The sequence below is a fragment of the Massilia sp. UBA6681 genome, assembly GCF_002454935.1.
Taxonomy (GTDB): domain Bacteria; phylum Pseudomonadota; class Gammaproteobacteria; order Burkholderiales; family Burkholderiaceae_D; genus Telluria; species Telluria varians.
Map to the genome: position 1 here is coordinate 1 of NZ_DKJX01000081.1, position 55,725 is coordinate 55,725.

50 protein-coding genes, 3 tRNA genes and 3 pseudogenes (1 of these 56 only partly in view) are annotated in these 55,725 nt (G+C 65.8%); 27 read left to right on the forward strand and 29 right to left on the reverse strand.

The features are described from left to right. The first annotated feature begins 188 nt into the window (after positions 1-188). The 3 genes from B2R83_RS13550 (at position 189) to B2R83_RS13560 (ending at position 1,033) form a co-directional block, all read left to right on the forward strand. On the forward strand, positions 189-560 hold the full coding sequence (locus B2R83_RS13550; RefSeq protein ID WP_292042170.1) for a hypothetical protein: 372 nt from the start codon (positions 189-191) through the stop codon (positions 558-560). Positions 561-574: 14 nt separating this feature from the next. Continuing rightward, positions 575-811 carry a hypothetical protein gene (locus B2R83_RS13555; protein ID WP_292042172.1) on the forward strand — a complete coding sequence of 79 codons (237 nt, stop codon included), beginning with the start codon at positions 575-577 and terminating at the stop codon, positions 809-811. A 93-nt stretch (positions 812-904) separates the two neighbouring features. After that, entirely contained in the window at positions 905-1,033 is a 129-nt protein-coding gene (locus B2R83_RS13560; protein WP_292042175.1) for a hypothetical protein, read from the forward strand. 24 nt (positions 1,034-1,057) lie between these two features. On the opposite strand, the gene B2R83_RS13565 is transcribed toward B2R83_RS13560, so the two are convergent. Beyond that, a complete protein-coding gene (locus B2R83_RS13565; protein ID WP_292042177.1) occupies positions 1,058-1,267 on the reverse strand; it encodes a hypothetical protein in 210 nt (69 codons plus the stop codon). Between the two features lie 177 nt (positions 1,268-1,444). After that, positions 1,445-1,909: pseudogene (locus tag B2R83_RS13570) on the reverse strand (RtcB family protein); the annotation flags it as partial. A 215-nt stretch (positions 1,910-2,124) separates the two neighbouring features. Here B2R83_RS13570 and B2R83_RS13575 point away from each other — a divergent pair. After that, positions 2,125-3,162, forward strand: a pseudogene (locus tag B2R83_RS13575) (lipid A deacylase LpxR family protein). Positions 3,163-3,257: 95 nt separating this feature from the next. Further along, positions 3,258-3,695 (forward strand): hypothetical protein, encoded by a 438-nt coding sequence (locus B2R83_RS13580; RefSeq protein WP_285381029.1) that lies wholly within the window; start codon positions 3,258-3,260, stop codon positions 3,693-3,695. 128 nt (positions 3,696-3,823) lie between these two features. On the opposite strand, the gene B2R83_RS13585 is transcribed toward B2R83_RS13580, so the two are convergent. From B2R83_RS13585 to folE, 3 genes and pseudogenes are all read right to left on the reverse strand, one after another. Next, positions 3,824-4,429, reverse strand: coding sequence for a phosphatase PAP2 family protein (locus B2R83_RS13585; protein WP_292042183.1), 606 nt, complete (start codon positions 4,427-4,429; stop codon positions 3,824-3,826). Between the two features lie 176 nt (positions 4,430-4,605). Next, positions 4,606-4,881, reverse strand: a pseudogene (locus B2R83_RS13590) (transposase); the annotation flags it as partial. An 86-nt stretch (positions 4,882-4,967) separates the two neighbouring features. Then, positions 4,968-5,534 (reverse strand): GTP cyclohydrolase I FolE, encoded by a 567-nt coding sequence (folE, locus tag B2R83_RS13595; protein WP_027867092.1) that lies wholly within the window; start codon positions 5,532-5,534, stop codon positions 4,968-4,970. Between the two features lie 143 nt (positions 5,535-5,677). On the opposite strand from folE, the gene B2R83_RS13600 reads away from it, so the two are divergent. Beyond that, positions 5,678-6,535 (forward strand): hypothetical protein, encoded by an 858-nt coding sequence (locus B2R83_RS13600; protein WP_292042187.1) that lies wholly within the window; start codon positions 5,678-5,680, stop codon positions 6,533-6,535. Between the two features lie 3 nt (positions 6,536-6,538). Here B2R83_RS13600 and nudC read toward each other — a convergent pair whose 3' ends face one another. After that, positions 6,539-7,360, reverse strand: a complete 822-nt coding sequence (nudC, locus tag B2R83_RS13605) for an NAD(+) diphosphatase (RefSeq protein WP_292042191.1) — start codon at positions 7,358-7,360, stop codon at positions 6,539-6,541. Positions 7,361-7,534: 174 nt separating this feature from the next. On the opposite strand from nudC, the gene B2R83_RS13610 reads away from it, so the two are divergent. The 4 genes from B2R83_RS13610 to B2R83_RS13625 all read left to right on the forward strand — a co-directional run bounded on the left by B2R83_RS13610 (position 7,535) and on the right by B2R83_RS13625 (position 11,730). Further along, on the forward strand, positions 7,535-9,229 hold the full coding sequence (locus B2R83_RS13610) for a carbamoyltransferase family protein (protein WP_292042194.1): 1,695 nt from the start codon (positions 7,535-7,537) through the stop codon (positions 9,227-9,229). A 798-nt stretch (positions 9,230-10,027) separates the two neighbouring features. Beyond that, a complete protein-coding gene (locus tag B2R83_RS13615; RefSeq protein WP_292042197.1) occupies positions 10,028-10,402 on the forward strand; it encodes a N,N-dimethylformamidase beta subunit family domain-containing protein in 375 nt (124 codons plus the stop codon). Positions 10,403-10,443: 41 nt separating this feature from the next. Then, positions 10,444-10,572: a hypothetical protein gene (locus tag B2R83_RS13620; protein WP_267872172.1), complete on the forward strand. Its 129-nt coding sequence runs from the start codon at positions 10,444-10,446 to the stop codon at positions 10,570-10,572. Positions 10,573-10,677: 105 nt separating this feature from the next. Continuing rightward, positions 10,678-11,730 carry a glycosyltransferase family 9 protein gene (locus B2R83_RS13625; protein WP_292042203.1) on the forward strand — a complete coding sequence of 351 codons (1,053 nt, stop codon included), beginning with the start codon at positions 10,678-10,680 and terminating at the stop codon, positions 11,728-11,730. A gap of 41 nt (positions 11,731-11,771) precedes the next feature. Here the strand turns inward: B2R83_RS13625 and B2R83_RS13630 are convergent, their stop codons facing one another. From B2R83_RS13630 to B2R83_RS13650, 5 genes are all read right to left on the reverse strand, one after another. After that, positions 11,772-12,929 carry a glycosyltransferase family 9 protein gene (locus B2R83_RS13630; protein ID WP_292042206.1) on the reverse strand — a complete coding sequence of 386 codons (1,158 nt, stop codon included), beginning with the start codon at positions 12,927-12,929 and terminating at the stop codon, positions 11,772-11,774. Further along, positions 12,926-13,558: a hypothetical protein gene (locus B2R83_RS13635; protein ID WP_292042207.1), complete on the reverse strand. Its 633-nt coding sequence runs from the start codon at positions 13,556-13,558 to the stop codon at positions 12,926-12,928. Before B2R83_RS13635 ends, B2R83_RS13630 begins: the two co-directional genes overlap by 4 nt. A 229-nt stretch (positions 13,559-13,787) precedes the next feature. Further along, a complete protein-coding gene (locus tag B2R83_RS13640; protein ID WP_292042209.1) occupies positions 13,788-14,423 on the reverse strand; it encodes a DUF4254 domain-containing protein in 636 nt (211 codons plus the stop codon). Between the two features lie 183 nt (positions 14,424-14,606). Continuing rightward, on the reverse strand, positions 14,607-15,764 hold the full coding sequence (locus B2R83_RS13645) for an MFS transporter (protein WP_292042211.1): 1,158 nt from the start codon (positions 15,762-15,764) through the stop codon (positions 14,607-14,609). A 556-nt stretch (positions 15,765-16,320) separates the two neighbouring features. After that, positions 16,321-16,746 carry an organic hydroperoxide resistance protein gene (locus B2R83_RS13650; protein ID WP_292042214.1) on the reverse strand — a complete coding sequence of 142 codons (426 nt, stop codon included), beginning with the start codon at positions 16,744-16,746 and terminating at the stop codon, positions 16,321-16,323. A gap of 232 nt (positions 16,747-16,978) precedes the next feature. On the opposite strand from B2R83_RS13650, the gene B2R83_RS13655 reads away from it, so the two are divergent. Further along, entirely contained in the window at positions 16,979-17,965 is a 987-nt protein-coding gene (locus B2R83_RS13655; RefSeq protein WP_292042216.1) for a Gfo/Idh/MocA family protein, read from the forward strand. Here B2R83_RS13655 and B2R83_RS13660 read toward each other — a convergent pair. Beyond that, positions 17,947-19,722, reverse strand: coding sequence for an ABC transporter ATP-binding protein (locus B2R83_RS13660; protein ID WP_292042218.1), 1,776 nt, complete (start codon positions 19,720-19,722; stop codon positions 17,947-17,949). The two genes, B2R83_RS13655 and B2R83_RS13660, sit on opposite strands and share 19 nt — an antisense overlap. Before the next feature lie 156 nt (positions 19,723-19,878). Here B2R83_RS13660 and B2R83_RS13665 point away from each other — a divergent pair, with 156 nt between their 5' ends. Genes B2R83_RS13665 through mnhG form a run of 7 tightly spaced genes read left to right on the forward strand, consistent with a single transcriptional unit; the run spans position 19,879 to position 26,861 of the window. Then, positions 19,879-20,745 (forward strand): universal stress protein, encoded by an 867-nt coding sequence (locus tag B2R83_RS13665; RefSeq protein WP_292042219.1) that lies wholly within the window; start codon positions 19,879-19,881, stop codon positions 20,743-20,745. A 41-nt stretch (positions 20,746-20,786) separates the two neighbouring features. After that, positions 20,787-23,693 (forward strand): monovalent cation/H+ antiporter subunit A, encoded by a 2,907-nt coding sequence (locus B2R83_RS13670; RefSeq protein WP_292042222.1) that lies wholly within the window; start codon positions 20,787-20,789, stop codon positions 23,691-23,693. After that, the gene (locus B2R83_RS13675) at positions 23,693-24,037 is read left to right on the forward strand and encodes a Na+/H+ antiporter subunit C (RefSeq protein WP_027867104.1); all 345 of its coding nucleotides are present in this window, start codon (positions 23,693-23,695) and stop codon (positions 24,035-24,037) included. Before B2R83_RS13670 ends, B2R83_RS13675 begins: the two co-directional genes overlap by 1 nt. Then, entirely contained in the window at positions 24,034-25,671 is a 1,638-nt protein-coding gene (locus tag B2R83_RS13680; protein WP_292042225.1) for a monovalent cation/H+ antiporter subunit D, read from the forward strand. The genes B2R83_RS13675 and B2R83_RS13680 overlap by 4 nt, the downstream gene beginning before the upstream one ends. Next, the gene (locus tag B2R83_RS13685) at positions 25,668-26,201 is read left to right on the forward strand and encodes a Na+/H+ antiporter subunit E (RefSeq protein ID WP_027867106.1); all 534 of its coding nucleotides are present in this window, start codon (positions 25,668-25,670) and stop codon (positions 26,199-26,201) included. Before B2R83_RS13680 ends, B2R83_RS13685 begins: the two co-directional genes overlap by 4 nt. Beyond that, complete coding sequence (locus B2R83_RS13690) at positions 26,185-26,463, forward strand: K+/H+ antiporter subunit F (RefSeq protein ID WP_027867107.1); 279 nt, start codon at positions 26,185-26,187, stop codon at positions 26,461-26,463. The genes B2R83_RS13685 and B2R83_RS13690 overlap by 17 nt, the downstream gene beginning before the upstream one ends. After that, positions 26,460-26,861, forward strand: coding sequence for a monovalent cation/H(+) antiporter subunit G (mnhG, locus tag B2R83_RS13695; protein WP_027867108.1), 402 nt, complete (start codon positions 26,460-26,462; stop codon positions 26,859-26,861). The genes B2R83_RS13690 and mnhG overlap by 4 nt, the downstream gene beginning before the upstream one ends. Position 26,862: 1 nt before the next feature. Here the strand turns inward: mnhG and B2R83_RS13700 are convergent, their stop codons facing one another. Together B2R83_RS13700 and ssb are read right to left on the reverse strand one after the other, a co-directional pair. After that, positions 26,863-27,687, reverse strand: a complete 825-nt coding sequence (locus tag B2R83_RS13700; RefSeq protein WP_292042229.1) for an alpha/beta fold hydrolase — start codon at positions 27,685-27,687, stop codon at positions 26,863-26,865. 171 nt (positions 27,688-27,858) lie between these two features. Continuing rightward, positions 27,859-28,362: a single-stranded DNA-binding protein gene (gene ssb, locus B2R83_RS13705; RefSeq protein WP_027867110.1), complete on the reverse strand. Its 504-nt coding sequence runs from the start codon at positions 28,360-28,362 to the stop codon at positions 27,859-27,861. A gap of 450 nt (positions 28,363-28,812) precedes the next feature. Between ssb and uvrA the strand changes: the two genes are divergently transcribed. Next, positions 28,813-31,662, forward strand: coding sequence for an excinuclease ABC subunit UvrA (gene uvrA, locus B2R83_RS13710; RefSeq protein ID WP_292042231.1), 2,850 nt, complete (start codon positions 28,813-28,815; stop codon positions 31,660-31,662). Between the two features lie 219 nt (positions 31,663-31,881). On the opposite strand, the gene B2R83_RS13715 is transcribed toward uvrA, so the two are convergent. The 5 genes from B2R83_RS13715 to B2R83_RS13735 all read right to left on the reverse strand — a co-directional run bounded on the left by B2R83_RS13715 (position 31,882) and on the right by B2R83_RS13735 (position 37,529). After that, the gene (locus B2R83_RS13715; protein ID WP_292042235.1) at positions 31,882-32,703 is read right to left on the reverse strand and encodes a lipid-binding SYLF domain-containing protein; all 822 of its coding nucleotides are present in this window, start codon (positions 32,701-32,703) and stop codon (positions 31,882-31,884) included. Positions 32,704-32,745: 42 nt separating this feature from the next. Continuing rightward, the gene (locus tag B2R83_RS13720; protein WP_292042238.1) at positions 32,746-33,240 is read right to left on the reverse strand and encodes a hypothetical protein; all 495 of its coding nucleotides are present in this window, start codon (positions 33,238-33,240) and stop codon (positions 32,746-32,748) included. A gap of 15 nt (positions 33,241-33,255) precedes the next feature. After that, positions 33,256-35,163: a CHAT domain-containing protein gene (locus tag B2R83_RS13725; RefSeq protein WP_292042241.1), complete on the reverse strand. Its 1,908-nt coding sequence runs from the start codon at positions 35,161-35,163 to the stop codon at positions 33,256-33,258. A 110-nt stretch (positions 35,164-35,273) separates the two neighbouring features. Beyond that, positions 35,274-35,591 (reverse strand): CU044_2847 family protein, encoded by a 318-nt coding sequence (locus B2R83_RS13730; RefSeq protein ID WP_292042244.1) that lies wholly within the window; start codon positions 35,589-35,591, stop codon positions 35,274-35,276. A gap of 75 nt (positions 35,592-35,666) precedes the next feature. After that, entirely contained in the window at positions 35,667-37,529 is a 1,863-nt protein-coding gene (locus tag B2R83_RS13735; RefSeq protein WP_292042246.1) for a phosphoenolpyruvate carboxykinase (GTP), read from the reverse strand. Positions 37,530-37,860: 331 nt separating this feature from the next. Here B2R83_RS13735 and B2R83_RS13740 point away from each other — a divergent pair, with 331 nt between their 5' ends. Continuing rightward, positions 37,861-38,853, forward strand: a complete 993-nt coding sequence (locus B2R83_RS13740) for a D-2-hydroxyacid dehydrogenase family protein (protein WP_292042249.1) — start codon at positions 37,861-37,863, stop codon at positions 38,851-38,853. Between the two features lie 182 nt (positions 38,854-39,035). On the opposite strand, the gene B2R83_RS13745 is transcribed toward B2R83_RS13740, so the two are convergent. Then, a complete protein-coding gene (locus B2R83_RS13745) occupies positions 39,036-39,794 on the reverse strand; it encodes an L-asparaginase (protein WP_292042251.1) in 759 nt (252 codons plus the stop codon). 141 nt (positions 39,795-39,935) lie between these two features. Between B2R83_RS13745 and B2R83_RS13750 the strand changes: the two genes are divergently transcribed. Together B2R83_RS13750 and B2R83_RS13755 are read left to right on the forward strand one after the other, a co-directional pair. Continuing rightward, a complete protein-coding gene (locus B2R83_RS13750) occupies positions 39,936-40,421 on the forward strand; it encodes an asparaginase domain-containing protein (RefSeq protein ID WP_292042253.1) in 486 nt (161 codons plus the stop codon). 82 nt (positions 40,422-40,503) lie between these two features. Then, on the forward strand, positions 40,504-42,117 hold the full coding sequence (locus B2R83_RS13755) for a catalase (protein WP_292042256.1): 1,614 nt from the start codon (positions 40,504-40,506) through the stop codon (positions 42,115-42,117). A 169-nt stretch (positions 42,118-42,286) separates the two neighbouring features. Here the strand turns inward: B2R83_RS13755 and B2R83_RS13760 are convergent, their stop codons facing one another. The 4 genes from B2R83_RS13760 to B2R83_RS13775 form a co-directional block, all read right to left on the reverse strand. Further along, positions 42,287-43,183, reverse strand: coding sequence for a recombination-associated protein RdgC (locus tag B2R83_RS13760; RefSeq protein ID WP_036211683.1), 897 nt, complete (start codon positions 43,181-43,183; stop codon positions 42,287-42,289). A gap of 88 nt (positions 43,184-43,271) precedes the next feature. Next, the gene (gene dinB, locus B2R83_RS13765) at positions 43,272-44,363 is read right to left on the reverse strand and encodes a DNA polymerase IV (protein ID WP_414674419.1); all 1,092 of its coding nucleotides are present in this window, start codon (positions 44,361-44,363) and stop codon (positions 43,272-43,274) included. Between the two features lie 171 nt (positions 44,364-44,534). Then, positions 44,535-46,319: a S8 family serine peptidase gene (locus B2R83_RS13770; RefSeq protein WP_292042262.1), complete on the reverse strand. Its 1,785-nt coding sequence runs from the start codon at positions 46,317-46,319 to the stop codon at positions 44,535-44,537. A 370-nt stretch (positions 46,320-46,689) separates the two neighbouring features. Beyond that, positions 46,690-47,961 (reverse strand): glycerate kinase type-2 family protein, encoded by a 1,272-nt coding sequence (locus B2R83_RS13775; protein ID WP_292042264.1) that lies wholly within the window; start codon positions 47,959-47,961, stop codon positions 46,690-46,692. A gap of 189 nt (positions 47,962-48,150) precedes the next feature. Here B2R83_RS13775 and B2R83_RS13780 point away from each other — a divergent pair. The 3 genes from B2R83_RS13780 to B2R83_RS13790 all read left to right on the forward strand — a co-directional run bounded on the left by B2R83_RS13780 (position 48,151) and on the right by B2R83_RS13790 (position 48,488). After that, positions 48,151-48,226 (forward strand) — tRNA-Val (locus tag B2R83_RS13780). 42 nt (positions 48,227-48,268) lie between these two features. After that, a tRNA-Asp gene (locus B2R83_RS13785) sits at positions 48,269-48,345 on the forward strand. A gap of 66 nt (positions 48,346-48,411) precedes the next feature. Continuing rightward, positions 48,412-48,488 (forward strand) — tRNA-Asp (locus B2R83_RS13790). Positions 48,489-48,866: 378 nt separating this feature from the next. Here B2R83_RS13790 and B2R83_RS13795 read toward each other — a convergent pair. Beyond that, positions 48,867-50,021, reverse strand: a complete 1,155-nt coding sequence (locus B2R83_RS13795) for a GGDEF domain-containing protein (RefSeq protein WP_292042266.1) — start codon at positions 50,019-50,021, stop codon at positions 48,867-48,869. A 238-nt stretch (positions 50,022-50,259) separates the two neighbouring features. Between B2R83_RS13795 and B2R83_RS13800 the strand changes: the two genes are divergently transcribed. Together B2R83_RS13800 and B2R83_RS13805 are read left to right on the forward strand one after the other, a co-directional pair. Next, positions 50,260-50,745 (forward strand): cyclic nucleotide-binding domain-containing protein, encoded by a 486-nt coding sequence (locus B2R83_RS13800; protein ID WP_027866491.1) that lies wholly within the window; start codon positions 50,260-50,262, stop codon positions 50,743-50,745. Further along, positions 50,742-51,905 carry an AI-2E family transporter gene (locus B2R83_RS13805; protein ID WP_292042271.1) on the forward strand — a complete coding sequence of 388 codons (1,164 nt, stop codon included), beginning with the start codon at positions 50,742-50,744 and terminating at the stop codon, positions 51,903-51,905. Before B2R83_RS13800 ends, B2R83_RS13805 begins: the two co-directional genes overlap by 4 nt. A 152-nt stretch (positions 51,906-52,057) precedes the next feature. Here the strand turns inward: B2R83_RS13805 and B2R83_RS13810 are convergent, their stop codons facing one another. From B2R83_RS13810 to B2R83_RS13825, 4 genes are all read right to left on the reverse strand, one after another. After that, positions 52,058-54,337, reverse strand: a complete 2,280-nt coding sequence (locus B2R83_RS13810) for a YgiQ family radical SAM protein (RefSeq protein WP_292042274.1) — start codon at positions 54,335-54,337, stop codon at positions 52,058-52,060. Positions 54,338-54,520: 183 nt separating this feature from the next. Beyond that, the gene (locus tag B2R83_RS13815) at positions 54,521-54,817 is read right to left on the reverse strand and encodes a DUF4404 family protein (protein ID WP_027866486.1); all 297 of its coding nucleotides are present in this window, start codon (positions 54,815-54,817) and stop codon (positions 54,521-54,523) included. An 11-nt stretch (positions 54,818-54,828) separates the two neighbouring features. Next, on the reverse strand, positions 54,829-55,041 hold the full coding sequence (locus tag B2R83_RS13820) for a VF530 family DNA-binding protein (protein WP_027866485.1): 213 nt from the start codon (positions 55,039-55,041) through the stop codon (positions 54,829-54,831). 82 nt (positions 55,042-55,123) lie between these two features. Further along, positions 55,124-55,725 carry the final stretch of a M3 family metallopeptidase gene (locus B2R83_RS13825; RefSeq protein WP_292042276.1) on the reverse strand. The gene runs 1,534 nt beyond the window's last position, so the window shows 602 of its 2,136 coding nt (coding positions 1,535-2,136); the start codon falls outside the window, past its right edge; it ends in the stop codon at positions 55,124-55,126.

A 55,725-nucleotide genomic window follows, 5' to 3' on the forward strand; every position in this document is an offset into this window, starting at 1 on the left:
GCTCAATTTGCTCAACAAAGCCTATCAGAAGCGTTAGGATCGTTGCCGGCCGCAGTAAAATACTATTTCTTCACCACCAAGTTCATTTCCTTAGGCGAGACTCCTCTCGAAGCGCTGCGCAAAGGAAGGACGGGACAGGTACTTGTCGCAGCAGCCGCCTACGCTGAGAGATAGGGGCAGAAGAATTGATGAGCACGAATCCAACTAAAAAACGCAAACTCCGGTTCGCGAACCCGCAGCCCCTAAATCCCGATACGCGTATAGGCCACACAATAGTCGATGGTGGCTTTAGAGTTGGCGACTGGGATCATTTATTCACTGGCCTCGGAAAAAGACTAAAGCGTGAAAGGATCTCTTTGGAAGAGAAAGCTAGGTCTTTGGATGCTAGTAATCAAATTCTTGAACGATGTGCTGAACTGGGCTTGTCCATCGACCAGGTACAGCAGCTAGCAGGAAAAGATGAGCAGGACATCCTTTATATACTCGGTCTCGATCCGCAGACATTGAAACCCTTGAGTCCGCAACCTGGTTGCCGATGGCCGCGCAAACCTCCAACGTAAGCTATCAGTCAGTAATGACGTCCGAAATGCTGCTCGAGGTGCTTTCTACCGGTAAAGTCTCCCAGTCCGTGACCGCCACAGTTTCCCATTTTATCGACGAAACTCCCCTTCAAGTGGTTGTCATGGCGGTCAAGGATGCAGCACATGAAAGCGGCGTCGATATTTCGGTGCTCTGGCGTGATGTTGCTCAGATCGCTGAGACAATGTCCAGTACCCGACTGGCACAATGGCCTAAATTTGATTACGAGTAAGGCATCTAGTTAGGTCCGCTCTGGGTCTATTGCCGCTGCCAGGCCGGCCATTTTGCTCACTCAACGCATTACCGCATCGATCTGACTGCAGGCGTGATCGTCGACGTCGAAGCGTCGGCGGTCAACAAAATAGCGGAAGTCGAAGCCATCAAAATTATTACGGATCGCGTCGAAGAATGGTTTGCCATCAAGCCGCGGCGATTGGTAGGCAATACGAACTAGGGCGTTTTTACAATGCTGGGATGGCTAGTCGAAGAAAAGAGCATCATCCCGCACGTTCCAGTATGGGACAAACCCGAGCACCACGACGGCATTTTTAGCCGTAGCGATTTCATCTTCGATGCCGAAAACAACTGCTATGTTTGCCCGGCGGGTAAGTACCTCAAGCCGGCTCAGCGCAGCCAGCAGATTCGATTCACTACCGAACCAGCCTTTACGACTGTCAGGTCTAGGCATTGAAACCAAAATTCTATCTCAATATGGCATGCGAAAGATCGACCGTGGCCCGCAGTAGCCTGCACGCGATGTTCCTCGTGCTGTCGGGAAGACGGGTGACGTAAAACTATTGCTGGCAACATTTTTGTTGTAGATTTGCGACATATTTTGACAATTTTCCTTCGCATTCAAGGAAACGCTGCCCAGTGTGCCCAAATGCTTGTAGTTGTTGGTGCCGCGCAGCTTCGGGTACTTGCGGCAGATGGCGTCGAACTCGTCCTTGAGCTTGGCCCAGCCGGCATCGACCGGCGGCGGCGGGGTGTTCCAGGAACCGACATCGCGGCTGCCCTTGTTGTTGCGGATCTTGGGCGACATGCCGTGCGGCACCGCCTGTTCGATAGCGCTGCGCAGGCCGGACAGGTTGTCGGGCAGGTCGTCGGCGCGCAAGGTGGTCTTGGCCGCCATCATGCCGCAGCCGATGTCCACGCCGACCGCGGCGGGAATCACCGCGCCCAGGGTCGGGATCACGCTGCCGATGGTCGAGCCCTTGCCAACATGGACGTCCGGCATCACGGCGACGTGGTGGAAGACGAAAGGCAGTTGCGCCAGCTTTTCCAGCTGCTCCTTGGCTTCACGCTCGACGGGCACGCCCTGCGTCCACATCTTGACCGGCTTGCCGCCTTCGGGCGAGAGCAGCTCGATGCCTGAGGGCGACCTGGTCTCTTGCTTGGTGTCGTTCTGTTTCATGCGCCCTATCTTCGCGCAAATCCGGAAACGGCGTTGCGCGCCTCGAATCCGCAGGCTTCCTGCCGTGGATCAAGAAGCGCTTTAACGCAAGCACAAGACTGAAGGATGTTTCGAATAAGAAAGGACGACCCATGCGCGCCATCGGCAGCCTTCTCGCACTTTCCGCCTTCCTTGTCCTGCTTCCCTGCAGCGGCCAGGAAGCGCCGGCCACGGCAGGCTTTCTGGTCTGGGAAAACGACAGCCGCTTCAATACCGACCGCTACTACACCAACGGCATCCAGTTCGTCTCGCGCAGTACGGAAGACGACCGCAGTGCGCTCACCCGGCGCTGGCTTGGCACCGCCTGCCGCCTGTTCGGCTGCGCCGACGCGCGCTTCCTGTTTTCCCAGCACAGCCTCGGCCAGCTGATGTACACCCCGGGCGACATCACCGTGGCCGCGCCCCAGCCCCTCGACCGTCCCTGGGCCGGCCTGCTCTACGTGGAGCGCCAGTGGCTGCTCCTGGCGCCGGATGGCGCATCGATCACGACCCTGACGGCCCAGGCCGGTGTGACCGGCAGGCTGTCGCTGGCCGAACCCGCACAAAAACTGTTCCACCGCATCCTCGACCGTCCGCGGCCGCAGGGTTGGGACCACCAGGTCGGCAACACCCTGGCCGTGCTGGTCTCGGTGGAGCGGCGCTCGGCCTAGCCAGGTCTGTCGGGCGACCTGGCGGGCGACGTGCAGCTGCGCACGGCCGGCCACTGGCGGCTTGCGCTCGGCAGCATCATGAGCTATGCGGCCGGCGGCGTGAGCGTCACGATCGGCAAGAACCTGCCGCCCGTCGCGCCGGCGCCGCCGGGCATCGTCAACCGGCTCGGGCCCCTGGACACGATCTGCCTGCGACGCTGGGTCCAGTGCACGCTGGTGCTGGGCGCGGAGGCGCGCGGCATGGCGTACAACCTGTTCCTCGAAGGCCGGCCGTGGAAGGACGACCCCGGCGTGAAGCCGCGGCGCTGGGTCGGCGAGCTCAGTGCCGGGCTGCGGCTGGATTTTCCCGGCACCCGCGGCCGCGAACACGGCCCCTGGTTCGCGCAACTGCGGGCCATCCGCCGCAGCGCCGAGTTCCGTGCGCCGCTGCCGGTGCCACACCATACCGTCGCGTCGCTCACCCTGGGTACCGATTTCTGAACGGGCGGGAGGGCACGCGCGGTTGCGCCCGCCCCATGCCGCTTCTATACTCCGTCAGGCAATGCCTTCACGCATCATCTGACCACGGAACCGCCATGCGCAAGCCCTTCTACCTGCTCCCTGCACTTCTTGCACCGCTGCTGCTGGCCGGCTGCGTCAACGATTCGGCCAGCTACCCGATCGCGGGCAAGGAGCATGCGCTCAGCGTGCGCGTGCTGCAGGATTATTTCTGGAGCAAGGAGGCGACGCTGCGCCTCATCGTCGCCCGCATGCCGGACTGCCAGCGCCAGCTGGAGCTGGGCAAGGTGTCCCTGTCAGGGCTGGAGATCGAGCTGTTCGCGAGCGGGCCGGACGTGTACACGCTGCGCTCGGGCGAGGATGTCTGGCAGGTGGAAACCCAGGGCTGTACCGAACTGGAAGCGCCGGAGGCGAATGCGGTCACCGGCCAGGCGCTGGGCAGCTTCCACCTCGACGAGCACGACAAGCTGGTCTTCGAGGCCGCCGCCGCTGCCGGTACTCCTGCGGAACAATAAGCGTAGGAAAGCGCGGCCGGCGCAGGAAACCGTCCACGCGTCCTGCGTGCGTTGGATCCCTCGCCCGACGCAGGTGGCGACCAGGTCGTTGCCGGCCGCGCCGCCCTACCCGGTCATCATCGACATCATCAAGGACGCAGCCAGCCGCGCCCGATCGGTACCGCCAGCATGCGGCGGTACAGGTTTTCCACCACCGGCAGCAAGTGAGCGCATGCCGCGCGCACGGCCGCCGTCTGCACCAGCAAGGCCATCGACGCCGACATCAGAAGCGCTCCCGCCATGTCCTTCGGCCAGTGCACGCCCAGGTAGACGCGCGACCAGGCCACTACCAGCGCCAGCGGCAGCAGCATCCGTCCGACGCGGCGCGCTTCCTGCACCCGGCTGAACGCCAGCACCAGGGCCACCGAGAAGATGCTGGTGGCATGGTCGCTGGGGAACGAGCTGTCCGGCGCGTGCAGCAGGAAGGTCTGGCCGACTTCGGCGACGAAGGGCCGCGGGCTGTACCAGAAATGGCCGATCAGCGCGTTCAGCGTGAGCGCGCAGCCGGCCGCGATGAAGGCGCGCAGCGCGACCTCGCGCCCCGGCCCGCCGCCGAGCCACAGCATGACGAGCGACAGCGGCATCACGAAGATCAGCCACTGCGCGGCGAAGATGGCAGCCATCAACTGCCAGCCGGTCAGGCCGGCCTGGGCGTTGAGGGTGGAGAACAGGATCAGGTTGAGGTGCTCGAACATGGCGCCGGCTCGAAGATAGAATATTGATAAGCTTTCCTGTAGCTTAGCCGAGCCCGGCTGACGCACTTTTCAAGAAGTGCAACAGATTGTGACAATTCCCCGACAATGTCGCGTGCGACTGCTTCAGCTCAATGGCGGTGGAGCAGGCGCCTCAGCTGTGCCAGTTCCATCTCGCGCCCCGATTTCTCGAGCACGCTTTCGAGCAGGGTGCGGTCGCCATCGCGCAGCATGGTCCACTGCGTGAAGTATTCATGCACGGTACGCCAGGGCGGAAAGCCCGCCGGCATGCTGCGCCAGGTGGCGCCGGTGTGGAGGAAATAGAGGACGGCACAGAACACGTCGTACAGGTCGTGCTTGCGGGGCCGGGTCTTGCGGCGCGCCGCTTCCAGCATGCCGCGCACGGGCTCGAACTGTTCGCGAGAAATATCGCTGGGAAATGCCGGACGATCCATGGCGCGTCCTCCGAAAATCACTTGGAGGCCGGCGATCCGGAACAGGTTCCAAGGCGGGCCCGGCGGCCCGCCTTTACAGCTTAGTCCTAGTCGCGTGCCAGCGCCAGGAACTCGGTACGCAAAGCCAGGTTCGGTTGCAGTTCACCGAGCAGGGCCGAGGTGATGGTCTCTTCGCCGATGGCGCGGATGCCGCGGCTTTCCATGCACATGTGGCGGCACTTGACGACCACGCCCACCGCCTTCGGTTCCAGCACTTCCATCAGCGCGTTGGCGATCTGGATCGTCATGCGTTCCTGTACCTGCAGGCGCTTCGAGAAGATGTCGACCAGGCGGGTGAGCTTGGAGAGGCCGACGATCTTCCCGTTCGGCAGGTAGCCGACCGTGGCCTTGCCGAAGAAGGGCGCCAGGTGGTGCTCGCAATGGCTGTAGACCGGGATGCCGCGCACCACGATCAGTTCGTTGTATTCCTCGGCGCCGTCCTCGAAGGCCTTGAGCACTTCGACGGGATCCTGGTCATAGCCCGAGGTCCAGTGTTTCCAGGCCTTCGCCACGCGGTGCGGCGTTTCCTGCAGGCCCGGACGGTCCGGATCCTCGCCCAGGCTGGTCAGCAGGCGGCGCCAGTCGTGTTCGGTGAAAGCTTCTTTGTCAGACATGGTGAACCTTAAAAAATCGATTGCCGCAAGTATATAGAAAATGCACGAAGGGTTCCGGCGGCTGCCGGTTTATTGAGCAAAGTTAATGTCACCGCGCACAACAGCGGTAGCGTGGAAGGCGGTTCCAGTCCTGGGAGATCGCCATGTTCGGCAGCACGGTCCTCGAAGTCGCCATCGGCCTGACGTTTTGCTACGGCACCCTGGCGCTGGTCGTCAGTACCTTGCAGGAAGCGCTGGCGGCGGCCTTCAGCCTGCGCGCCAACATGCTGCTGGACGCGGTCAAGCGCATGCTGGACGACCCGCGCTGCGAGGCGCTGGCGCAAAGCCTGTACGACCATCCGCTGGTCAATCCGCACGGCAGCACCACTGCCCGGCGCAAGCTGGCAGTGCGGCCATCCTACATCGAACCGGCGCACTTCGCGATCGCACTGCTCGATTCGCTGCGCAGCAATCCGGCCATTCCGCTGCAGGCAGCGATCGAAGCCCTGCCCGACGAACAGGTCAAGCGCGTGCTGCTGGCCCTGTACCGCCAGTCCAGCGGGGACCTAGGACGCTTCCAGGAAGGCATCGCCGGCTGGTTCAACAGCGCCATGGAGCGCCTGTCCGGCGTCTACAAACGGCGCCAGCTCCTGATTTCCTTCCTGCTGGCCCTGCTGCTCACCATCCTGCTGAACATCGACAGCATCCACCTGTTCCAGACCCTGTGGCAGAACCCGGCCCTGGCCGCCCAGATCAAGGCCGCCCCGAGCGCGCTCGACGCCGAGGCACTGCGCCAGCTGTGGGCGATGCCGATCGGCTGGAGCAGCTTCCCGCCGCGGCTCGACACCGTTTTTGCCCTGCAGGTGGCCGGCTGGCTGATCACTGCCGGCACCACGCTGTTCGGCGCCCCGTTCTGGTTCGACCTGCTGCAGCGCGCGGTGCAGCTGCGCGGCACCGGGGCCAAGCCGCAGCCGCAGCCTCAGGTTGTCGTACGCGCGGAGAATGCGCCGGCGCAGTCCTGAGTGCTAGCGCCCTGGCGGGCGGTGCGAATCCACCAGGACGCTCGACACTGAAACGTGCGGCACCCGTTCGGGCCATTCGTCGTCCGGCCCGAACCAGCGCGCCTCCGAGATCTCCGACGTGTCGAGGCGGATCTCGCCATCCAGGTAGTCGGCCGTAAAGGCCAGCATCAGAGAATGCGGGAAGGGCCAGGACTGGCTCGCGAAGTAGCGCAGGTTCTGCACCCGCAGCCCCACCTCCTCGTAGACCTCGCGGTGGATCGCCTCTTCCACCGACTCGCCCGCCTCCAGGAAACCGGCCAGCGGCACGAAGCGCTTGGTCGGCGAGGCGATGTGCATCGCCAGCAGCACGCTGTCGCCCTTCCTGATCAGGACCATCATCGCCGGCGAGATGCGCGGGTAGGCCATGTGCCCGCACTGCACGCACTTGTAGCAGCGTTCGCCGGCCGCCAGCACGGTGCCGCTGCCGCAGGCGCCGCAGAAGCGGTGGGTGCGCGCCCATTCCGCAACCTGGGCGGCGCGTGCCGCCAGCCCCAGCAAGGCCTCGTCCATGTCCGCGAACAGCGAGCGCAGGCTGCGCAGGGCATAGCCCGGCGGCAGCGCCGGTTCGCTGTCGAACCAGCCCGTCTCGCAATAGCGCTCGCCGTACAGGCCGAGCGGCTGCAGGCGGGTACGGTCCACCTCCAGCCGGTCGAGCGTGGCGGCGTCGGGCAGCGCCAGGTCATGCTCGCGCACCAGCAGGCGGCCGCCGTGGAACAGGAAGCTCAGGGGCGCAGGGTCGGGACGTGGCGCGAACAGCGGCGTGAAGCTGGAAGGTGTCTGGAGCATGGTCGGATCGGCTAGGGCGGACAGGGCAATAACCCGATCATACCGCCTTTCTCGGCGCCCTTCTTGCGCCTCTCTTAAGAACCGATTCCGACACAAACGAAGTGAACTAATCCTGCTCAGCAGGCTCAAAGTTGGGCTGTTCGCTGCATCGCCCCCGACACCAGGAGATCACCGATGGACGACACCCCAGTTGTGCTTGGCATTAACCGGACCCAGGACGCCAGCATCTGCCTCATGCAGGGCTCGCACCTTGCCTGGGCCATCCAGAAAGAACGACTCACACGCCACAAGCACCACTGGAGCAAGCCCGGCGACCTGCGCGACCACTATGCGCCGCGCCTGCCCGGGCTCGAGCGTCCGGTCGACATCGTCGTCGAATGCTTCTCGTCCGATGAAGAAATCGGCAGCCTGCCCGTCTATGACGACGAGCTGGCCGCCACGCTGGTACTGGCGCGCGACAGCCGCCGTGCGCGCATCTCGCACCACCTGGCGCACCTGTACAGCGTGTTCCACCCCTCCCCCTTCGACGAGGCCGCGGTAATGATCATCGACGGCCAGGGCAGCCCGGTCTCCGATTTCACCGAGCATTGGAGCGGCGCCGCCAGCACGCCCGGCGACTGGCGCGAGGTCTCTTCCTTCTATACCGCCAGCCGCAAGGAGATCCGCTGCATCGGCAAGCAGGTCCGGCCGCCTGACGGCGCCCGCCACGTCGACGGCCGCCTCGTCGGCCTCGGCATGTTCTACTTCCTGCTGACCCAGGCGATCTTCCCGGGCGAGGGCAACGAAGGCAAGGTGATGGGCCTGGCCCCCTACGGCGACCCGGCGGCCCTCGGCCTGCCGCCGCTCGACGTCGAAGGCATGGCGGTCGGCATCCCGTCCGCCTGGCGCTCGCTGCTGCGCGAGCGCAGCCGGTTCCGCTTCGGCAGCGCGGAAGCGCGCTTCACCGACTGCGCCAACCTGGCCGCCGCCGGCCAGCGCGCCTTCGAGGACGCCTTGCTGGCGCTGGCGCACTGGCTGTACCGCCAGACCGGGGCCGAGCACCTGTGCTTCGCCGGCGGCACCGCCCTGAACTGCTCCGCCAACGAGCGCCTGCTGCGCGAGACCCCGTTCCGCCGCGTGTTCCTGCCGCCGGCGCCGAGCGACGCCGGCACCGCCCTCGGCTGCGCCATCTACGGGCTCACCGAGCTGGCCGGCCGGCCCTGCGACTTCCGCTGGAGCGCGGATTATCTCGGCCCGCCGCCGCAGCTGTCCGACATCGAAGCGGCGCTCGACGGCGCCACCGACCTAGTCGTGGAACGGCCGCGCGGCCGCGACGCCCTGTGCGCGCGCATGCTCGACCTGCTGTGCACCGGGCGCGTGATCGGCCTGTACCAGGGCCGCAGCGAATTCGGCCCGCGCGCGCTCGGGCACCGCAGCATCCTGGCCGACCCGCGCCGCGACCGTATTCGCGACTGGATCAATGCGCGGGTCAAGCAGCGCGAATGGTTCCGCCCGCTCGCCCCGGTGGTGCCGGAAGAACGCGCCGCCGTCTACTTCGACGTGGCCGGCCCGTCTCCCTTCATGCAGTTCGCCGCGCCGGTGCGGCCCGAAGTCGCGCCGATGCTGCCGGCCATCACCCACGTGGACGGCACCGCGCGCCTGCAGACCGTCGGCCCTGCGGACGACCCGCTGCTGCGCGCCCTGCTGGCCGGCTTCGAGGTGCGTACCGGAGTGCCGGTGCTGCTCAACACCTCCTTCAACGGCAAGGACGAGCCCATCGTCGAGACGCCCTTCGAGGCCGTCGCCGCGTTCCGGCAGATGCCCCTGCACGCACTGGCGATCCCGCCCTTCCTGGTGACCAAGCGCAGCGAGCCGGAGCTGCCGGTATGATCCGTGCCTACCCGGGGCGCCCGAGCGTGCGGGCGGGCGAGACGCTCACCCTGCACGTCTCGGGCGACGAGCCGCGCTTTCGCATCGCCATCTACCGATGGGAAGACGGGCTGGTGCCCGTGCGGGTGGGCGCTTGGCTGCGCGCCGAGCACCTGCCCGACGGCCGCGCCGACGAAGACTGGCAGTGGCCACCCTACCAGGTCGAGACCGGAGACGGCTGGCCCTCGGGCGTCTACCTCGCCCATCTCGAGCTGCCGCAGGGCCAGCCCCTGCGGCTGTCCGCCGATTCCGCCGCCGCCCTGTTCGTCGTGCGCGCCAGGGCGAGCAAGACCATCCTGTACAAGCTGCCCGTCGCCACCTGGCACGCCTACAACTGCTCCGGCGGCGGCTGCTTCTACACCAATCCGCCGCGCTCGGCGCATCTGCCCGGCGCCCGCGTCTCGCTGCGCCGGCCCGGCGGCGGCATCGGCGGCCTGACCTGGGGCGCGCAAGACCACTACGACCCGCGCTCCCCGCGCCAGACCTTCGCGCACTGGGATGCGCGCTTCATCCGCTGGATGGCGCGCTGCGGCTATGCGGCCGACTTCTGCACCGACCTCGACATCCATGCGCAGCCGTCGCTGCTGCAGGATTACCGCCTCCTGGTGAGTGTGGGCCACGACGAATACTGGAGCGAAGACACGCGCGACGCGGTCGAAGACTTCGTCGCCGGCGGCGGCAACCTGGCCCTGTTCGGCGCCAACCTGTGCTGGTGGCGTCCTACGCGGCCCGATCCACCTGGTCGACGAGGGCACGGCCATGGTGTGCCACCAGGGCGGCAAGCACGGCGCCTGGGACCACTGGTGGCCCGCCACCGGCGCCCAGCGCCCGGAAGACTCCCTGAGCGGCGCCAGCTACCGCCATGGCGGCGGCTGGTGGGACGGCCCGCGCGACACCCCCGGTTTCATCGTCCAGCAGCCCGGACACTGGATCTTCGCGGGCACCGGCCTGGCGCATGGCGCGTCGCTCGGCGCCGATACCTGGCCGCCGCTGCCGGGATACGAGTGCGACGGCGTACCGGTCGACCACATCGGGCCGGACGGCCAGGCCATCCTGTCGGCCTGGCGCGACGAGGCGGGGACGCCAGACGGCTACCAGTTGCTGGCCGCCTGCCCGCTCGACCGGCGCTGGTAGGCCATGGCGCCGGCGAGGGCATCCACGTCGCGGCGATGGGCATGTTCCGGCACGGCGGCACCGTGTTTTCCGCCGGGACCACCGACTGGGCGCAGGTGCTGGGCGAGGCACGCGACCGCAGGGTCGAACGCATTACCCGCAACGTCCTCGACCGGCTGTGCCACGCGTGACGCGCCGGTAACCGTGCAAGACCTGCTTGTGACTGCTGGAGACCGATCCGCCGCTGTGGTGCCTGGCTGTGGAATTTGCGCAAGGCTGGATTATTTGGAGAACACATGAATCGGCGTTCGTTCCTGCACCGTCACGCTATCCGCAGCGTCATCGTGTTTCGCGCCCTGCAGCTGGGGGACATGCTCTGTTCGGTACCTGCCCTGCGTGCACTGCGCACCGCCTTGCCGGACGCGCGGATCGTGCTCACGGGCCTGCCCTGGGCGGCGCAGTTCGCCCGGCGCTTCGACGCCTACATCGACGACTTCATTCCCTTCCCGGGCCACCCGCTGCTGCCCGAGCAGGCGGTGCGCCACGAGGAACTCACGGCCTATTATGCGTCCATCTGCGAGCAGGGTTTCGACCTCGCCCTGCAGCTGCACGGCAGCGGCGACGTGACCAACCATATCGTCGCCGGTTTCGGCGCCCGCGCCATGGCCGGCTTTACCCGCGGCGAAGCAAGCCAGACCGAGCGCACCCTGCTGGTGCCCTGGCCCGACGCGGGCGCCGAACAGGAGCGTCTGCTGATCCTGCTCGGACGGCTGGGCGCGCCGGACGCCGGCACCCAGCTCGAATTTCCCCTGCGGCGCGAAGACATCGACGAACTCGACACCAGCAAGGTCGCCCCTGGCCTCGAGCCCGGCAACTACATCTGCATCCATCCCGGCGCACGCAAGCGCGACAAATGCTGGCCCCCGGAACGCTTTGCGGAAGTGGCGGACCAGCTCAGGCAGGAATTCGGCCTGGACACCGTGCTCACCGGTTCAGCCGACGAAGCCCCGCTCGCCCGCGCGGTCGCGGAGCACATGTGTTCGCCCGCGATCGAGGCTGCGGCGCCGATCTCGATCGGCGCAGTGGCGGCCCTGATGAGCCGCTCGCGGCTGCTGATCTGCAACGACACCGGGGTATCGCATATCGCGGCCGGCCTCGGGCTGAACAGCGTGGTGGTGTTCAGCAAGGCGGACATTGCGCGCTGGGCCCCGCTCGACCGCCTGCGCCACCGCTGCATCTGGGATCCGGCCGCCGAGCGGGCCGCGGTGGTGCTCGAGCATGCCCGCGCCCTGCTCTCCGGGACGGAGCCGAGCGGACAACGCGCGACGGGGATGTGGCCGTATTGGTGAAGGCACCGGCCCTGTTCGCCGGGTCAGGACGCCGCACGGCTTCACGCACTCGATGCGACGGCAGGCTGGCTTTGCAACTGCGCGAACGCCAGCCCCAGCACGTCGTCGACCGGAATATCGTGCAAAAAGCTCTCCTGGTGCGGGCAGCGCGATGCGCGGTTGTCGGCGCCGCACACGCTGCAGCGCACCTGGGCCGAGACAGCAGCGCGCAGCAGGCCCGGCCGCAAGGGTGCGCCGTCGACCAGGTTCGTATGCCAGAACAGGCCGACGGCCGGGGTGCCGATGGCCAGCGCCAGGTGCAGCGGTCCGGTGTCGTTCGATACCACCAGCGCGGCACGCTCGAGCAGGCCGCACAGGCCGCCCAGCCCGAGCTTTCCGGCAAGGTCGAGGGCCGGCTGGCGCATGCCGCCGAGGATCCGCCGCACCAGGCCGGCCTCCTGCGCGGTGCCGTTGACGGCGACTAGCGCACCGGCCCTGGCCAGCGCATCGCCGACGGCGATAAAGCGCTCCGCGGGCCAGCAGCGGCGCGGATCGGACGATCCCGGCTGCAGCAGCACCAGTGGACGCTCACACCCCTGCGGCGGCGCCGGCATCGTGGTCCCGTACTCGGCCAGCCGGCCATGCGCTGCGTCCCCGTAGTGGGCTGGCAGGACCTGCGCCGCGGCCTTGCGGTCCGCCGGCGTGACGGCCAGTTCGCGCTGCATCCACGGCAGCGTCGCGCCGGCCAGCGCGGCGATCTCCAGCAAGGCCAGCCGCCGGTTGGCCGGCTCGACGTGGGCAGCCCAGCGGTCGAGCGGTGGGGCGCCGTCCGCGCGCGCGCCGACGGTCAGCCTGGCCTCCATGCGCATGACGAAGGGATTCGAGTAGCGCCCGCCGCCGTACATCTGCAGCACGATATCGAAGCCTTCCCCTCGCATGCGTTCGACGAAGCACGCGACCGCTTGCTGGTCGACCGGCTCGTCCACGGGCGCCCCGACGCCGGGAATGGGCGGCAAGACCACGACCCGGTCGACCGGTCCCGGCCGCCCTTCCAGGAAATCCGCGTGCCAGGCCTTGCCGAGGAATACCAGTTCGGCGTCCGGATAGGCGTGCTTCAGCGCGTGCAGGGCCGGCAGGACGAAGACGAAGTCGCCCACCGCGTTCGGCCGCAGGGCCGCGATCTTCGCCACCCCGCCGAGCCGGGCCGCTTCGCCGCTCATGGCCGCTCCTGCGCCGGCGCCAGGGAAGCCGACAATGCCGCGGGATCGGCGTGCGGCAGCAGCGCCCAGGGCGCATCGACCCTGCGCTCTTTCAGCGTGGTGGGCAACTCCATGTGATAGGCGCCGGAGGGCAGCATGCCGCAGCCGCCGAAGCGCTCCATGACGCGCAGCTGGGCCAGCACGTCTTCGCCGCAATGCTCGGGAGGCAGCGCCGGCCAGAAATCGAAGCCGCCGGCAGCGCGCAGCTTGGCGCTATCGAACATCACGCAGCCGCCCACCCAGGCCACGCGGTAGGCACGCTCCTGGTCTGGCGGGACACCGAGACGGCGCTGCAGGTGGAACAGGTTGGCGGCGCTGTGCAGGTGATGGCGTGCCCACGCGCTACTGCCCGGCATTACCGTTTCCGGCTCGACGCGGTCTTCCCAGAACGTGAGCTGCTCCTGCGCGGGGCGTTCCTGGCCCAGGTAGCTCAGGCCATGCACCGCGCTGCCGGCAAACCCGCATCCCTGCCGCGCGAGCAGGCCGTGCAGGCGCCTGACCAGGCCCGGCTCGAGGATGACGTCGTCGTCGACGAACAGGCAATACGGCGCCTGGACCTGCGCCAGCAGGAAGGCGCGCTGCTCCGCCATGCCGCGCCGCGGCAGGTGGTGCCAGGTCTCGAGCTGGTGTCCGCGCGCGCAGGTAGCGCAGCACGGCGACCACCTCGGCCTGCCCGAGGGCAGTGCTGCCCTCGGTCTGGTCGGACACGACGATGCGCAGCGCGGGATAGTCCTGTGCACCGATCGCTGTCAGCGTGACCGCCAGCGCCGCCGGCCGGCCGCAGGTGGGGACCAGGACGTCGATGCGCGGCAGCGCCATTCAGCCGCCTGCCTGCGCCGCGCCGCCGGCCGCCTGCCCGTACAGGTAGGGGTTGAGCGCGGGATCGTTGTACATCTTGAACTGGCGGTAGACCTTGAAATAGGCCTGGCCGCTGCGCGCCTCGCGCAGCAGCTGGTCGAGGCAGGCGGCGAGGTCGTGGCGCTGGGTGATCAGGCGCTGCAGCCGGGCGCTGCACGCCTGCACGTGCGCCTGCCCCGCATCGCTGCGTTCGGTCTGCAGCTGCATGTGGTGGATCTTCAGCGACAGGATCGACAGCCGGTCGATCATCGCGCCGGGCGTCTCGCTCGACAGGCGCGCCCCCGGGACGGGCTCGGCGCAATGGGCAGCTGCGAGGCCGGCCAGCAGCGCTTCGTCGATGGCTTCGACCGCATCGTTGCGCTGCTGGTTGTAGCGGTCGATCAGGCGTTTGCTGGTAGCGATTTCGGCGGCGGGAACGTCGACCCGGCGTGCGCGGTCTTCTTCCTGCCACAGCAGGCAGTTGTAGCGGTGGTTGGCGTCGATGGCAGGCCAGGCCCCCGGGAGTTCGGCCGCGCGGTGCAGGCTCGGCCAGTCGGCCTGGGCAAGCTCGCCATCGTGGAACTGCGTCACCGCGGCTGCATCGGTTGTGCTCGTCATGGCATCTCCGTGATCAAGGGGCTTGTCCGTTGGAGATGGCGCGGCGGGCGAAGTTCGGCCAGTGCCGGGACCGGCTTGGGATAGCGCAAACAAAAAAAACGCAGACGGCGCATGGCGCGGTCTGCGTTGGAAGCCGGCTTGCGCCGTGCGAGGATCGGTGCCGGCAGGGAGCCGGCGGGAGACTTACTTCAGCAGCCTGGTACGGCTTGCAACGAAGGCGATGACCAGGGACAGGCCGCCGACGTAGGCGATGGCTGCCTGCATGCCGACGAAGTGGGCGACGGCGCCGATCACCGGCGGGCCCATCAGGCTGCCGCTGTAGGCCATGCTGGCGACGGCGGCCAGGGCCATCGGACCTTGTGCGCCGGCTGCGCTGAACACGAAGGGGAACAGCAGCGACATGCCAAGGCCGGCGACCGCGAAACCGGCCAGGGCGACATAGGCGTTCGGGGCCATCACGGCGAAGAACAGGCCGGAGGCCGACACCAGCGAACCGAGGATGACCAGGCGCTGGGCGCCGAAGCGCACTTTCATCTTGTCGCCGACCATGCGCGACAGCAGCATCATGACCGAGAACGCGGACAGGGCCAGCGGCGCCAGGCCGTCCGAGGCGCCGAAGTGCTCTTTCAGGAACACGCCGCTCCAGTCGGCGATGCTGCCTTCCGACATCGAGCCCAGGAAGCCCAGCAGGCCCAGCAGTGCCAGCGGACCGCGCGGCAGCGAGAACGACTTCTTCTCGACCTTTTCGGCGGAATCGTCGGCGTCCATCATGCTGAAGGCGCCCCACAGGACCAGGGCCAGCGGACCGGCCAGCATCAGGAAGTGGGTGCCCGGCGCGATCTTCATGCTGGCCATCAGGCTGCCCAGGGTGGCGCCCACCAGGCCGCCGGCGCAGGCGAGGCCATGCAGCCTCGACATTTCCGCCTTGCCGGTCGTCTTCTCACGCTTGCTCGCGGCCGAGTTGATGGCGACGTCGAAGGTGCTGGCGGTGATGCCCAGCATCAGGACCGCCAGCATCAGGCGCGGCACGGTCGGCGCCATGCCGATCGACACCAGCACGCACAGGAGGGCCATGCCCGCGATCAGCGCCGACTTGCGGGCGCCGAAGCGGCCCATCAGGAAGGACGAGATCGGGTAAGAGATGACAGCGCCCAGGCCGCCGCACAGCAGGACCATCGACAGCGCCGAGTGGGATACCTGCACGCGCTCGGCCAGGGCCGGGATGCGGCCGGCCCACGAGCCCATGATCAGGCCGAACAGGGCGAACAGGACAGGAAGTGCGTATTGCTGGGTTTGCGCGAGGCTGAAAGAAGAACGCGAAGTAGAAACAGTGGTGTGCATCGGCTTACGTGAATTGTTAAATTTTTTCGGAATTTTCAGAATTGCCAGCCCATCCTGATCGATTGAGATATTTAAGTCAGGAAGCTGATGGGAGGCAATTCTATACGCTCGGAAATTTTTTTGTTTGCCGTGCGGAAAAAATTTTTATGCCGTTGTTTTGTGCCGACGCAAAGATGACAACACCATTAAAGAACCTATACAAAATCCTGCAAAAGTAAGCACGAAATAGCGAAACAAGGCCTAAATGTAAGCAAATGCTTCAGTCCGCTTGCTCTCGTACTGGCCGCGCCACTCGCTCTACATTGATTAAACAAGCCGGCAAGGATTACATTTGGCGCAAATGGAATAAGCGATTAAGCAATTTCCTTCTCATTGAACAGGCGCCGCCTTTATCGATTATTCCGCTTGCCTATTTCCGTTATTCAGGAAATGAATTGTGAAATTGAAGAGCTCGCTTATTAAATGCCGGTTATATCCAGCAATAAGTAAAAGCGCTGTCAAAAAAATAAAAGCCAGCCTGGCCAGGCTGGCTTCCCCATCCGGAAAACGGAACGCGTCAGACAAGCTGCAGGTTTACGTCGATATTGCCGCGCGTCGCGTTCGAGTACGGGCAGACGATGTGGGCGCGCTCGACCAGGGTGCGCGCCTCTTCCTCGGGCACGCCCGGCAGGCTGATCTGCAACGTGACCTCGATGCCGAAGCCGGTCGGGATCGGGCCGATGCCGACGCTGCCCTGCACCGACACGTCCGGCGAAATCTTCAGCTTGTCGCGTGCCGCCACGAATTTCATCGCCCCCAGGAAGCAGGCCGAGTAGCCGGCAGCGAACAGTTGTTCCGGATTGGTTCCGTCGCCACCCGCACCGCCCAGCTCCTTTGGGGTCGACAGCTTGAGGTCGAGTGCCTTGTCGGACGAGACGGCGCGGCCCTCACGGCCGCCGGTGGCGGTGGCGCTTGCACGGTAGAGGACTTTGTCGATTGCCATGATGATGCTCCTTTGCTGTTGGTGGGCAGGGCCCGGTTGTTTTATAGCGATTAAATAGCGCACTACTTAAACAGCGCCGCTGTCGGGTGGTTGACCGCAGCCTCGCTGCCATGGAAAAGATAATACATAGCGCACTATTTAATTGCAAGCGATTTTTCTCCGGCCCGATTGCGAGAGTATGCTTCGTAGCGCACGATCCTGAAGCCACCATCCAGAGACAAGGAGACATCCGATGGACGACACGGTACGTTGGGGCATCCTGGGCACGGGCGGCATCGCGCGCGCATTCGCGCTGGGGCTGAAGCATGCGCCGGGCGCGGTGCTGGCGGCAGTCGGTTCGCGCACGCTCGAGAGCGCGCAGACCTTCGCGCGCGAGCTGGGCATCGAACAGGCCTACGGCTCGTACGAGGCGCTGGCCAGGGCGGACGAGGTCGACATCATCTACATCGGCACGCCGCACCCGATGCATGCGCCGAACTCCCTGCTGGCCCTGGGCGGCGGCAAGGCCGTGCTGTGCGAGAAGCCCTTTGCCATCAACCGGCGCGAAGCCGGCGAAGTGGTGGCGCTCGCGCGCGCCAAGAACCTGTTCCTGATGGAGGCGATGTGGACGCGCTTCCTGCCGGCGCTCGCCGAAGTCAAGCGCATCATGGCATCCGGCGAGATCGGCACCGTCACCCAGGTGCATGCCGATTTCGGCTTCTCGGCCACGCTGGACCCCGAGCACCGGGTCAACAAGCGCGAACTGGGCGGCGGCGCCCTGCTCGACCTCGGCATCTACCCGCTCTCGATCGCCTGCGCCCTGCTGGGCAAGGTGGAGAACGTGCAGGCCCAGGCCATCATGAGCGAAACGGGCGTGGATGCAACCACCGCCTTCACCATGAAGCACCAGGGCGGCACACTGTCGGTGTGCAGCTGTTCGATCCGCGCGCGTTCGGCCTCGGAACTGATCGTCTCCGGCACCAAGGGCAGCATCCGCATGCACCGCATGTTCCACCTGGCCGAGCGCATCACCGTGGACCTGCAGGACGGTTCCTCGCGCACCATCCCGACGCCCTACCTGGGCAACGGCTACACGCATGAAGCGATCGAGGCCGGACGCTGCCTGCGCGAGGGCCTGATCGAGCATCCCCTGATGACGCACGAGGACACCTTGTCCAACATGGCCCTGCTGGACCGGATCCGCGGGCAGATCGGCCTGCGCTATCCCGCGGACGCCTGAACCGCGCCGGCCGGCACGGGCCGCTCGCCGATCTGCTGGCGCCACATCGCGTAGTACAGGCCCTTCTGCGCCACCAGCGCGTCGTGCGAGCCGGTTTCGACGACGCGGCCCTTTTCCAGCACATAGATGGTGTCCGCGTGCATGACGGTCGAGAGCCGGTGCGCGATCAGGATCGTGATCTGGCTGGCACGCGCCGAGATGTCGCGCACCGTGTTGGTGATCTGCTCTTCGGTCAGCGAATCCAGCGCCGACGTCGCCTCGTCGAAAATCAAGAGGCGCGGCTCGCGCACCAGCGCGCGGGCGATCGACAGGCGCTGCTTTTCGCCGCCCGACAGCTTCATGCCGCGCTCGCCGATGACGGTGTCCAGCCCATCGGGCGACTTCTCGACCAGCTTGGCGCACGAGGCCTGCGCCATCGCCGCCATGATCTGTTCGTCGGTCGCATCCGGCTTCACGAACAGCAGGTTGTCGCGGATGGTCCCGGCGAACAAATGGGTCTCCTGCGTGACGAAGCCGATCTGGCGGCGGGCCTCGTTGTAGCGCAGGTCCGCGGTCGAGATCTCGTTGTAGTACACCTTGCCGCGCGCCGGCGTGTACAGGCCGACCAGCAGCTTCACCAGGGTCGACTTGCCCGAGCCCGACGGCCCCACGAAGGCCACCGTCTGGCCCAGCGCGGCGCTGAAGGAGATATCCACCAGCGAATCCTCCTGCGCGCCCTTGTGGCGGAAGCCCACGTCGGCGAAGCGGATCTGCTCGAGCGCGCCGATCTCGACGAAGTCCTGCGGGCGCCGCTCGATCGGCTTGTCCATCAGGGTGCGGAAGTTGAGCAGCGAGGCCTCGACCTCGCGGTGCGCCAGGATGATGTTGCCCAGCTCCTGCAGCGGCGCGAAGATCGCCACCGAGATGAACTGCATCGCGATCAGCTCGCCCGGCGACAGCACTTTGCGGAAGATCAGCCACAGCAGCGCGAACAGGATCGCCAGCTTCAACAGGCTCAGCGTGCTGCCCTGTAAAAAGGAGAGCAGCCTGATGCGCTTCACCTTGGCCATCTCGAGCGCGAAGATGCTGTCGGTCTGGGCACGCAGGCGCCGGATCTCGGTAAAGGTCAGGCCCAGGCTCTTGATCAGTTCGATGTTGCGCAGCGATTCGGTGATGAAGCCGGAGTTGCGGTTGGTCTCGCGCACGATCGAGCGCTGCTGGATCTTGATCTCGCGGCTCAGCAAGCCGGTGAGCCCGCCCAGCACCAGCACCCCGACCAGGAACACCGGCACCAGCAGCCAGTGCTTGGTCACCGCGTACCAGACCAGGAAGGACACCCCGACCGTTGATGCGAACACGGTGTTGATGAAGGTGTTGATGAAGCGCTCGCTGTCGGCGCGCACCTTCTGCAGCAGCGACAGGGTCTCGCCGCTGCGCAGGTCTTCGAATTCCTGGTACTTCAGGCGCAGCACCTGGCGCAGGCCGTCGTTGAAGATCGCCACGCCCAGCTTCTGCACCACCAGCCGCGTCACGTATTCCTGCAGCGCCTTGGCCAGGCGCGCCAGCAGGGCCACCAGCACGGCCAGGCCCAGCAGGCGCAGCACGCCCGCCACCAGTTCGTCGTCGCTCCTGCCGCCCGGGTGCAGCGCGTAGTCGTCGATGATCATCCCGAAGATGATCGGGTCGACCAGGTTCAGCACCTGTGCGAGGCCTGCCAGCAGCAGCGCCAGCGCGGCAAGGCGCCAGTGCGGGCGCAGGTAATTCCAGAGAATGTGCATGTTTCGCATGCTAGCAAGCCCACCGCCTGCGGCGCGCACGAGCGCTGTGTTTGGCAGAAAATTCGCCGTATTGACCTGAAGTAATGCGTTGCCGTATCCCATGCAAAACAGTAAAGTGGAGCCATTTGCCGCTTTTTTCCCGGCATGGAGGTTTACGTGAACGACAGTATCCCGCCATCGCGGCTGCTGCTCGCCACGGACTTGTGCGCGCATTGCGACCGCCCACTGGACCGTGCCAAGCAGCTGGCGCTCGAATGGCAATCCGAACTGGTCATCCTGACCGTGCGCGAAGGTCCGCGCACGCCCGACGAGGTGAGCGCCTGGCTCGACCGCGACGCTACCGTGTCCGCGCTCGAACTGGCCGCACGCCGCGAGCTGCAGGAAGAGTTCGCCGGCAGCGGCGTGGCGCCGACCCTGCAGGTGAGGGACGGCGAGGTCGTCGATGCCATCCTGGATACTGCCGGCACCCTGGGCGACGGCGTGGTCGTCACCGGCGCCTCGCGCGACGAAAGCTTCCAGCAGCTGATCTTCGGCTCCACCACCGAGCGCCTGGCGCAGGGCCTGGCCCAGCCGCTGCTGGTGGTGCGCCAGCGCACCCGCGGCGCCTATGCGCGCATCCTGGTCGCGAACGATTTCTCGGACGCCTCGCGGCGTGCGCTGGAGACCGCCGTGCGGCTGTTCCCCGGACGCCGCATCGTCCTGTTCCACGTGCTCGAAGCGCTGGCCGAGCCGGTTGCCGACGCAGTGCCGGAGATGCTGGCGGCCAGCGAACGCTTCCTCGACGGCTGCGCCCTGCCTCCCGGCGCCCGCCAGCACGTCGCGCCCTTCATCGGCCACGGCGGCGTCACCGACACCATTACCCGCTATGCCCACGAACATGCCCTCCAGCTGGTAGTGCTGGGCGTGCGCGAACGCTCGAGCGTGGCGCGTGTATTCATGGGTAGCCGCAGCGACGACCTGCTGCAGCACCTGGCCTGCGACACCCTGCTGGTGCGTGCACCAGAAGGCGGTGTCGATGGCTGAACGACCCGCACCGGCCCCTTGGCTTTCGGAGGACTGACCGCATGCTCCTGCTCCTCCTTTCCCTTCCCTTTGCCGCCGCCCTGGTGGCGGCCTGCATGCCCACCGGATCGCGTCACCGCCCCGCAGCGGTGGCGGCGATCGCCACCGCCGGCGCGCTGCTGCTGGCCATCCTCCAGTTCGGCCGCATCGCCGAGGGCGAAGTCCTGCGCAAGCAGATCGACTGGCTGCCCGACTTCGGGCTCGCCCTGGTGCTGCGCATGGACGGCCTGGCCTGGGTCTTCTCCATCATGGTGCTCGGCATCGGCCTGCTGGTATTGCTCTATGCGCGCTACTACATGTCGCGGCGCGACCCGGTGCCGCGCTTCTATGCCTACATCATGGCCTTCATGGGGGCCATGCTCGGCGTGGTCCTGTCGGGCAACCTGATCCAGCTGGTGGTGTTCTGGGAACTCACCAGCGTCACCTCCTTCCTCCTGATCGGCTACTGGCAGGAGCGCAACGACGCCCGCCGCGGCGCGCGCATGGCCTTTACCGTCACCACCATCGGCGGCCTGTGCCTGCTGGCGGGGGTGCTGCTGCTCGGGCACATGGCCGGCAGCTACGAGCTGCAGACCGTGCTGGGGGCCGGCAATGCGATCCGCGCCCACGACTGGTACGTGCCGGCCCTGGTGCTGGTGGCGCTCGGCGCGCTGACCAAGAGCGCCCAGTTCCCCTTCCACTTCTGGCTGCCGCATGCGATGGCGGCGCCCACGCCGGTGTCGGCCTACCTGCACTCGGCCACGATGGTCAAGGCCGGGGTATTCCTCCTGATGCGCCTGTGGCCAGCCCTGGCCGGGACCGAGGAATGGACCTGGATCCTCGGCAGCGCCGGGGTCTTCACCCTCCTGATCGGCTCCTTCTTCGCGATCTTCCAGCACGACATGAAGGGCCTGCTGGCCTACTCGACCATCAGCCACCTGGGCCTGATCACGGTCCTGATGAGCATTGGCACGCCGCTGTCGATCGTGGCCGCGATCTTCCACACCATGAACCATGCGGTCTTCAAGGCCTCGCTGTTCATGGCGGTCGGCATCGTCGACCACGAGAGCGGCACCCGCGACATGCGCGTGCTGCGCGGCCTGAGGCGCGCCATGCCGCACACCGCGGCGCTGGCGATCGTGGCCAGCGCGGCGATGGCCGGGGTGCCGCTGATGAACGGCTTCCTGTCGAAGGAGATGTTCTTCGCCGAGACCATGATCGTAGGCGGCACCGAGAACTGGTGGATGTCGGTCGCGGCGGTGCTGATGGGCCTGTTCAGCGTGATCTACTCGCTGCGCTTCATCAGCGTGTTCTTCGGACCGCTCGCACGCGACCTGCCGGAAGAACCGCACGAGCCGCCGCGCTGGATGCGTCTGCCGATCGAGCTGCTGGTGCTGCTGTGCATCGCGGTCGGCGTGATGCCGGAACGCGTGGTGGGCGACGTGCTCGCGGTGGCGGCCGGCTCGGTGCTGGGGCCGACCCTGCCCGAGTACAGCCTGGCGATCTGGCACGGCGTCAACCTGCCGCTCGTGATGAGCGTGATGGCCCTGGTGGGCGGCGCGCTGTGCTACATGCTGCTGCGTAACCACTTCGGCCTGCACGGGCGCGACCGGGTGCCGGTGCTGCACCGCGTGAAGGGCGCCCAGCTGTACGAAAACGTCATGCTCGGCCTGTCCCAGGGCGCCTCCTGGGTGCTGAAGGTGGCCGGCACCCGGCGCCTGCAGCCGCAGCTGCTGGTGCTGGTGGCGGCAATGGTCGCCGTGCCGCTGCTGCTGGCGCGCCCGGTGCACGACCTGGCCGCGCCCGCGCTCGACAAGCTCGATCCGCTGTTCGCCCTGCTCTGGCTGATCGGCGCCGGCTGCGCCGTGGCCGCGGCCTGGAAAGCCAAGTACCACCGCCTGGCGGCGCTGGCCCTGGCCGGCGGCACCGGCATGGTGACGGCCGTGACCTTCCTGTGGCTGTCGGCGCCCGACCTGGCGCTGACCCAGCTGATGGTCGAGACCGTGACCACGGTGCTGATCCTGCTCGGCCTGCGCTGGCTGCCGCCGCGCTTCCGGCCGGCCCACCTGGCCGAGCGCATCCCGCCCAGCGCCTGGCTGCGGCGCTCGCGCGATTCGCTGGTGGCCGTCGCCGGCGGCCTCGGCCTGGCCGCGGCCAGCTATGCGGTGCTGACCCGCCCCGGCGACTCCACCCTGCGCGACTTCTTCGTGCTGCGCGCCCTGCCCGAGGGCGGCGGTTCCAACGTGGTCAACGTGCTGCTGGTGGACTTCCGCGGCTTCGACACGATGGGCGAGATCACCGTGCTGTCGGCGGTGGCACTGACCGTGTACGCGCTGCTGCGCCGCTTCCGCCCGGCGCCGGAAAGCATCGCCATCCCGGTGCAGCAGGCCAGCGACGTCGACCCGGCCGTGCGCCAGAAACCGGCCGAGCAGGCCGCCCCCGGCGGTTACTTGATGATTCCGGCCGTGTACCTGCGCTTCCTGCTGCCGGTGATGGGCGTGATCGCGGTGTACTTCTTCATGCGCGGGCACAACCTGCCGGGCGGCGGCTTCGTCGCCGGCCTGATCTTCGCCACCGCCCTGATCGTGCAGTACATGGTGGCCGGCACCGACTGGGTCGAGTCGCACCTGCGCCTGCGCCCGCACCGCTGGATCGGCTGGGGCCTGGTGACGGCCTGCGCCACCGGCATCGGGGCCTGGCTGTTCGGCTATCCCTTCCTGACCAGCCACACCGCCCACCTCACCCTGCCGCTGCTGGGCGAACTGCACGTGCCCTCGGCCTTCGTGTTCGACCTCGGCGTGTTCCTGGTGGTGGTCGGCACCACCATGCTGATCCTGGTGGCGCTTGCCCACCAGTCGCTGCGCAGCCGCCGCGCCCCACCCGGCGCCGCGCGCAGCGGCGCCATCCCACCTGCCAAGGAGATCCAGTAATGGAAGCCGTGCTCTCGCTCGCCATTGGCATCGTATTCGGCGCCGGCATCTGGCTGGTGCTGCGCCCGCGCAGCTTCCAGGTGCTGGTCGGCCTGATGCTGATGTCCTATGCCGTCAACCTGTTCATCTTCGCCATGGGCCGCCTGGCCGTGGACCGCCCACCCTTCACGCCGGCCGGCACGGTGCCCGATCCCGCTGCCCTGGCCGACCCGGTGCCGCAGGCGCTGGTGCTGACCGCCATCGTGATCGGCTTCGCCACCACCGCGCTCTACCTGGTGGTGATGATCGGTGCGCGCGGCCTGACCGGCACCGACCACGTCGACGGCGAGGAGCCGGAAGCATGATGGAGTTCCTCACCCTCGACTGGTCCCGCCACCTGGTGATCCTTCCGGTGCTGCTGCCGCTGCTGTGCGGGGCGCTGCTGGCCACCCTCACCCAGGGGCGGCACCGCCTGAAATTCGCGGTCGCCTACATCAGCGTGCTGGCGCTGCTGGCCAATGCGCTGGCGCTGGCCTGGCTGGCCGACGGCAGCTGGCCGGGCGGCGTCCAGGTCTACCTGGCCGCCAACTGGTCCGCGCCCTTCGGCATCGCGCTGGTGGCCGACCGGCTGTCGGCGCTGATGCTGGTGCTGACCGCGCTGCTGGGGCTGGCAGCCCTGCACTATGCCCAGCCGCGCTGGAGCCGGATCGGCGTGCACTTCCACTCGCTGTTCCAGTTCCTGCTGATGGGGATCAACGGCGCCTTCCTGACCAACGACCTGTTCAACCTGTTCGTGTTCTTCGAAGTCATGCTGGCCTCGTCCTACGGCCTGGTGCTGCATGGCTACAACGTGGCGCGGCTGCGCGCCAGCATGCAGTACATCGCCGTCAACCTGGTGGCCTCGCTGCTGTTCCTGGTCGGCGTGGCGATGATCTACGCGGTCACCGGCACCCTCAACATGGCCGACCTGGCCGGCCGCGTGCCCGGCCTGGCCAGCACGGACGCCGGCCTGCTCAAGGCCGGGGTGGCGGTGCTGGCGCTGGCCTTCCTGGCCAAGAGCGCCATGTGGCCGCTCGGCTTCTGGCTGCCCACCACCTATGCGGCGGCCTCGCCGCCGGTGGCGGTGATGCTGGCGCTGATGACCAAGGTCGGCGCCTATGTGTTGCTGCGCATCTGGCTGATGGTGTTTTCGGACAGCGCCGGCGAACTGTCGCGCTACGGCTACGACGCCCTGCTGTGGGGCGGCATGGCGACCATCGTGTTCGGCGCCGCCGGCATGCTGGCCACCGATACCGCCGGGCGCATGGCGGGCTATGCGGCGATCATCTCCTCGGGCACGCTGCTGTCGGTGATCGGCTATGGCCAGCCGCTGCTGGTGACGGCCGGCCTGTACTACTATCTCGCCTCGACCCTGGCGATCGCCGCCTTCGTGCTGCTGATCGAACTGTTCGACCGCATCCGCACGCCCGGCGCCGCGATGTTGGCGCTGACGATGGAAGCCTTCGCGGTCGAGGATGCCCCGGCCGAGCCGAAGGGCCGCGGCGTGCCGGCGGCGATGGCCTTCCTGTCGCTGGCCTTCCTGGCCTGCGCCTTGATCATCGCGGGCCTGCCGCCGCTGTCCGGCTTCGTCGCCAAGTTCGGCATGTTCCACGCCCTGATCAACCCGGGCCCGGGCGTGGCCCCGATCGGCGCCGCCGGCTGGACCCTGATGGCCCTGGTGTTCGGCTCCGGGCTGATCGCGATCGTGTCGCTGATGCGCTTCGGGGTGCGCACCTTCTGGGCGTCGGAAGTCCTCGCGCCGCCCGCCCTGCATCCCTCGGAGGCGCTGCCGGTGGCCGGCCTGCTGCTGGCATCGGTGCTGATGACGGTCCAGGCGCAGCCGCTGTTCGCCTACCTGGCACGCGCCAGCGCGGACATCCACCGGCCGGCCCTGTACATCGATGCGGTGCGGAGCGCGCCTTCGGTGCCCGGCCCGGCCTCGGCCAAGGAGGCGCCATGATGCGCTGGCTTCCCTACCCGGTGGTATCGCTCGGACTGTGCGTCCTATGGCTGCTGCTGAACCAGACGGTCGACCCGGCCAACCTGCTGTTCGGCGCGCTGCTGGGCATCGCGGTGCCGCTGCTGACCCGCCGCCTGCAGCCTTTCGGCTACCCGCGCATGCGCGCGCCGCTCACCTTCGTGCGCCTGATGGGAATGGCGGGCGTGGAAGTGGTGCGCTCCTGCTTCAACGTCTGCCGCATCATCCTGTTCCGCGACTACCAGACCGTGAAGGCGCAATTCATGCGGATACCGCTGGACCTGCGCGACCCCTACGGCCTGGCGATGCTGTCCTGCCTGATCAACATGACGCCGGGAACAGTGTGGGTGGAAATTTTGCCCGAGGGTTATGAACTGTCGCTGCACGTGTTCGACCTGCACGACGAGCAATGGTGGATCGATACCATCAAGACCCGCTACGAACAGCCGCTGATCGAGATCTTCGAAGGCGGCGCAACCCAACCGGAGGACAAGGATGGAAACCCTGCTTGAACTGGCGGTCGGCTATGCCCTGGTGTGCACGCTGGTCGCCATGGGCCTGTGCGCGCTGCGCCTGCTGATCGGCCCCTCGGCGCACGACCGCGTGCTGGCCCTCGACACCCTGTGGATGGCCGGCATGCTGCTGGCCCTGGTGCTGGGCATCCGCTTCGGCACCCAGGTCTACTTCGAGGTGGCGATCCTGATCGCGCTGCTGGGCTTCGTATCGACGGTGGCGATGGCGAAATTCCTGATGCGCGGGGAGATCATCGAATGAGCGGGCTCGAATACCTGCCGGGCTGGGCGACCGTGCCGGTGGCCGTGCTGCTGGTGCTGGGCGCGAGCATCGTCCTGATCGGCGCCCTCGGCCTGCTGCGCCTGCCCACCTTCTACCAGCGCATCCACGGCCCGGCCATCACCATCACCCTGGGCGCCGGCTGCCTGCTGCTGGCCTCGATGCTGTACTTCACGGTGGCGCAGTCGCGCCTCGTGATCCACGAGATCATCATCGCCGTCTTCCTCCTGATGACGGCGCCGGTGGTGTCGATGATGATCATGCGCGCCGCCGTGTACCGCGACCTGCGGGCGCGCAAGCACGATGCCGGGGCGACCGAGGGCGACGTGTACGTCATTCCCGAGGAAGCGGACAAGGGCATCCCCGGCCAGCCGGACTGAATCACGCCTTCAGGAACTCCAGCATCAGGGTATTCAGGCGTGCGGCATGGGTCGCGGCGAAACCGTGCGGCGCGCCTTTCAAGACCTCGAGGCGGCTGCCGGCGACCATGGCGTGCGAGCGCTGGCCCGACACTTCGAGCGGCACGATGTGGTCGGCGTCGCCATGGACGACCAGGGTCGGGATGTCGAATTTGGCCAGGTCGGCGCGGAAATCGGTGCCGCCGAACGCATTGATGCATTGCTCGGTCGCCAGCGGCGATGCTTCCCACGCGATCCACTTGCTGAAGGCGACCAGTTCCTGGCCGTCCTTGCCGTCCTTGTCCAGGTTATAGAAGTTGTAGAAGAAATCGCCCAGGAATGCGATGCGGTCGTTCCTGACCGCTTCCAGCATGCCGTCGAAGACCGACTTGTCCACGCCTTCGGGATTGTCGCCGGTCTTGAGCAGGAAGGGCGGCACGGCGCCCAGCAGCATGGCTTTCGAGACCCGTTCGCTGCCGTAGCGGCCGATGTAGCGCGCCACCTCGCCACCGCCCATCGAGAAACCGGCCAGGACCGCGTCGCGCAGGTCGAGCTGGGTCATCAGCGCATCGAGGTCGGCCGCGAAGGTATCGTAGTCGTAGCCGCCTGTCGGCCTGCCCGACTGCCCGAAGCCGCGGCGGTCGTAGGCGATCACGCGGTAGCCGGCTTCCGCCAGGGCCGTGATCTGCGATTCCCACATGCGGTGGCTGAGCGGCCAGCCATGGATCAGGACGACAGGCTGCCCCTGTCCCTGTTCATAGTAGTAGAGCTCAGTCGGATTGGCGCCGGAAGTCTGGATGCGTAGCATGGCTTTCCTTTCGAAGGGAGTACGTCGGTGGGAACTGCTCGACCGACAAGTGTATGCGCTCGCCTCCGATCAGCACGCACGCTTCGGCCAAGAAAAAACCCCGCAGCGCAGGGCGTGCGGGGTTTCTGGACAGGCGCCGGCTTGCTGGTGCCGGACGCGCGGGTGAAGCGCTTAGAACGGGATGTCGTCATCCATGTCCGAGAAGTTCGGCGCCGGACGCTGCGGCTGCGGGCGGGCTGCCGGTGCCGGCGGGGCCTGGCGCGGGGCCGGGCGCTGCTGCGGCTCGTAGCCGCCGCCGTCATCCATGCCGCCGCCCATGCTGTCGCCACCGCCCATGCCCTGGCGGCCGCCCAGCATCTGCATGTTCTCGGCGATGATGTCGGTCGCGTAGCGCTCGATACCGTCCTTGTCGGTGTACTTGCGGGTCTGCAGGCGGCCTTCGACGTAGACCGAGGAGCCCTTCTTGAGGTACTGGCCCACGATCTCGGCCAGGCGGCCGAAGAACGAGATGCGGTGCCATTCGGTCAGTTCCTTCTGTTCGCCGGTCTGGCGGTCCTTCGACTTGTACGAGGTGGCGACCGCGATGTTCGCGATTGCGTCGCCGCTCGGCATGTAGCGGATTTCCGGGTCGCGGCCCAGGTTGCCGACGATAATGACCTTGTTGACTGATGCCATGTTGTTACTCCAATGAGTTTTGTAGAGCCCTGACTCTGCGTGATTTCCAAGCGTCAGGGAACGTAGTGCTGCAGCCAACTATTATGGGGCCGATGAGCAGCGAAAAAAAGAGATTTTTTACGTCCCTCGCACGCACACGATTGAGCCGGATTGCCAACTTCCGATACGGACTTGACCCGCCCTTCAAGAAAAATATTGGACTTCTGGCCGCTTTGTCATTGAAGAGACCGCGAACCGGCCCACATACCCCTCACCCCGGCTTTTTGAGGCTGCCTTCCTATGCCAAATGGTCAAGGAAACGTATCCCAGCGGCACAAAACTGCTGGATGCATGTACAGCACTTCGAAAAAACAGCTACACTACTAGGTTCTCCCTGATTGGCCCGCTCACCGCGACAGTCCTTCGTGCGCCGGCCCTGCAAACTTTATTGAAAGCCTGCAAAAAAAACCAATGGAAGAAATTCGCATCCGCGGCGCACGCACGCACAACCTGAAGAACATCAACCTCGACCTTCCGCGCAACAAGCTGATCGTCATCACCGGCCTGTCGGGTTCGGGCAAGTCCTCGCTCGCCTTCGACACCCTGTATGCAGAAGGCCAGCGCCGCTACGTCGAGTCGCTGTCGGCCTATGCGCGCCAGTTCCTGCAGCTGATGGAAAAGCCGGACGTCGACCTGATCGAAGGCCTGTCGCCGGCGATCTCGATCGAGCAGAAGGCCACTTCGCATAACCCGCGTTCGACCGTCGGCACCGTCACCGAGATCCACGACTACCTGCGCCTGCTGTACGCGCGCGTCGGCACCCCCTACTGCCCGCAGCACCCGCACGAGCCGCTGGCGGCCCAGACCGTGTCGCAGATGGTCGATGCGGTCCTCAGCATGCCGGAAGGCACCAAGCTAATGATCCTGGCCCCCGTCGTGGCGGGCCGCAAGGGCGAGCACGGCGACCTGTTCCAGGCCATGCAGGCGCAGGGCTTCGTGCGCTTCCGCGTCGCCAGCGGCGTCAACGCGGCGAAGATCTACGAGATCGACGAGCTGCCCAAGCTCAAGAAGACCGAGAAGCACAGCATCGACGTCGTGATCGACCGCGTCAAGGTGAACCCGGAGATCAAGCAACGCCTCGCCGAGAGTTTCGAGACCGCGCTGCGCCTGGCCGACGGCCGCGCCGTGGCCTACGAGATGGATACCGAGAAGGAAACCGTCTTCTCGAACAAGTTCGCGTGTAATGTCTGCGGCTATTCGCTGCAGGAGCTCGAGCCGCGCCTGTTCTCCTTCAACAACCCGATGGGCGCCTGCCAGGAGTGCGACGGCCTCGGCCATATCGAGTTCTTCGATCCGAAGCGCATCGTCGCCTTCCCGCACCTGTCGCTGGCGTCCGGCGCCGTGAAGGGCTGGGACCGCCGCAACCAGTTCTACTTCCAGATGCTGCAGAGCCTGGCGGCGCACTACGACTTCGACCTCGACAAGCCTTTCGAGACCCTACCGAAAGCGGCGCAGGAAGCCGTGCTACATGGCTCGGGCAAGACCGCGATCCCGTTCAGCTACGTCAACGAGCGTGGCCGCACCGTGATCCGCGAGCACACCTTCGAAGGCGTGGTCAACAACCTGCAGCGGCGCTACCGCGAGACCGACTCGATGGCGGTCAAGGAAGAGCTGGCGAAGTTCATCAACGAGAAGAAATGCCCGGCCTGCGAAGGCGCGCGCCTGCGCACCGAAGCGCGCTTCGTGAAGATCGGACAAGGAGCGCAGCAGCGCGCGATTTATGAAGTCTCGGACAAGCCGCTACGCGACACCCTCGCCTTCTTCGAGACCCTGGAGCTGAGCGGCGCCAAGAAGGACATCGCCGAGCGCGTCATCAAGGAAATCACGGCGCGCCTCAAGTTCCTGAACAATGTCGGCCTGGACTACCTGTCGCTCGACCGCAGCGCGGATACGCTCTCCGGCGGCGAAGCCCAGCGCATTCGCCTGGCCTCGCAGATCGGTTCCGGCTTGACCGGCGTGATGTACGTGCTGGACGAGCCCTCGATCGGCCTGCACCAGCGCGACAACGACCGCCTGATCGCCACGCTGAAGCACTTGCGCGACATCGGCAACAGCGTGCTGGTGGTGGAGCACGACGAAGACGCGATCCGCACCGCCGACTACATCGTCGACATGGGTCCGGGCGCGGGCGTGCATGGCGGCGCGGTGATCGCGGCCGGCTCGCTGCCGGAGATCATGCAGAGCGAGCATTCGCTCACCGCGCAGTACCTGGACGGCCGCCGCAAGATCGAGGTGCCGAAGAAGCGCACCAAGATGGATCCGGCGCGCCAGCTGGTGATCACCGGCGCCAAGGGCAACAACCTCAAGAATGTCTCGCTGACCCTGCCGGTGGGCCTGATGACCTGCGTGACGGGTGTCTCGGGTTCGGGCAAGTCGACCCTGATCAACGACACCCTGTACCCGGCCCTGTCGCGCCACCTGTACGGTTCGCAGACCGAGCCGGCGGAGCACGATGCGATCCACGGCCTGGAGCACTTCGACAAGGTGATCTCGGTCGACCAGGCGCCGATCGGCCGCACTCCGCGTTCGAACCCGGCGACCTATACCGGCGTGTTCACGCCGATCCGCGACCTGTTCGCCACCGTGCCGACCGCGAAGGAACGCGGCTACTCGGCGGGCCGCTTCTCCTTCAACGTGAAGGGCGGCCGCTGCGAAGCCTGCCAGGGCGACGGCGTGATCAAGGTCGAGATGCACTTCCTGCCGGACGTGTACGTGCCTTGCGACGTCTGCCACGGCAAGCGCTACAACCGCGAGACGCTGGAAGTGCAGTACAAGGGCAAGAACATCACCGAAGTGCTGGAGATGACGGTCGAGGACGCGCACGAGTTCTTCAAGCCGGTGCCGGTGATCGCGCGCAAGCTCCAGACCTTGCTGGATGTCGGTCTCGGCTACATCAAGCTGGGCCAGAGCGCGACCACGCTGTCGGGCGGCGAGGCGCAGCGCGTGAAGCTGTCGCTGGAGCTGTCCAAGCGCGATACCGGACGTACCCTGTACATCCTCGACGAGCCGACCACCGGCCTGCACTTCGCCGACATCGACCTGCTGCTGAAGGTGATCCACCGCCTGCGCGACCAGGGCAATACCCTGGCGATCATCGAGCACAACCTCGACGTGATCAAGACCGCGGACTGGATCGTCGACCTGGGGCCGGAAGGCGGCGCCGGCGGCGGCACGATCGTCGCGAACGGCACGCCGGAAGAGGTGGCGAAGAACAAGGCGAGCGTGACCGGGAAATATTTGAAGCCGTTGTTGAAGGCTTGAGTCGACGTTGATATCGTTCGCAGCCGACAGCCGTAAAACCGTCGTTCCGGCGAAGGCCGGAACCTAAGTTTGCATGCTAACCAGTAGCTTTCACCGCAGCTGGTACGCAAAGGAATTGGATTCCGGCCTTCGCCGGAATGACGTGCGGAGGGCGCGGACCGTAAAGTAAACAGGGGCAGCGCCGCCAGGCACTGCCCCTGTTCTTTTATGCGCGGCCCGCTACTCCCTGCTCCGCTCCCTCTCCGACTCGGTCTTGCTGTCCTTGCCCGACGAGGTCGGCCCCTTCGTCCCGCTGCCGCCCATGGCCGCGGCACCGCCGCCGCTGGACGCATTCGCCAGCGCCTGACGCAGCATGTCGGCCTGCGGATTCTTCACCTTGCCGCTCAGGACGTCGCGCGCCGCCACCTGGCGCCGATAATAGGCCGAGGTCTCGTCTTCATCGTAGTCGATATCCGTGATGTTGAGGGCCGCGCCGCCGAACAGGCCTTCGGTGTCGGCCCAGGCCGTGATGTTGCCCCAGCCGGCCGAGCCTTCGCCCTTCTTCGACCAGTCGACCAGCGTCAGGCCGGCGTCGGCCCCCAGCGAGAACTTGTTGTTCTGCATGAAGCTGTTGAGGGCTTTCTGGTCGTTGAGCACGAAGGCGATGGCGCCGGCTTCGGCCCCCGCCTGCAGGCCGGCGGTGATGCCGCCCATGTTGTAGAAGGCCGGGTTGCTCCAGGTATTCCCGTTGCGCACCAGGAGCACGCCGGCGCCGCCGCGCGCGCCGACTCCCAGGGCCGCTTCGCCATACTTGGGTACGACGAACACGCCCTTCGCGCGCTGCAGCAGTGACTTCATCTCCGGCGTGGCCTGCATCTGGTGCACGACCCGGATGGCGCTGTTGACGTGCTCGTTCGCGTCCTTCATCTCTTCCTTGTGGCGGGCCGTGCCCGGAGTGGCGGCTTCCTTGGCCGAACCGACCTGGGCAAGGGCGGCCCCGGCCGTTCCAGCCAGCAGCACGGCAAACGATGTCAGGACGAGGTGCTTTCTGCTTGCTTTCATGATTCTTCCTCCTTGGTGGACGTTGAAACAACGAAAAGCCTGCTATTGCTCAGCCTGTGCCTTGCGGCGAATGTCCATCCAGACGCAGGTCGCCGAACAGCTGAGACCGGCCGAGGTGGGATCGCTCAGGTTGTATGCCCAGCGTTCTTGCGCCCCCTGGTAAGCGATCTGGCACAAGCCCTGGGCCGGCGTGCGCACGGCGGAAAGGAAACAGGCTTTCGCATCCGTCGAATCGGGAATCTGCTTCCACGCGCCGTTGGTGGATTCCTTCAGGGGCACCTGGCGCACATTGGTGGTCACGAGTTCCAGCTGGTCGACGGTCTGCAGAAGCAGTTGCTGCTTGGTCTTTTCTGTGTGCTGCCTGACCCGTTCGGCCTCCGATGTGATCTGTCCCTGCACGCAGGTCAGGGCGGCCTGGATATCCCCGATTTTTTCGATCTTGTTGATTCGCGCCTGGCAATCCTCCTGTGCAGCGACACCGGATGCCGCCGCTGCCAATACGCACCCCAGCAGACTCGTCCTCATGCGGAACTTCATTGGCCACCTCCATCGTTATTGGTCACGGAACACACAATTCGCGCTTCTTTCGCTGATCTCGGGGCTGTTGCAGTTGTCGGCCGCGGCGGGAGACGCCGGCTTGGCTGCCGGCTGGGCCTTGCGTGCAGCCGGGGCGGCTGACCTGGCTTCCCGCGGTTTCTGTTGAGCGTCCTGGCGCGGTTTGGCCCCGTCGCCGGATCTGGAAACGATGCGTGGAGCCGGGTCGGCAGGTTTGGCAGGCTCCGGGGTGGCCACTGTCCCTGGCGCAGGCAGCGGCGCCTCCTTCGAATCGGCGGCTGGCGCTGGCGTGGTCCCGGAGGCAGATGGCATCGATGGCTCTGGTGTGGCCGCCGTGGACGGCGTGCTGTCCGCTGAAGGCCACAGCGTCACGACACCGATCGCGACAGCCAGCGCTGCGGCCAGCCCCGCTGCCAGCAGGCCCTTGCGGGAGCGTCCGGGTGGCGCGGCCTGGGCCGGCGTCTCCTCCCGGGCCGGTGGAAATGACGGCGGCCAGCCCTGGTCATGCGTGACGCTTGGCTGGACCGGAGTCGGCCCCGGGTCGGCCGACGGAATGGTTTCGCCTGCCGGGGCCGGCGGCGGGAGGTCGGGTTTCGCCAGTGGCTGACTCTCCTTGACCCGCGTCGTCCTCGGCTTTTTTCTCGTTCCAGGGGCCAGGTCCGCCTGCAGCGGCATGGCGCCCTGCTGCGACTGGGTCTCTCTGGCCTCTTTCTGCTCGTTCAGCGCGGGCGCAACGCGCGATGGGCGCGTGCCGGTCTTCGCCGCGGGCTCCTTCGGCTTTTTCTGTGCGGCGGCGCTTGCTGCCGGGCTTGTTGCCGGTTTTGCTGCCGGCTGAAACAGCTGGCCGCTGAGGGCACGCATGTACAGCACCGGCGTGCCCCATTCGATCGGGTGGCCGTTGGCCTGCATGCGCAGCCTGGCTTCGGTCAGGGAAGTGTCGACAGCGCCGATCTCGATCAGGTCCCGATAAAAGTAGCGGGTGAAAATGAGCGCGGCGTCATCCGTGATCGAGGCCTGCATCGCCACCACGGCCGGCACGCCCTGCCTCAGGAATCCTTGTGCCAGTCCCGAAAAAGGCACGTCCTCGGTGATGGCGCCGGAGCAGGCGTTCAGGACGATGAGCCGCAGCAAGGCTCCGATCGGAAACGCGGCACGCAGGTGGGTGGCCTCCATTTCCAGGCCCTTGCCGGACTCCTGCTCGAGCACCAGCGCCCCCGGCACCCCATGCCCCACGAAATGGAAGATATGGGCGCCGTAGTGCCGGAGAGAATCGCGCAGGTTGTCGAAGGTGCAGCGGCCGCGTACCCGGCGCAGGTCGAGCTGGCCGGCGGCAACCGACGGCCCCAGGGCGTGACGCAGGATGTCCCATTCGCGTGCGATGTCGAGGCGCGGATGATCGGTCGGCGCGGACAATACCACCAGGACCCGCAAGGGTCCCTCCACCGTGATCGGCGGGATCGGTTGCGCAACCGGGAGGTAACGGACAAGGGGGGTGTGTTCCCTGACTGCCAGGAATTCCCTGCTTTCGGTGTCGAACAGGAATTCCCACGGCCTGACGTGGAGTTCGCTGTCTTCGGGCAGCCGCAGGCGGACGCGCAGTCCTTTCCCGGAACGGAATGCGCTATCCAGCGAAGACCGGAACAGGTGCTCGATGTCACCGGAAAACACCGCCTCGAACAGGCGCCCGCCGAAGTCCTCGATCGTGCTCGCCGGGCTCGAGCGGCCGCGGCGTTGCCTCAGCCCGCCGTAGATTTCCGCCAGCATCGCGTTTTCTTCTTCGGCGTCGAAGGGCCACTTCACGTCGACGAAGGGACAGTCGCCCTGGGGCGACTCGAGCACCCTCGCACACAGCCGGTCCCCTCCATGCGGGCTGATGACTTCCAAATCGAAGTTCTGATAAATCATCGCAACCCCACTGCGGTCCAGGAAAAACGGCACCCACGCGCCTGCTCTGGGGTACGGTAAGTCTTAGACAGCACCGCGCGCGGAATGTGCGCTTCCGGGGTGTACCCGGCTTATTTCGGCTTCCAGACAAGCCTGATCTTGAGCGTCGCCTCACTGGAGCTCTTGGCAATATATGCATCGAGTCCGGCCTTGAACACCAGGCCGAACTCGACATCGACGGAGTCCGGCAACACATCCAGGCCGCCGCAGGTCTCCATCGTCGCTTCGGCAACAGGACGGATGACCGACAGCGCATCCACCAGGGACTTGCCGACCTTTTCCGTGACCTGGTCGACAGCGGCACCGCGCACCACGCCTCCTGCAGCAGCTTCCTGCGATTCGACGACCACCGTGCCACCGGGCACATTGAACTCAATAAGCTTGTTCATGGAAATCCCCCTTCCAAATGAAAAAAGGGATGGGCGTCTGCCCATCCCTTCCTGCTTATTTCTTGCCAGTGCGCCTTATGCAGCCAGCTGCTTCTCCAGCTTGGCCTTGGTGTCCACCAGCTCCTGCGGCAGGCGGTAGGCCAGCTTTTCGAACAGCTCGCTGTGCAGCTTCAGCTCTTCGTTCCAGGCGTCCTTGTCGATCGAGGTGATCTGGGTGAACTGCTGCTCGGTGAAGTCCACGCCTTCCCAGTTCAGGTCGCCGTAGTTCGGCGAAGTGCCGAACAGGTGCTGCTGGCCGCCCTGGGCGCCGCCTTCGGCGCGGTCCAGGATCCACTTCAGCACGCGCATGTTGTCGCCGTAGCCCGGCCACACGAAGCCGCCGTTCTCGTCGGTGCGGAACCAGTTGACGCAGAAGATCTTCGGCGCGCTGCCCTGCGCTTCGATCTTCTTCCCGAGGTTCAGCCAGTGCTGGAAGTAGTCGCTCATGTTGTAGCCCATGAACGGCAGCATCGCGAACGGATCGCGGCGCACCACGCCCATCTGGCCGGCGGCGGCGGCGGTGGTTTCCGAGCCCATGGTGGCGGCCATGTAGACGCCTTCCACCCAGTTGTTGGCTTCGGTCACCAGCGGCACGGTGGTCGAGCGGCGGCCGCCGAAGATGAAGGCCGAGATCGGCACGCCGGCCGGGTCGTCCCAGGCGGCGTCGATCACCGGGTTCTGGGTGGCGGCGACGGTGAAGCGTGCGTTCGGGTGGGCGGCCTTGGTGCCGGACGCCGGGGTCCAGTCCTTGCCCTGCCAGTCGATCAGGTGATCCGGCGCCTGCTTGCTCATGCCTTCCCACCACACGTCGCCGTCGTCGGTCAGCGCCACGTTGGTGAAGATGACGTTCTCGCGCAGCGAGGCCATGCAGTTCGGGTTGGTCTTGTCGTTGGTGCCCGGGGCCACGCCGAAGTAGCCGGCTTCCGGGTTGATGGCGTACAGCTTGCCGTCCGCGCCCGGCTTGATCCAGGCGATGTCGTCGCCGATGGTGGTGACCTTCCAGCCGTCGAAGGCCTTCGGCGGGATCAGCATGGCGAAGTTGGTCTTGCCGCAGGCCGAGGGGAAGGCGGCCGCGACGTATTTCTTGTCGCCTTGCGGCGATTCGACGCCCAGGATCAGCATGTGCTCGGCCAGCCAGCCGGTGCCGCCCTGCTGCGCTTCCTGGTAGCCCATGTTCGAGGCGATGCGCAGGGCGAAGCACTTCTTGCCCAGCAGCGCGTTGCCGCCGTAGCCCGAGCCGAAGGACCAGATCTCGCGGGTTTCCGGGTAATGGACGATGTACTTGGTGGCGTTGCATGGCCACGGCACGTCCTTCTGGCCGGCGGCCAGCGGCATGCCGACGGTGTGCACGCAGGGCACGAACTCGCCGTCTGCGCCCAGCACGTCGAACACGGCCTTGCCCATGCGCGTCATGATGCGCATGTTGACGGCGACGTAAGGCGAGTCGGACAGTTCGACGCCGATGTGGGCGATCGGCGAGCCCAGCGGGCCCATCGAGAACGGCACCACGTACAGCGTGCGGCCGGCCATGCAGCCGTCGAACAGGCCGTTCAGGGTGCGGCGCATCTCGGCCGGGTCCATCCAGTTGTTGGTCGGGCCTGCCTGTTCGCGGGTGCTTGAACAGATGTAGGTGCGGTCTTCGACGCGGGCGACGTCCGACGGGTCGGACCAGGCCAGATAGGAATTCGGACGCTTCGCCGGGTTCAGCTTCTTCATCGTACCGGCTTCGACCATCTGCGCGCACAGGCGGTCGTACTCTTCCTCGGAGCCGTCGCACCAGTAGATGCTGTCAGGCTTCGTCAGGGCAGCGATGTCCGCGACCCAATTGATGAGCTTTTGGTGTTTGACGTGAGCAGGAACGTTCAGTGCGGCGACGCCGCCCATCACGGGCTGGTTCATAGATACCTCCAATGCCAATTAAGAATACTGTCGTGGCAGGATCATCCGTCTGGCCGTGCCTTAAAATGGCGATCCGCTCCAGCGGAGCGCGGCGTTTACGGCGGTCGTGTCGACGGCCTCATAAGGGGGAAGCCGAAGCGGTGCTGCCGGGTCCGGCACAAGCGTGTCAAACCCTCAAGAATTGGCCGATTGTACACCCGCAAAACCCGATTCACGCTGGGCTACTACAAAAAAGTAGCCAAAAATGACCGAGTAATGTAGTAGGCTATTCGGAGGCTTTTTGGAAGCTGTTATTTCGCTACGTGATCGAACTTATTTGAAAGCAACTTTTATGCGAATAGCTGTTTTGGACGATTATCAGGACGCCGTGCGCGGCCTGCAATGCTTCCGCCTGCTCGATGGACACGAGGTAAAGGTGTTTACGCATGCGGCGCGCGGACTCGGCCAATTGGCCGCGCGGCTGGCGCCCTTCGATGCGCTGGTGCTCATCCGCGAGCGCACCGCCTTCCCTGCCGCGCTACTGGCCCGGCTGCCGAACCTGAAGCTGATTTCACAGACCGGCAAGGTCAGCGGCCATATCGACGTGGCGGCGGCGACCGAACACGGCATTGCGATCGCCGAGGGCATCGGCTCGCCGGTGGCGCCGTCCGAGCTGACCTGGGCCCTGATCATGGCGGCCAGCCGCAAGATCGTGCCCTATGCGAGCAACCTGAAGGACGGCCTGTGGCAAACGGCCTCGATCAATCCGGTGCTCAACGGCCTGGGGCGTTCGCTGCGCGGCCGCACGCTGGCGATCTGGGGCTACGGCAAGATCGGCCAGCTGGTGGCCGGCTATGCGCGCGCCTTCGGCATGCGCGTGCTGGTGTGGGGCAGCGAAGGCAGCCGGCAGAAGGCGCTGGCCGACGGCTTCGAGGCGGCAGCCTCGCGCGAGGCCCTGTTCGCGCAGGCGGACGTGCTCACGCTGCACCTGCGCCTGGGCGAGGCCACGCGCGGCATCGTCAAGGGCGAGGATTTCGCACGCATGAAGCCGGACGCGCTGTTCGTCAACACGAGCCGCGCCGAGCTGGTCGAGGAAGGAGCGCTGGAGCAGGCGCTGCGGGCCGGACAGCCTGGTTATGCGGCGCTGGACGTGTTCGCCAATGAACCGCTCAGGCCCGATTCGCCGCTGCTGCGCATCCCGACGGTGCTGGCCACGCCGCACCTGGGATATGTGGAGCAGGACAGCTACGAAATCTATTTCCAGACCGCGTTCGAGAACCTCGTGCGGTTTGCGGCGGGGCAGCCGGATAATATTTTGAACCCGGAGGCGCTTGGGAAGCGGTGAAGTTAGCGGCTTCGGATGGGAAATTAGGCTCCGGCCTACGCCGGAGCGACGGCTTCCAGACTAACGGAGAATACCAGCAGCGCCATTCGTCACCGTCAGCAATAGCACGTCGCTCCGGCGAAGGCCGGAGCCCAATTCTGCAGCGCAGTGAGAACAAAACCGAGAGCAGCGAGCAGCACCAATCAGCGCAGCTCCGGCTCTCCGGTAATTAGATTCACCTTCCGCACCGGCATCACATGCGTGCCGGTCCACAGCCCCGCCCAACCCGGCGGCCAGCCGATCTGCGGCCCCGCATACGGCTGCAGCCCCGCCCGCACCGGCACCACCGGCACCGGCGGCGCGTCGGTCAGCTTGCCGCCGCTTGGGCGCTCCATGTTCAGGCTGTACATGTACCCAGGCAAGAGCAGCTCGCAGACCTGCGCGAACCAGGCCGTGTGGTCCTCGTCGCGCCCCAGCGCCTGCGCCAGGCCTTGCGGATCGAACTTCGCCAGCGCATGGATCAGTTCGTCCGTGCTCGCGCCCGGCGAATCGCCCCAGCCCATCACGGGATTGTTGTTGTAGTCCGCGCCCGAGCCATACCAGCCTTCGCGCCAGGTGCGCTGCATCCAGTTGCGCGGGCCGGTGAACAGATGCCAGCGCCAGTGCAGGCCGGAAGGTTTGGGCCAGGAGTACAGGTACAGCTTCTGGTAGCCCGCCTCGTGCAGCGCGCGTACCACTTCCATCAGGCGCGCATGCGGCATGCGGTCCGGCGGGGCGCGGCGGAACAGGATCGGCTCGCCATCCGCGTGCTGCACCTCGTCGCTCGACAGATTCAGGTCGAGCGTGCGCTGCTCGCTGCCGAAGCGCGCCGAGATCCAGCCGGTCAGCAGGTTGACGTGGGTGATCACGCCATAGCCTCGATGGCGGTGAAAAATGACGGTGCCCGGTGCGACGGCTTTCATGGGAGTAACTGGGAGAGAAATAGGAAGAAGATGGGTGAGTGTACTCATCCGATCCAGGCGATTCTAGCGCAGTCACAGTCAGATACACTACCGTTTGCGGCTATCATTACCCACCTTTTTTCTGCACGTGGACAAACCAACATGACTTTGCGAATCATCGCCACCGGCGGCACTTTCGATAAACACTACAACGAACTGAACGGCGTGCTCGGCTTTGCCGAAAGCCACCTGCCGGCCGTGATCGCGCGCTCGCGCATGACCATCCCGGTCGAGCTCGAAGTGCTGCCGCTGCTCGATTCGCTCGACATGAAAGACCCGGACCGCCAGCGCGTGCTGGCCTCCTGCCAGGCGGCAAAAGAAAAAGCCATCGTCATCATCCACGGCACCGATACCATGCGCGAAACGGCGGCCGTGCTCGGTGCAGCCAGCCTCGGCCAGACCATCGTGCTGACCGGCGCCATGATCCCCTACGAGATCGCCAACTCGGACGCCCTGTTCAACCTCGGCCTCGCCTGCGGCGTCGCGCAAACGCTGCCGGCCGGCGTCTACGTGGCCATGAACGGCCAGGTGTTCCCATGGGATAACGTCACCAAGAACCGCGCCGCCGGCGTGTTCCAGCAGCTGTAATTCCCACCGGCAGGCGCGCGCTCCCTACGCGCGCGCCTTCCTATACTGCTCTCTCCAAACGAATTTGTCCGAGGAGAGAGCAATGAACGAGCAGCGTCCTATCCTGACCACGCGCCAGGGCCATCCGGTCCGCGATAACCAGTCGCTGCGCTCGGTGGGCGAACGTGGTCCGGCCACGCTCGAGAATTACCAGTTCATCGAAAAGATCACCCACTTCGACCGCGAGCGCATCCCGGAGCGCGTGGTGCATGCGCGCGGCACCGGCGCCCACGGCTACTTCGAGCCCTACGGCACCATCGGCGGCGAGCCGGCCAGCAAGTACACGCGTGCCCGCGTGCTCAACGAACTCGGTGTCCAGACCCCGATCTTCGTGCGCTTCTCGACCGTGATCGGCGCCAAGGAGTCGCCCGAGACGGCGCGCGATCCGCGCGGCTTCGCCATCAAGTTCAAGACCGTGGACGGCAACTGGGACCTGGTGGGCAACAACCTGAAGGTCTTCTTCATCCGCGACGCGATCAAGTTCCCGGACATGATCCACGCCTTCAAGCCCGATCCGGTCACCAACCAGCAGGAGCCGTGGCGCTTCTACGACTTCATCTGCAGCCATCCGGAAGCGCTGCACATGATTACCTGGGTCAAGAGCCCGTGGGGCATCCCGGCCACTTATCGCGAGATGGAAGGCTCGGGCGTGAACACCTACAAGTTCGTCAACGACCAGGGCGTGGCCCACCTGGTGAAGTTCCACTTCCAGCCCAAGCAGGGCGTGCGCAACCTCACGGCGCAACAGGCCGCCGAGATCCAGGCCCACGACACCAGCCATGCCACGCGCGACCTGTACGAGGCGATCGAGCGCGGCGAGTTCCCGGAATGGGAATTCTGCGTGCAGATCATGAGCGACAGCGAGCATCCGGAACTCGACTTCGACCCGCTGGACGACACCAAGCGCTGGCCGGAAGACCAGTTCCCGCTGCTGCCGCTGGGACGCATCGTGCTGAACAAGAACCCGGATAACGTGTTCGCCGAGACCGAGCAGGCGGCCTTCGGCACCGGTGTGCTGGTGGACGGCATCGACTTCTCGGACGACAAGATGCTGCAGGGCCGCACCCTGTCCTATTCCGACACCCAGCGCTACCGGGTGGGCCCGAACTACCTGCAGCTGCCGATCAACCAGCCGCAGGAAGGCGCGGCGGCGCGCACCAACCAGCGCGACGGCCAGATGACCTATTACGTGGACGGCCGCGGCGAGGACAAGCACATCAACTACGAGCCGAGCCTGATGGGCGGCTACAGCGAAGCGCCGAAGCCGGAGAAGGAATACAACCAGTATGTGGAGGGCCACCTGGGCCGCTACCAGACCACCCGCACGATGGACGACTACGCGCAGGCGGGGGCGCGCTACCGCACGTTCGAGGACTGGGAGCGCGACGACCTGGTCAACAACGTGGGTGGCGACCTGAAGAAGTGCCCGGCGCCGATCCAGCTGCGCATGGTGTGGCACCTGTGGCACTGCGACGAGGATTACGGCCGCCGCGTGGCCGAGGTGGCGGGCGTCGACCTGGAACAGGCCAAGGCCTTGCCACCGCTGCCGGGCAAGCCGGCGCCGCACCAGAACCGTTCGGGGCCGACCTACTCGAGCGGCAAGCCGGAACAGGGGGATGAGCCGTCGACCAGCGAGGAGATGGCCGGAGCGAAATAAGCAGTGCATCAGATCATGCACTGTTTGAACGCATGGGCGGGAGACCCGCCCACCCTACGGGTATCGCTGTTCGTAGGGTGGGAGGCTCGTGATCTGGTCCACAGGACCAGATCACCCCACGCGGTGATAGCTAACGCATGCGTACCTGCGCACGCACCGCTAAACGAGATTACGCCTTGGCTTCGCCGCCCAGCGCCTCGACGACGTCCGCCATCAGCTTGGCCAGTTCGCCGGTCATCAGCGTGATGTCGTTGTCGAAGCGCTCATCGTCGCTATAGGTGACCGCTTCGCCTTCCTTGATCACGTCCAGCGGCTTGACGCCCTTGATCGCCAGCGACTCGGTCAGCACGAAGCTGATGCGGTCGTTCCAGGTCATGGCCAGGCGGGTGCACTGCTTGCCGGCGGCGATGTGGCGGCGGATGTCGTCCGGTTCCAGCGTGTGCTTCACGTAGCGCACGGCGGCGCGGCTTTCGCCGGTGGCGCGCAGTTCGGTGTCCTGGTCGATGGTGAAGCCGTAGGGCGCTTCGTCCGCTTCCAGCCAGCCGGTCATCACGGCCACCGGCGAACGCTGCACGCGCAGCGATTCGAGCGGCATGCGGTCCACCGCCTTGAGCAGCAGCTTGATGACGTCGTCCGCCTTCGACGGGCTGGCGGCATCGACCACGAGCCAGCCGTTGACCGGGTCGATCCAGACCCAGACGTTGCTGCGGATCGAGAAGGCGCGCGGCAGCAGTTCGTCGGCCACGCGTTCCTTCAGTTCCTTCATTGCCTTCTTGCCCGGCGGGAAGCCCTGCTGCTCTTCCAGCTCGGCGGCCTTGGCCTTGGCGACCTGGTTGATGACCGAGCTCGGCAGCAGCTTCTTCTCGGTGCCCAGCATCATCAGCATCTGCTTGTTGACGACGTGGACCAGCTTGCCGTTGCCGCGTGGCGAATCCCAGCCCTGGCGCAGCAGTTCATTGCTGCTCGCGGGCGTGAAAGCCTGCGACTGCAGGGCTTCTTCCATCTGTTCGGGGTTGAATGCCCACGGGGCGGGCAGGCGATAAATCTGGAGATTCTTGAACCACATACGCTGTTATCCGATTGTTTCAGTATTTCAAGGGAACGACATTCTACGCTGCTCAGCGGAAATTGCGGCTGGCAGCACGGGGAAAAAATTAATCTGTTGACGAGTCACCAACAGCCTCGACGATCGCGGCCGGCAGCGCGTCGTCGAACAGGCGCAGCTGCTCGACCGTTTCGGTATCGCTCAGGCGCACGCCGACACCCAGCAGGCGCACCGGGCGGCTATGGCGGGCCCAGCCGGTTTCCATCAAGCGCGCGTAGGTCGGGATATGTGGCGCATAGCCAACACACTCGACCGTGGTCTGCTGGAAGTCCGAGAACTTGATCTTCACAAACAGCTTGTTGATGAATTTTTCGGCACCGTTGCGCTTGATGCGGGCCAGCAGGTGCTCGTACAGGTCGGGCAGCAGCCGCAGGCAGGCGTCCAGGTTCGGCACGTCCGGCGTGTAGGTTTCTTCGGTGCTGATCGACTTGCGCTCGCGCGAGGTGTTCACCGCGCGCTCGTCGATGCCGCGGCACAGTTTGTAGAGCCGGTAGCCGAAGCTGCCGAAGTGCTCGGTCAGCCGCTCGATGCTCCAGTGGCGCATGTCGGCGCAGGTCTGCAGGCCGAGCCGGTGCATCTTCTCGGCCGTCACCTTGCCCACGCCGTACAGCTTCTTGACCGGCAGCGCGGCAACAAAAGCATCCACCTCTTCCGGGCGCACCAGGAACAGTCCGTCGGGCTTGTTCCAGTCGCTGGCGATCTTGGCCACGAACTTGTTCGGCGCCACCCCAGCCGAGGCGGTGATGCCGACGGTGTCAAAAATGCGGCGCCGGATCTCCTGCGCGATCAGGGTGGCGCTGCCCTTGCAGTGCGGCGAGTCGCTGACGTCGAGGTAGGCTTCGTCGAGCGAGAGCGGCTCCACCAGTTCGGTGTAGTCGCGGTAGATGTCCATGATCTGGGTTGATGCGATGCGGTATTTTTCCATCGCCGGCGGAATCACCAGGAGCTGGGGGCACAGTTTCATGGCCTGGGCGGTGGCCATGGCCGAATGGATGCCGTAGCGGCGCGCCTCGTAGTTGCAGGTGGCGATCACGCCGCGCTGGTCGGGACGGCCGCCGACCGCGAGCGGACGCCCGCGCAGCGACGGGTCGTCGCGCATCTCGACCGATGCGTAGAAACAGTCGCAATCGCAATGGATGATTTTACGGAGCGGAGAATTCACATGGACGACGGCAGGTGACGGCAGGGCCGACTACTGTTATTCCATACAGTATCCGTTTTTTCTTGCAAGACGTCAAAAAAAGAACGCGCGGCATGCCGCGCGTTCCCGGATGAAGACGGCGCAGGGGAGCGCGCCGCCTCGTCCTGACCCTTACCAGGTAAGCTTCAGGGTGTACTTGCCGCTGGTCGAACCGGTGCCGCCGCTGTAGTACACGACACGCACGTAACGGCTCGCGGTGGTGGTGCCGGTGTTGGCCGAGCTCACGCTGTCGACCGCGCCGGTACCGTTCTCGCTACGGCTGAGCAGGGTACCCGAGCTGTTGTACACGTACAGGTCGTAGTCCGAGGTCGAGTTCGGGGTCATGCTCGCGCTCAGGGTCTTGCCTGCCGGCAGATCGACACGGAAGTAATCCGTATCGGTCGAGCTCGACAACGTGGCGTTCACCGTGGTGCCGCTGGTCGAGACCAGGTTGGCGGTGCCCAGCGTGTTGTTCGACTCGGTCTCGTTGATGACCGTCCCGCTCGGCGGGGTGGTGCCGCCGATCGCCGCATTCACCGCCGCGGTCGCGTCGACGATGCCGGTACCGCAGCCCGAGCAGGTCGCCGGGAAGGCGCGTGCGGTCGACTTCAGCATGCTTTCCACCTGGTCCGGGGTCAGGGTCGACTTGGCCGCGAACATCAGCGCCGCCACGCCGGCCACGTGCGGGGTCGCCATCGAGGTGCCCTGATAGCCTGCGTAGTTGTCCGATCCCGGAGTCGACGAGCCCGAGTTCAGGGTCGAGATCACGCTGTAGCTGCCGTCGCCGCCCGGGGCCGCGACGTCGACCAGGGTGCCGTAGTTCGAGTAGGAAGCACGGCCGCCGGTCTTGCCGGTGGCTGCCACGGCGATGACGCCCGAGCAGTTCGCCGGGCTGGCGTTGCTGACGTTCATATTGTCGTTGCCGGCCGCCACGACCACGACCGAGCCGCGCGAACGGGCGCCGTTGATCGCGGTCTGGGTAGTGGCGTCGCAGGCGCCGCTGCCGCCCAGCGACAGGTTCAGCACCTTCGCCTTGTTGGCGTTGGCCGGCACGCCGGTCACGGTGCCGCCCGAGGACCAGGTGATCGCGTCGGCGATGTCCGAGGTGTAGCCGCCGCACTTGCCGAGCACGCGCACCGGCACCAGCTTGGCGTTGTACGCCACGCCGGCCACGCCCAGGCTGTTGTTGGTCTTGGCGGCAACCGTGCCGGCCACGTGGGTGCCGTGCCAGCTCGAGCCCGATGCCGGCGAGCCGGCGTAGCATTCTCCTGCCGCAACCCAGTCGCCCGGGTCGCTCGCATCGCTGTCGCGGCCGTTGCCGTCGTTGCCGATGGTGGCGCTGCTGATGAAGTCATAGCCGGCCAGGAACTGGCCGCTCAGGTCGGCGTGCGGGCGGTAGCCGGTGTCGATCACGGCCACGACCACCCCTAGGCCGGTCGACTTGTCCCAGGCGGTCGGCAGGCGCAGGCCGCCGGTGGCGTCGGTGTAGTGCCACTGCTGGGCGTAGTACGGGTCGTTGGCGGTCGCCATGTGGGTCATGATGCGGTCCGGCTCGGCGTATTCGATGTCCGGGTCGCGCGCCATCATCTCGGCAGCCAGTTTTTCGACTTCCTGCAGGTGCTTGCGGCCATTGAGCTTGAACACATGGGCGCCGGTCGAGATGGCATGGCTTTCGCTGACCAGCATGCCGAACTCCTGGCCTGCTCGCGCCAGCTTGGCCTTGCGGTCGGCCTTGACTTCGGCGGCGCGGGCCAGGCCCTTGGCTGCGGGCGCCGAGTCCTTGTACTTCACGATGATACGGTCTGTCTCCAGGATGAACTTCTGCTCGGCTGCGCCAGCCGTGGCTGCCACGAACGCGAGCGAGATTGCAGCGCACATCTTCAACATTGCAGGATGAATCGAATGCGATTGCTTCATGTTTCTTCCTTATTGTGTGTTTTCCGTCAAGCGAGGACCCTCGCCTGTGTCATTGATTTCCGGTCATTGCCGGTGCCGTCTGAATGCGGCGAAAAGCAGCGTAATACGAAAGGAAAAGCCTGTGCGTGACAATTGGAGACAATTTCGGCGTATTAACAACACTCCGGCTAACCCATGCTTTAGAAACATGTTTTCTTCGGCGAAACGTTAAAATAGGCAAATATCGTATGCCACAATTGTGTTGACATATCTCAAAAACCTTTCCTTTTAGATAAGGTAAAGGAGCCCATATTGTTTGGGCTTAAAGACAAATAAAAAGGCCGCGCTGGGCGCGGCCTTCCAGTTCAAACCGGTGGAGGTGCCAGGGCAGTTACAGCACGTCGGTTTCGATGACGATGGCGCGAAAGTCGTTGACGTTGGTACGGGTAGGGCCGGTGACGATCAGCTGGCCGAGAGCGGCGAAAAAGCCGTAGCCGTCGTTGTCCGCCAGGTGCGCGCGCGCATCGCGTCCCTGGGAGCGCGCCCGCGCCAGCGTACCGGGCGCGAGCCAGGCGCCGGCATTGTCTTCGGTGCCGTCGATGCCGTCGGTGTCGGCGGCGAGCGCGTGCACGCCCGGCAGGCCGTCGAGGGCGACGCCGAGCGCCAGCAGGAATTCGGCATTGCGCCCGCCCCTGCCCTGGCCGCGCACGGTGACGCTGGTTTCGCCGCCCGAGAGGAGCACGCAGGGCGCGTCCAGCGGCTGGCCATGCTGCACGACCTGGCGCGCAATGCTGGCATGCACCAGCGCCACCTCGCGCGCCTCCCCTTCCATGCTCGACGACAGGATCAGCGGCGCATAACCGGCCGCGCGCGCGGCGCTTGCCGCGGCATCGAGCGATTGCTGGGCGGTGACGATGACATGGGTGGCGTTGCGCGCCAGGCGCGGATCGCCCGGCAGCGGCGCCGCCAGTTGCGCATCCATCAGCACCGTGCGCACGGCGCCTGATACAGGAATCCGGTACTTCTCGAGGATGGCGAGCGCGTCCAGGCCGGTGCTGCCGTCGGGCACGGTAGGACCCGAGGCCACCACGGCCGGATCGTCACCCGGCACGTCCGACACCACCAGGGTCACCACGCGCGCCGGGTAGCAGGCCAGCGCCAGCCGTCCGCCCTTGATGGCGGACAGGTGCCGGCGCACGCGATTGATCTCGCCGATCGGCGCACCACAGCGCAGCAGCTCCCGGTTCAGCGTGCGCTTTTCCTCGAAGCTGATGCCGGGCGCGGGCAGCGACATCAGTGCGGAGCCGCCGCCGGACACCAGGCACAGCACCAGGTCATCCGGCCCCAGCCCGGCGGCGGCTTCCAGCATGCGGCGGGCCGCGTCCTCGCCGGCTGCGTCCGGCACCGGGTGGCCGGCTTCGATGACCTCGATGTGGCGGGTCGGCGCGCCGTGGCCGTAGCGCGTGACCACCAGTCCCTCAAGCGGTCCCTGCCAGTGGCGCTCGACCGCCTCGGCCATGCGCGCGGCCGCCTTGCCGGCGCCGAGCACCAGGGTGCGCCCCTTGGGCGGCGGCGGCAGGTGCGGCGCGACCAGGTGGTAGGGATCGGCGGCAGCCATGGCGGCGTCGAACAGGTGCTGCAACAAGGGGTGGGCGGTGGGCATGGCGGTTCTCATCGGAGCGAAGCATGATATTTACACAAAAGCGCCGGGATCGTGAAAATGGCGCCCATCCTCCAGAAGTTGTCGATTTTTTTCGAAAAGCCTTGCACACCTTGAATTCCAGCCTCTATAATTCGGGCCTCTTCGGACGCAATGACAAGCGTCAGACAGAAACCTCTGAATAGAGAAGCCGGGCGCTTAGCTCAGTTGGTAGAGCGGATCCCTTACAAGGATTAGGTCGGGAGTTCGAGCCTCTCAGCGCCCACCAAGCACATTCAGCAGGTTGATCGAAGTACTGATCAGAGTAAACGGAGCGGTAGTTCAGTTGGTTAGAATACCGGCCTGTCACGCCGGGGGTCGCGGGTTCGAGCCCCGTCCGCTCCGCCAGCATCAAGGGAAAAGGTCTGATTCGTCGGACCTTTTCTTTTTCAAAGTGACGAAGAAGAATAAAACGGAGCGGTAGTTCAGTTGGTTAGAATACCGGCCTGTCACGCCGGGGGTCGCGGGTTCGAGCCCCGTCCGCTCCGCCAGCTTAAGAAGAAGGGTCCGAGAAGTCGGACCCTTTTTTCGTTCAGCGATAGGAGCATTCGTCCCTGCGGACGAATGCGGGCCGTGGGCTCGAAGGGATTGCCTTGCAAGGCAATCCGCGGCCCGCGGCACGTGGGCGAGCCCCGTCCGCTCCGCCAGCTTAAGAAGAAGGGTCCGAGAAGTCGGACCTTTTTTCGTTCAGCGATAGGAGCATTCGTCCCTGCGGACGAATGCGGGCCGTGGGCTCGAAGGGATTGCCTTGCAAGGCAATCGGCCCGCGGCACGTGGGCGAGCCCGGTCCGCTTTGAGCACCTCAAAGAAAATGGTCCGCCAACGCGGACCATTTTTTTTTGCACTCTAGTCTTCTCAGGCGCGTCTTCTCAAGCCCTCCGCTGCTGCGGCCTCCCCGCTTCAACCCGATCCCGCCCCCCGCTCTTCGCCGCATACAGCGCATGGTCCGCCCGTGCCAGCGCCATCCCCAGCGTCTCGTTCGGATCGAGCACGACAACGCCGATACTTACCGTCATCGTATAGTTGCTGCCGCTGGTGATCACGACCGCCTCGCGCACCGCCTGGCGCAGGCGTTCGGCGGCGGCCAGCGCACTGGCCAGTTCGGTGCCCGGCAGTACCATCGCGAACTCCTCGCCACCGAGGCGACCGATGGTCTCGTGCGCGCGCAGGGTCGCGCGCGCGGTGCAGGCGAACACGTTCAGGGCCTCGTCGCCGGTGGCATGGCCGAAACGGTCGTTGATCTGCTTGAAGTGGTCGATGTCCATCATCGCCAGCGCCAGCGGCTGGCGCTGGCGCAGCGCAGCCTGGCGTGCGTTCTCGGCACGCTCGAGGAAGGCGTGGCGGTTCGGCAGGCCGGTGAGGCTGTCGGTCGTAGCCAGGCGCGCCATCTCGGCATCGTCCTTTTCCTTGCACAACAGCAGAAAGCCGAAACCGTTCACGATCATCAGGAGATAGCCGGCCAGGTAAGCCGACTCCTGCGCGGCACGCTGGCCCAGCGGGGCGTCGCTGCCCAGGCAGTTGGCGGCCCATAAGGCGACCGAGACCGCGAACACCGCGTCATTGACGCCGATGATCCGTTGCAGCAGGGTGGCGCGGCGCCGCGGACGCAGCAGGATCCAGGCCATCGCCGCCGAGAACAGCGCGAGGACGCCGGCGACCAGCGCGGTGAGATAGGGCACGGGTGCGCCCGCGCTGCCGGCCGCCAGCACGATGGCCAGGGCCAGCGCCGACATCGGCGGCAGCACGCGCTGCCAGCGCTCGAGCCCGAAGAAGATGCAGTAGGCGGCCACTTCCAGCGAGATCGCGAGGACCCAGCCGGCGCCCTCGATGCCATTGAGCATGGGCACGTCGAAATAGACACGGCACCAGCCCAGCAGCTGGCACACGCCCATGCCGAAACGCGCCCACATCCACAGGCGCAATCCCGGACTGGGCGCGGCGCCATGCGTATAGCCCGCCATGAGAACGGCAAACGCGATGTTGCCGACGCCTAGCGCCAGCAGGAAGGAATGAATGTCGAGCACCGCTGATCCCATGGGTGGGTTGACCTCACCACAATCATGTTCATCTATTAATATATGTTTCCGCAAAGAACTATATTACACGCTTTCCCTGCTGTAGGTCCGCACAATTGAATAGACATGTGCAGAGCGCAACACTTTCAGTTGGGACATATGCGGGTCACAGCTTTTTTGATGCGCAGCAGCACCCGATAGCGGATAATCATCCGACAACATACCAACGCACCATGCTGGAGCAATCGTGATTTTCGGTTTCCTCAAGTCGCCCAAGATGTCGCCGCGCCTGCACCGCCTGAAGAACCTGGCGCTGTTCTCGGCATTGACGCCGCTGGAACTGGAAATCGTCGACGGCCTGCTGCACGAGCGCCGCTACCTCACCGACGAGATCGTTTTCGACGAGGGCGAGGAAGGCCAGGCGCTGTACCTGATCATGAGCGGTCGGGTCCTCATCAGCAAGCTCCATGAGGGCAGCAACCAGGTGGTGGCCGAGCTCGGGCCTGGCAGCTTCTTCGGCGACCTGGCCCTGCTCGACAACTCCCCGCGCAATGCCCAGGCACGCGCCGTCGAGCCCTGCGAGATGGCGGTGTTCTTCCGCGCCGACTTCCTCGGGCTGCTGGAGACCGACGCCGTGATCGGCTACAAGATCTCGCTGGCGCTGGCACGCCACATCGGCCTGCGCCTTCGCGAATGGATGGGCACCGGCCGTCCCCAGCTGGAAGCCCTATGAACCGCAGCGAGCGCGCCGGGCCGGTCGTCTGGACCGGGATCATCGCCGCCACCTGCGTGCTGCTGCTGGTGGTGCAGCAGATGCTGTGGCTGGCCCTGCCCTTCCTGTTCGGCGGGGTGCTGCACTACATCCTGATCGGGCCGATGCAGCGCCTGGTGCGCGGCGGCTACGGCCGCAATGCCGCGGCGATGCTGGTCTGCCTGGGCTTCTTCGCCTTCCTGACGCTGGCCCTGACCGCGGCTTTCTCGTGGAGCCGCGGGCCGGAAGAAGAATCGTGGGAACAGACGGTCGGTCTCTACCTCGACGGCGGGATCGCCTTCGTGCACAACACCATGACCCTGCTCGAGAAGCGCTTCCCGCTGCTGGCCGAGATGCGCCTGACCTCGACCGTGAACGGCATCTTCCGCGCCCATACCGACAACTTCGCCGAAAAGCACCTGGGCGAGATCCTGGTCGCGCTCGCGACCTGGGTGCCCTCGCTGCTGCTGGCACCCTTCCTCGCCTTCTTCTTCCTGCGCGACGGCCTGCGCTTCAAGAAATTCCTGGCGCGCGCGGTGCCGAACGCCTATTTCGAGCGTGCCTTGTACCTGCTGCACGAAGTCGACCAGACCGCGCGCCGCTATTTCGAGGGCCTGCTCAAGCTGACCGTGCTCGACACGGCGGTGCTGGCGCTGGGCCTGTGGACCATCGGCGTGTCCTCGCCGCTGCTGCTGGGCCTGTTCTGCGCGGTGCTGGCCTGGGTGCCTTTCGTGGGCTCGGTGGTCGGCTGCGTGCTGGTGGTGATCGTCGCCTCGACCGATGCGCCCAGCAATCCCTTCATCGCCTACGGCGCGATCGGCGTGTTCGTGCTGGTGCGCCTGCTGGACGACTTCGTGTTCATGCCGCTGACCCTCGGGCGCAGCATCCGCGTCCATCCCCTGGTGACGGTCTTGATGATCTTCATCGGCGGCGCGCTGGCCGGCGTGGTGGGACTGATGCTGGTGCTGCCGCTGCTGGGCGTGGTGATGGTGGTGGGCGAGACGCTGGGACGCCTCGTCACCAATCCGCGCCTGCGCGCCCGGCACCGCTATGCGCGCACCCTGCGCACGCGCCAGGCCAGCATCGACCTGGATGTCGCCCATGAGCGGCGCGCACGCACGGTGCCGGGTTTGGAAAGCTAGTGCATCTGGATTCTACACTGGGGGTCAGGTCTGACATTTGGACACGAACTCGAGTATTACTTGCTTGTATTGCTCAGTCCGTGTCCAAATGTCAGACCTGACCCCATAAAAAAACCGGAGACCAGCTCCGGTTCTTGTGCAGGCAAAGCGGCTTATTTACGCGCCGCTTTCGGCTTCGTCTTGATCGTATCCAGGATCGAGGGGCGAGCCTTGGACGATGCTGCTACGGCCGCGGCCGGCGCACGTTCGACGCGTACCTGCACCTTGTCGCGTCCGGCACGCGCCGGGCCCGGACCACGCTTGCCGACCTCGCGCTCGCTCACCGGCGTGCCGCCCGGCACCATGCGTTTGCGGTCCCAGTCCGGCGCCGGCTCGGCGCCTGGCGGCGGCACCAGGTGGCGCTCGCCCGTGCCGATCAGGTCGCCACGGCCCATGCGTTTCAGGCCCTCGCGCAGGACCGGCCAGTTCTCCGGATCGTAGTAGCGCAGGAAGGCCTTGTGCAGCTTGCGGGTCTTGCCGCTCTTGGCGGTTTCGACGACTTCCGAATCTTCCGTCACCTTCGCCAGCGGGTTCTTGCCCGAGTGGTACATGGTGGTAGCCATCGCCATCGGCGTCGGCGTGAAGGTCTGCACCTGGTCGAGCCTGAAGTTGTTCTTCTTCAGCCACAAGGCCAGGTTCAGCATGTCCTCGTCGGTCGAGCCCGGGTGAGCCGCGATAAAGTAGGGAATCAGGTACTGCTTCTTGCCGGCCTCGATCGAGTACTTGTCGAACAGGCGCTTGAACTCGTCGTAGGCGCCGATGCCCGGCTTCATCATCTTCGAGAGCGTGCCCTGCTCGGTGTGCTCGGGCGCGATCTTCAGCAGGCCGCCCACGTGGTGGGTGACCAGTTCCTTGACGTACTCGGGCGAACGCACGGCCAGGTCGTAGCGCAGGCCGGAGCCGATCAGGATCTTCTTGATCCCGGGAATGGCACGCGCCTTGCGGTACAGCGAGATCAGCTTGCTGTGGTCGGTGCCAAGGTTGCTGCAGATGGTCGGGTAGACGCACGACAGGCGGCGGCAGGATTCCTCGATTTTCTTGTCCTTGCAGGCCAGGCGGTACATGTTGGCGGTTGGACCGCCCAGGTCGGTGATGGTGCCGGCAAAGTTCTTGGTGGTGTCGCGGATCAGCTCGATCTCGCGCAGGATCGAGGGTTCCGAACGGCTCTGGATGATGCGGCCTTCGTGCTCGGTGATCGAGCAGAAGGTGCAGCCGCCGAAGCAGCCGCGCATGATGTTCACCGAATAGCGGATCATCTCCCAGGCCGGGATGTGGGCCTTGCCGTAGCTCGGGTGCGGGGCGCGCGCGTACGGCAGGTCGTAGACGTTGTCCATCTCGTCCATGGCCAGCGGCAGCGGCGGGGCGTTGAGCCAGACGTCGCGGTCGCTGTGCTGCTGCACCAGCGCACGCGCATTGCCCGGGTTCGACTCGAGGTGGAACACGCGCGAGGCGTGCGCGTACATCACCGGGTCTTCGCTGACTGTCTCGAAACTCGGCAGGCGCACCACGGTCTTCTGGGCCTTTGCGCGGGCGGCGGCCTGGCGCTCTTCGCGCGTCATGATCACCACCGGTTTCACCACCGGCTCGGGCTGCGCGTTTTCGGTGGCGCAGGCCTTGGTGTCTTCCTGGGCCATCGCGTAGGGGTTCGGGTGCGCGTCGACGCGGCCCGGCACGTCGACGCGGGTCGAGTTGTGCACGCTCCACTCTTCGTCCGGCAGCCAGCCGTGCGGCACCAGGAAGGCGGTGCCGCGCAGGTCGCGGATGTTCTTGATGTTCTCGCCCGCGGCGATGCGGCGGGTGACGTCCACCAGCGCGCGTTCGGCATTGCCGAAGATGAGCAGGTCGGCCTTCGACTCGAACAGCACCGAGCGGCGCACCTTGTCCGACCAGTAGTCGTAGTGGGCGATGCGACGCAGCGAGGCCTCGATGCTGCCGGCGATCACCGGCACGCCCGGGAAGGCTTCGCGGGCGCGCTGGCAGTACACCGTGACGGCGCGGTCGGGGCGCTTGTTCGGCTCGGCGTTCGGGGTATAGGCGTCGTCGGAACGGATCTTGCGGTCGGCCGTGTAGCGGTTGACCATCGAGTCCATGTTGCCGGCGGTAATGCCCCAGTAAAGGTTCGGCTTGCCGAGCGCGCGGAAGGGCTCGACCGAGGTCCAGTCCGGCTGGCTGATGATGCCGACGCGATAGCCCTGCGCTTCCAGCAGGCGGCCGACCAGCGCCATCCCGAAGCTCGGGTGGTCGATGTAGGCGTCTCCGGTGACCAGGATGATGTCGCACGAATCCCACCCGAGCTTGTCCATTTCGGCACGGGACATCGGGAGGAAAGGCGCGACGGGAGCGCGGCTGGAGCGCTTCGGGACGCTCGCGAAAAGGTTTACTGGGGAGTTCATTGGCCGGTATTGTACCGGAAAACCATTTTTGGGTCTCCCACATCCCCCAAAAATGGCTTACTTATCAATGAGTTGCAGTAGAGCGCCTAACAATTCCCCCGATGGCTGCGTTGCATCGTCTCGCCGTACTAGCGTACTGTCTTCGACGATGCGCCTTGCCCTCGGGGTTTTGTTAGCCGCTCTTTAGATACCCATATTGGACAGCATATTGCCGAGCTGGCGCAGGCCGGCCGAGAAGGTCGGGTGGTTCGCATCGAAGCGGGCCGCCAGTTCCTGGGTACGGGAAGACAGGCCGTAGGTGTTCTCGTCGAGCTCGTTCTCGGCATGGCGCGCCAGGGCGCGGTCGATGTCGCCGTCGAGCTGGCGCAGCAGGGTTTCCAGCTCGGGATCGACGTTATCGGTTTCCTGCAAATGGCGGTGCAAGGCTTTCAGGTGCGCCTTCAGGTTCGCATCGCGTTCGTGTTCGTTCTCGTTCAGCATTGTCGCTCTCGCTAGTTGGTGAAGCGGGTCTCGAGGTACAGCGCCTCGACCTGCTCGCGCGCCCATGGGGTGCGACGCAAAAACTTCAGGCTCGACTTGATGCTCGGGTCTTTCTGGAAGCAATTGATGTCGATCCGGCGGCCGAGTCCCTCCCAGCCGTAGTGCTCGACGAGGCGGGTTAACAGGGATTCTAAAGTAATACCGTGGAGGGATTGAACACTCATCGCTGGGGGGATTTGCTGTTGAAGGGAATTGCGGGAGTGTATACAAGCGCCGGCCGCATTGCACGGCCGGCGCGAAACCTGCTTATTCCCCCGTCAGGCCGCGGCGCTCCAGCAGCGGACGCACCTGCGCATCACGCCCGCTGAAGTTGCGGTACATCTGCATCGCATCGATGGTGCCGCCGCGCGACAGCAGGGTCTTGCGGAAGTGGTCGCCGTTCTTGCGGGTCAGGCCGCCGTTCTCCTTGAACCAGTTGACGGTGTCCGCGTCCAGCTTCTCGGCCCACAGGTAGCCGTAGTAGCCGGCCGAGTAGCCGCCGGAGAAGGTGTGCGAGAAGTAGGTGGTGCGGTAGCGCGGCGGCACCAGCGCGAAGTCCACGCCCGCTTTCTTCAGCGCGTCAGCCTCGAAGGCCAGCACGTCGGTCGGGATCTGGTTCGGCGACAGCTGGTGCCAGGCCTGGTCCAGCAGCGCCGCGGCCAGGTACTCGGTGGTGCGGAACCCTTCGTTGAACTGCTGCGAAGCCTGCACCTTGTCCAGCAGCTCCTTCGGCATCGGCGCGCCGGTCTGGTAGTGCTTGGCATAGTTCGCCAGCACTTCCGGCCAGGTCATCCACATCTCGTTCACCTGCGACGGAAACTCGACGTAGTCGCGCGGCACGCGCGAGCCCGAGAAGCGCGGGTACTTCA

What these genes read in the sequence shown, in the direction of transcription:
- B2R83_RS13585 (WP_292042183.1), bottom strand. Translation starts at nt 4,429, where the DNA reads ATGTTCGAGCACCTCAACCTGATCCTGTTCTCCACCCTCAACGCCCAG.
- B2R83_RS13615 (WP_292042197.1), top strand. Translation starts at nt 10,028, where the DNA reads ATGGTGTGCCACCAGGGCGGCAAGCACGGCGCCTGGGACCACTGGTGG.
- B2R83_RS13775 (WP_292042264.1), bottom strand. Translation starts at nt 47,961, where the DNA reads ATGCCCACCGCCCACCCCTTGTTGCAGCACCTGTTCGACGCCGCCATG.
- B2R83_RS13630 (WP_292042206.1), bottom strand. Translation starts at nt 12,929, where the DNA reads ATGAGCGGCGAAGCGGCCCGGCTCGGCGGGGTGGCGAAGATCGCGGCC.
- B2R83_RS13640 (WP_292042209.1), bottom strand. Translation starts at nt 14,423, where the DNA reads ATGACGAGCACAACCGATGCAGCCGCGGTGACGCAGTTCCACGATGGC.
- B2R83_RS13655 (WP_292042216.1), top strand. Translation starts at nt 16,979, where the DNA reads ATGGACGACACGGTACGTTGGGGCATCCTGGGCACGGGCGGCATCGCG.
- B2R83_RS13815 (WP_027866486.1), bottom strand. Translation starts at nt 54,817, where the DNA reads ATGCTGAACGAGAACGAACACGAACGCGATGCGAACCTGAAGGCGCAC.
- B2R83_RS13740 (WP_292042249.1), top strand. Translation starts at nt 37,861, where the DNA reads ATGCGAATAGCTGTTTTGGACGATTATCAGGACGCCGTGCGCGGCCTG.
- B2R83_RS13670 (WP_292042222.1), top strand. Translation starts at nt 20,787, where the DNA reads ATGCTCCTGCTCCTCCTTTCCCTTCCCTTTGCCGCCGCCCTGGTGGCG.
- B2R83_RS13625 (WP_292042203.1), top strand. Translation starts at nt 10,678, where the DNA reads ATGAATCGGCGTTCGTTCCTGCACCGTCACGCTATCCGCAGCGTCATC.
- B2R83_RS13735 (WP_292042246.1), bottom strand. Translation starts at nt 37,529, where the DNA reads ATGAACCAGCCCGTGATGGGCGGCGTCGCCGCACTGAACGTTCCTGCT.
- B2R83_RS13745 (WP_292042251.1), bottom strand. Translation starts at nt 39,794, where the DNA reads ATGAAAGCCGTCGCACCGGGCACCGTCATTTTTCACCGCCATCGAGGC.
- B2R83_RS13610 (WP_292042194.1), top strand. Translation starts at nt 7,535, where the DNA reads ATGGACGACACCCCAGTTGTGCTTGGCATTAACCGGACCCAGGACGCC.
- B2R83_RS13645 (WP_292042211.1), bottom strand. Translation starts at nt 15,764, where the DNA reads ATGCACACCACTGTTTCTACTTCGCGTTCTTCTTTCAGCCTCGCGCAA.
- B2R83_RS13720 (WP_292042238.1), bottom strand. Translation starts at nt 33,240, where the DNA reads ATGAAGTTCCGCATGAGGACGAGTCTGCTGGGGTGCGTATTGGCAGCG.
- B2R83_RS13635 (WP_292042207.1), bottom strand. Translation starts at nt 13,558, where the DNA reads ATGGCGGAGCAGCGCGCCTTCCTGCTGGCGCAGGTCCAGGCGCCGTAT.
- uvrA (WP_292042231.1), top strand. Translation starts at nt 28,813, where the DNA reads ATGGAAGAAATTCGCATCCGCGGCGCACGCACGCACAACCTGAAGAAC.
- B2R83_RS13650 (WP_292042214.1), bottom strand. Translation starts at nt 16,746, where the DNA reads ATGGCAATCGACAAAGTCCTCTACCGTGCAAGCGCCACCGCCACCGGC.
- B2R83_RS13680 (WP_292042225.1), top strand. Translation starts at nt 24,034, where the DNA reads ATGATGGAGTTCCTCACCCTCGACTGGTCCCGCCACCTGGTGATCCTT.
- B2R83_RS13685 (WP_027867106.1), top strand. Translation starts at nt 25,668, where the DNA reads ATGATGCGCTGGCTTCCCTACCCGGTGGTATCGCTCGGACTGTGCGTC.
- B2R83_RS13565 (WP_292042177.1), bottom strand. Translation starts at nt 1,267, where the DNA reads ATGCCTAGACCTGACAGTCGTAAAGGCTGGTTCGGTAGTGAATCGAAT.
- B2R83_RS13550 (WP_292042170.1), top strand. Translation starts at nt 189, where the DNA reads ATGAGCACGAATCCAACTAAAAAACGCAAACTCCGGTTCGCGAACCCG.
- mnhG (WP_027867108.1), top strand. Translation starts at nt 26,460, where the DNA reads ATGAGCGGGCTCGAATACCTGCCGGGCTGGGCGACCGTGCCGGTGGCC.
- B2R83_RS13770 (WP_292042262.1), bottom strand. Translation starts at nt 46,319, where the DNA reads ATGAAGCAATCGCATTCGATTCATCCTGCAATGTTGAAGATGTGCGCT.
- B2R83_RS13620 (WP_267872172.1), top strand. Translation starts at nt 10,444, where the DNA reads ATGTTCCGGCACGGCGGCACCGTGTTTTCCGCCGGGACCACCGACTGG.
- B2R83_RS13805 (WP_292042271.1), top strand. Translation starts at nt 50,742, where the DNA reads ATGAACCGCAGCGAGCGCGCCGGGCCGGTCGTCTGGACCGGGATCATC.
- B2R83_RS13730 (WP_292042244.1), bottom strand. Translation starts at nt 35,591, where the DNA reads ATGAACAAGCTTATTGAGTTCAATGTGCCCGGTGGCACGGTGGTCGTC.
- folE (WP_027867092.1), bottom strand. Translation starts at nt 5,534, where the DNA reads ATGTCTGACAAAGAAGCTTTCACCGAACACGACTGGCGCCGCCTGCTG.
- B2R83_RS13555 (WP_292042172.1), top strand. Translation starts at nt 575, where the DNA reads ATGACGTCCGAAATGCTGCTCGAGGTGCTTTCTACCGGTAAAGTCTCC.
- B2R83_RS13755 (WP_292042256.1), top strand. Translation starts at nt 40,504, where the DNA reads ATGAACGAGCAGCGTCCTATCCTGACCACGCGCCAGGGCCATCCGGTC.
- B2R83_RS13725 (WP_292042241.1), bottom strand. Translation starts at nt 35,163, where the DNA reads ATGATTTATCAGAACTTCGATTTGGAAGTCATCAGCCCGCATGGAGGG.
- B2R83_RS13700 (WP_292042229.1), bottom strand. Translation starts at nt 27,687, where the DNA reads ATGCTACGCATCCAGACTTCCGGCGCCAATCCGACTGAGCTCTACTAC.
- B2R83_RS13750 (WP_292042253.1), top strand. Translation starts at nt 39,936, where the DNA reads ATGACTTTGCGAATCATCGCCACCGGCGGCACTTTCGATAAACACTAC.
- B2R83_RS13810 (WP_292042274.1), bottom strand. Translation starts at nt 54,337, where the DNA reads ATGAACTCCCCAGTAAACCTTTTCGCGAGCGTCCCGAAGCGCTCCAGC.
- B2R83_RS13600 (WP_292042187.1), top strand. Translation starts at nt 5,678, where the DNA reads ATGTTCGGCAGCACGGTCCTCGAAGTCGCCATCGGCCTGACGTTTTGC.
- B2R83_RS13760 (WP_036211683.1), bottom strand. Translation starts at nt 43,183, where the DNA reads ATGTGGTTCAAGAATCTCCAGATTTATCGCCTGCCCGCCCCGTGGGCA.
- ssb (WP_027867110.1), bottom strand. Translation starts at nt 28,362, where the DNA reads ATGGCATCAGTCAACAAGGTCATTATCGTCGGCAACCTGGGCCGCGAC.
- B2R83_RS13715 (WP_292042235.1), bottom strand. Translation starts at nt 32,703, where the DNA reads ATGAAAGCAAGCAGAAAGCACCTCGTCCTGACATCGTTTGCCGTGCTG.
- nudC (WP_292042191.1), bottom strand. Translation starts at nt 7,360, where the DNA reads ATGCTCCAGACACCTTCCAGCTTCACGCCGCTGTTCGCGCCACGTCCC.
- B2R83_RS13690 (WP_027867107.1), top strand. Translation starts at nt 26,185, where the DNA reads ATGGAAACCCTGCTTGAACTGGCGGTCGGCTATGCCCTGGTGTGCACG.
- B2R83_RS13660 (WP_292042218.1), bottom strand. Translation starts at nt 19,722, where the DNA reads ATGCACATTCTCTGGAATTACCTGCGCCCGCACTGGCGCCTTGCCGCG.
- B2R83_RS13820 (WP_027866485.1), bottom strand. Translation starts at nt 55,041, where the DNA reads ATGAGTGTTCAATCCCTCCACGGTATTACTTTAGAATCCCTGTTAACC.
- B2R83_RS13675 (WP_027867104.1), top strand. Translation starts at nt 23,693, where the DNA reads ATGGAAGCCGTGCTCTCGCTCGCCATTGGCATCGTATTCGGCGCCGGC.
- B2R83_RS13580 (WP_285381029.1), top strand. Translation starts at nt 3,258, where the DNA reads ATGCGCAAGCCCTTCTACCTGCTCCCTGCACTTCTTGCACCGCTGCTG.